Raw genomic sequence first — 56,508 nt, 5'->3', positions numbered from 1 at the left:
TCTTTATTTGTGCCGCAGGAATGGCCGCCCATCTAGCAGGAGTGGTTGCTTCTTTAACAACGAAGCCTGTGATTGGTGTTCCCATGAAAGGGGGCGTTATGGAAGGTCTGGATGCGCTTTTAAGTACTGTTCAGATGCCAGGGGGTATGCCTGTGGCTACGGTTGCTATTGGCTCCGCAGGTGCGGTGAATAGTGCTTATTTAGCGATGCAAATTTTGGCCATTGATGATGAAGAGTTAGCGGCAAAACTGAAAGAAGATCGTATTTTAAAAGCCAAAAAAGTTGAAACGGATTCAATGGGGATTGAAAGTATTATCTAAAAGGAGCGGAAATGAACAGTTGGATGAAAATTGAAGAGTTTTGTACTTTGGTAAATTTAGACGTTGCAGCTGTTCATGCCTTGATAGATGAAGGAAAATTGGTCGCAAAAGAGGACGAAGAGGGTTCGTATTTTGTTGAAGTCAGTCGGAGTGCACAAGCGCTGATTCCTGCAACCAAGGGGGTTGTTTTGGATGAAGCCTATGAGGGTGGCTCTGTATCCATGAGTTCTGAATTTGTTGAAAAAACGCTCGGGGCAATTTTGAGTTTGCATGAAAAAGTTTTGGATGCAAAAGAGGAGACTTTAGAGACCTTAAAAGGTGAAAACCGTTTTTTAAAAGAGGCTCTTTTTTCGATGCAGGAACTTTACGACGAAGATCGTAAAACCATTGAAACTTTAACCAAACAGATTGAAATCTTGCAAGATGAGCTTGAATTTACCAAGCGAAAATATAAAATGATGTGGAATAAAGCAGTGGAGAGTTATACGCCATCTGCAAAATAATCTTTACATGTAAAAAGGAAAGAGTGTGTTAACGTTTAGTCAAATGCTTTTAAATCTCCAAACATTTTGGCAAGAGCAAGGGTGTACCATTGTTCAACCTTACGATATGCCTGCAGGGGCTGGAACCTTTCATAACGCAACGTTTTTACGAAGCCTCAGTTCAAAGCCATGGGCAACGGCGTATGTTGCTCCCAGCCGTAGACCTACTGATGGACGCTATGGTGAAAACCCTAACCGATTGGGCAGTTACTACCAGTTTCAAGTGCTCATTAAACCCAGTCCTGATAACATTCAAGAGCTTTATCTTAAGAGCCTTGAGATGTTGGGTCTTGATATTAAAAAACATGATATTCGTTTTGTAGAAGACAACTGGGAATCACCAACGCTGGGTGCATGGGGACTTGGTTGGGAAGTGTGGCTCGATGGTATGGAAGTAACTCAATTTACCTATTTTCAGCAGGTAGGAGGCATTCCTTGCAGTCCTGTATCGGTTGAAATTACCTATGGGGTTGAACGCCTTGCGATGTATTTGCAAGAAAAAGAGTCGGTGTTTGATTTGGTCTGGAATGAGAACCCATTTGGCGTGATCACCTATGGGGATGTTCACAAACAAAGCGAGTATGAATTTAGCCGTTATAACTTCGAAGTGGCTGATGTGGCAATGCTTTTTGCGCAATTTGAAAATGCGAGTCTTGAGTGCAAACGTTGTTTAGATGAAAACATTCCTCTTCCTGCGTATGATTATTGTCTTATGGCATCACACACTTTCAATGTCTTAGATGCGAGAAAAGCGATTTCGGTGACACAACGTCAAAATTATATTTTAAAAATTAGAGAACTTGCCAAAGGGTGTGCCTTAAAGTATAAGGAAATAGTCGGCTAATGCGCTTAGGTGACATTTATGATTATTTAGACGCCCTTAGTCCTTTTTCCACGCAGGCTTCGTGGGATAACAGTGGTCTTTTGATAGGCAGTAGGGATGATGTGATTGAGCGTATCTATTTGAGTCTTGATAGTGATACGTCACTCTTAGAAGAGGTTGTGGAAAATTCACTGATTATTACCCATCATCCTTTGATTTTTAGTGGATTAAAACAGCTTGATTTTAATAGATATCCCTCATCGTTAATTCAAACAATGGTTCAGAAAAAAATTGCTTTAATTGCGATGCATACCAATTTCGACCTCTCCCATCTCAATCCGTATGTTGCCTCTTTATTGGGATTTAAACTGCTTAGATGTGAGGGTTTTGTTTGTTATTATGAGGTGAATCAACCTTTTGAAGAGTTTGTTTTACATGTAAAGAGTGTTTTTCAGCTGGAGCATGTACGCATTGTACAGGCAAAAGAGTGGATAAAAACGTGTGCGATAACCACAGGTTCAGGGGGCGATTTGATACGAATGATAGAGGCTGATTGCTTTTTGAGTGGTGATTTTAAATACCACCAAGCATTAGAAGCAAAGGAAAATAAGCTCTCATTAATTGACATTGGGCATTTTGAGTCTGAGCGCTATTTCCCAGAGTGTTTGGCGCTTCATTTGAAAAATTTCCCATTACAAGCTATAATGTCAAATTCGAAAAATCCGTTTCAGTATACATAGAGGACACAAAAGAGATGAATAAGTATTTAGAACAGTTAATTGAGCTTTCCAAGTTAGACAAAGAGATTGATGATTTTGCACCACGCATTGCCAAAATTGAGAAGATGTTAAAACTCTCTTTAGAAAAAGAGAAAGAGTTTAAACTTCAAGCAGAGGCGTTGACGACAGACATCGCTGAAGCTAAGTTAAAGAAAGGCAAAAATGAGGCTCATTTGGCTGAACTTTCTGCTAAGCTTAAAGATATTGCTAAAAAGAGTGCGTTGGTCAAAACTGCAAAAGAGGTTAAAGCGCTTCAACTTGAAGAGGAAATTTCTAAAGAGCAGTGTGATTTTGCCAATGATGAAATTGGTCGTTTAGAAAAAATTATTGAGTTAAAACAATCGAATATTACACTTTTAGAAGAAAAAATTGCTGAAGCACAAAAAGAGTCTGAGAGTATTAAAGCATCCATTGATACGCAGATTCAAGAGATTGAAGAAGAGCGAAGAAGTGTTTATCAGGCAAAAGAAGAGTTATTGTCTCAAATGAGTCAAAAGATTTTGACATTTTATGAAAAAATCCGTAAATGGGCAGGAAATTCAACCGTTGTTCCTGTCAAAAAACAGGCATGTTATGGCTGTTTTATGCGTATCAATGATAAAACCTATGCAGGTGTTATGAAACAAGATGATATCGTAACATGTCCGCATTGTGGACGTATTTTGTACAAAGAGATAGAGGAAGCAAAGGCGTAAGCTTGAGCTTTTTTTACTATTTTTTGGCAACGCTACTCTATATTTTAGCGTTGCCTTTGTTGCTCTACCTTCGGTTAAAACCTAAATACCAGCACTCTATTCCCGCTCGTTTTTTTTTGAAATATACACCTCCTTTTCAAGGTGAAAAGGGCATTTGGTTTCATGCATGTTCTTTTGGAGAAGTACGTTCTTTAAGCCCATTTATTCATCAAGTGCGTAACCCTGAAGCGGTGCGTATTAGTGTGATTACACACACAGGCTTTGAAGAAGCTCAAAAATATTCACATGCTCAAGTGCGTTATTTACCTTTTGAGATTTTCCTCCCTTTTTGGGTAAAAAATCAAAAAACGTTGATTGTGATGGAAGCAGAACTGTGGCCAATGCTCTTTTGCGTTGCAAAGGCTAAGGGGATGAAAACGGTTTTATTGAATGCCCGTATTTCAGATAGATCGTATGCGTCTTATCAGCGATTTTCGTGGATTTATCGTTGGATATTTAGCTATGTAGATGTTGTTTTAGCGCAAAGCGATGTGGATGCAAAACGTTTGGTTTCTTTGGGTGCGAAAGAGGTTCATGTCGCTGGGAATATTAAAACCTTTCAAGACTATCGACCTACGAAGGTGTATCGTAAAATGGATGCAAGACGTGTGGTGATTTTGGCGAGTACGCACGAAGGTGAAGAGGAATTGATTTTATCTCGTATTACACTTCAACCTCATGACCAACTGATTGTTGTGCCAAGGCATCCTGAGCGATTTGAAAAAGTTGATCTCTTGTTACGGGAGTATGTCTCTCGTAAAGAGAAGTCTTATGCAAAATTTTCTGAGGATGAAACCTTAGAAAAAGATATCCTTTTATGCGATAAAATGGGTGAGCTGATTAATCTTTACGCCATCGCAGATGTGGTTATTTTAGGAGGCTCTTTTATCAATGGTATTGGGGGACATAATCCGTTAGAGCCTGCTTATTTTGGTGTTAGACTTATCAGTGGTGAATTTATTTTTAATCAAAAAGTATTATTTGAAGCGGTTAAAAATGCCTTTACATGTAATGCAGAGAATTTAGCAAATGTTTTTGAGCATGTGGAGAGCTATCCCAAAAGTGCGATTGCTCATCGAGGTGATATCAGACCTCTTTTGGATAAATTATTAGGAAATGAAGATGGAAAAAGCGTATAAATTATTGGCATTGCAAGAGGGAATTTCAAACCGTGCGGCTAAAGAGTTAATTGATAGAGGTGTCGTCTATGCGGCAGGTAAAAAAGTGAGTGTTGCCAGAGGCGAGTTAAGTCCTAGTACAAAATTTAAAATCGAAAAAATAGCACCGATTAAAGTTCTTTTTGAAGATGAGTACATTATGGCGGTGGATAAACCTGCGTTTATAACCTCTGAAGAGGTGGCTGAAATTAAGAAGTTACCGTTATTGCACCGTTTAGATAGAGAAACTAGCGGCGTGTTATTGCTCACCAAAGATGATGAATTTCGTCAAAAAGCGGTGAATGCTTTTAAAAAACGTGAGGTACATAAAGAGTACATTGCTATTGTTGAGGGAAAAGTGGTTGAGGCTACGGAAGTCAATGCGCCTATTTTAACGATTAAAAAAGGCAATACGGCTTATAGTAAAATTAGTCCTGATGGCAAAGAAGCGATTAGTTATATAGAGCCTTTGATGATTGAGGGGAAACGCTCTAAAATAAAGGTAACGATTGAAACAGGACGAACACATCAGATAAGAGTGCATCTTAAAAGTATTGGTGCTTCTATCTTAGGTGATACAGAATACGGCGGAAGACCGCATAAACGTTTAATGCTCCATGCGTCTAAGATTATACTTTTAGGGTATATTTTTCAGAGTAAAGAACCTGAAGATTTCATTAAATTTAGTGTATAAGCCTTTTGAAGAAAAATTGCTTGCAATAGCTATTTTATCGCTATTTTAAAGCAGTTTTTTTCTGTGCAACAGTGTGTGTATTTTAAGGTTTTATTTAGTTTAAAGTATTGTTTAGATAAACTTCCACCCATTAAAAAAATATCATGAATAGATTTTGAAAGAAGGATAGTCCGTGTTTGAGGTTTTAACTGACTCATTTCGAAGTGCCATTAATAAAATTCGTTTCAGTGATGATGAAAAATCATTAAAGAGTGCTTTAGAAAATCTCAAAAAAGCATTATTGAAAGCAGATGTTCACCATAAAATTGTTCGTGATTTATTGCGTGAAGTTGAAATTGAAACCAAAGCAAAAGGGATTGGTCAAGCGAACTTTTTACGTGCGTTGAAAACCAATTTGACACAGATTTTGACCGTTTCAGGACGTCAAGGCTTTGTTTTTGCTTCCAAGCCTCCAACCACCGTTTTGATGGTAGGTCTTCAAGGAAGTGGTAAAACAACGACAACGGTTAAATTAGCCAATTATTTAAAATTAAAACAGAAGAAAGTACTGGTCGTTGCTTGTGATTTACAGCGTTTAGCAGCGGTTGAACAGCTCAAACAGTTGTGTGGTGCCAATGAGATTGACCTCTATTTTGAAGATGAGAGTGCCAATCCCATCGCCATTGCAAAAAATGCGATGCAAAAAGCCCGTGCGGGACTTTATGATGTCGTTCTTGTTGATACAGCAGGTCGTTTAGCGATTGATACGGAGTTGATGGAACAGCTTGAGGCCATCAAAAAAGAGGTCTTGCCTGATGAGATTTTTTATGTAGCAGATTCGATGACAGGACAAGATGCCGTACGCAGTGCTGTAACATTCCATGAAAAAATTACACTGAGTGGTGTTATTTTAAGTAAATTTGATGGCGATGGCAAAGGTGGTGTTGCCCTAGGAATTGCTGAGCAAACCAATGTACCACTTCGTTTTATTGGTGTGGGTGAAAAGGTAGCGGATTTAGAGCATTTTATTCCTGAACGTATTGTTAGCCGTTTAATGGGCGAGGGTGACCTTGAAACTTTGGCGGAAAAAACAAGTGCGATTATTGATGAAAAACAAGCGAAAGCGATGAGCCAAAAAATCAAAAAAGGTCAGTTCAATTTCAATGACTTTTTAGATCAGATGGAACAGATGAAAAAGCTTGGAAGTATGAAGTCTTTGATTGGGATGATTCCAGGGCTCTCTTCTGTGGCAGGGAAACTTCAAGATGTGGATATGGAAAACTCTGTGGAGATGAAGCGAATCAAAGCGATGATAGGCTCTATGACGAAAAGAGAGAGAGAAGATCCAGAACTTCTCAATAACAGCCGTAAACGAAGAATTGCTGAGGGCTCAGGCTTATCACAAGTCGAAGTAAATCGTTTTTTAAAACAATTTGGAAATGCTGCAAAAATGGCGAAGAAATTCTCAGGTAAAAAGGGAATGCAGGATTTGCAAAATATGTTAGCCCAAAATAAACACGCACACCTTCGTTAAGGTGTGACGGTTTATATCTGCATGTAATCTTTACATGTAAATCTAAGCCGTACAAACAAAATTTTAAGGAGACCATAAAAATGGCAACAGTTGTTAGATTAACACGAATGGGAAGAAATAAAGCACCGTTTTACAGAATTGTCGTAACAGACAGTAGAAAAAAGCGTGATGGTGGTTCAATTGAGACGATTGGTTATTATAACCCACTTAGCAACCCTCAAACAATCAAAGTAGATGAAGAGAGACTTGCTTACTGGAAAAGTGTTGGCGCAAAGCTGAGTGACAGGGTTGCAAAAATCACTGGTAAATAGTCATGATTGAGAAATTTCTCGAAGAATTTGCCAAACTTTTGGTGGATAATCCAGCAGGTGTTAGGGTTGAGCGAAGTGATATTGATGGAACATTTTGTGAAGTTGTCATTTATGCCGATAAAATTGACACAGGTAAATTGATTGGCAAAGATGGGAAAATGATCAATTCGCTAAAAACACTTATTTCTGGATGTAAAGCCAAAGATGGGATATCGTATCGTGTGACTGTTAAAGCCAACGATGAATAAGCAATCAACACTCATTGAAGTCGCTAAAGTTGGGCGACTTGTGGGTTTAAAAGGTGAGTTAAAACTGCATCTTCAGTGTGATTTTCCTGAACAATTTAAAAAGGGAAAAACGTTTACGACAGACAAAGGTGAAGTGCTCGAAATTTTTTCTTACAATCCTGAACGAGGACTTATCTCCTTTGTAGGATTTCAGGAGAGAGAAAAAGCAGCAAAACTTGTCAATACGACTCTTTTTACTTCCAAAGAAGATTCCCTTCAAGAGTGCGCTCTTAAAGAGGGTGAATTTTTTTGGTTTGAGATGATAGGGGCAAAAGTCATTGATGAGGGCAACCTTTGTTTGGGTATTGTGGATGAAATTGAACGGATTGCGGGGATAGATTATCTGGTGATTCGTACCGATGCAGATTTGGTTCAAAAAGGATTGGTAAAATTATTTTATCTGCCCTATATTGAACGGTATATTCTCTCCTTTGAAACCCTTTCAAAAGAGGTTTATGTTAAGGATGGTTTGGGCATTTTGGAGAACTCTTAATGCAGTTTTCGTATGTCACACTGTTTGAGGGGCTTATCGCCTCTTATTTTGAAGACTCGATTTTAAAGCGTGCCATTGCCAAAGAGCTTTTACATGTAACATTTTTTAATCCAAGGGATTACACAAAAAATAAACATGGTAAGGTAGATGATTATCAAGCCAGTGGTGGAGCGGGATTGGTTTTATTCCCTCAGCCTTTGTTTGATCTTTTAAGGTGTATTAAAAAACAATCGCCTCAAGCGTACATTGTTTTTCCAACACCTTCGGGTAAGCTGTTTACACAAAACGATGCAAAGCGATTAGCGATGAAAGAGCATATCGTTTTTGTAAGTGGACGTTATGAGGGTATTGATGAACGTGTGATTGAGACGTTTGCCGATGAGCTTTTTTGCATTGGGGATTATGTCTTAACAGGAGGCGAACTTCCTAGCCTTGTCATGAGTGATGCGATTAGTCGTAACATCAAAGGGGTTTTAGGAAATGAGGATTCTTTGAGTGTGGAGAGTTTTGAAACTCCTTTATTAGAGGCACCGTGTTTTTCAAAACCGTCTCTTTATGAAGGAAAACCTGTTCCCTCAGAGTTTTTAAAGGGAAATCACGCTAAAATCACGAGCTTAAAAAATAAAATGTCTGAATCTAAGACAAAATATTTCAGACCAGATCTGTTTTCTCGCTTTAGCGTGAAGCATTAGAATGATAAAAAAGGATAATAGATGAGAAATAAATATATCGAAGCTTTTGAAGCAGGACAGATTTCTGCGAAGAATGTTCCTGATTTTAGAGCAGGTGACACAGTAAGAGTTGCTGTAAAAATTGTTGAAGGCGATAAACAACGTATTCAAAATTTTGAGGGCGTATGTATTGCTAGACGTGGTTCTGGTACTGGTGAGACGTTTATGGTCAGAAAAATCGGCGCAAACAGTGTTGGCGTTGAGAGAATTTTCCCAATTTACTCAGACAGTATTGATGAAATTGTTGTAGTAAGACGTGGTGTCGTAAGACGTTCAAAACTCTTCTATCTTAGAGACAGACGTGGTAAAGCCGCAAAAATTAAAGAACTTAGAAAATAATCTTTTTTTGGGGAGTAACATGAAAAGAGTGTTACTTCCTTCCTCCTTGTTTTTTCCTTCCTCAACTTCTTTAAAGAAACTTTTATGAAAACAACTAAACGGTGTTTAACCTGTATTTATGACCAAAGTAAACGAGCTTGTGAACTTTTACATGTCAGTGTTGATGAGGCACGTAGAATTGATAGTGTTGCCTTAGCGATGATTGAGCAGTATGATATGAATCAAACACCCCCTCACAATGCTGCCCCATTGTATGAAGCGATGGCAGAAATTTTAGGGGTAGAAGATTTGTATGGAACGTTTAAAAAAGAGTCCTCACAAAAAGCTAAAGCGTTTATCCCTTTATGTCAAGAGCACCTTAACACAGCAGAAGATATTTTTTGTGTTGCAACCAAAACAGCAGTCGCAGGAAATGTGATTGATTTAGCCGCCGTTATGCAGTATGATTTGGAAGAGGAGTTGGAAAAAATTTACCATACTTCTTTTGCGATTGATGATGTCAAAGCCTTAGAATCCAAACTCTCTCAAACCCAAACTTTGGTTTATTTAGCCGATAATGCAGGGGAAGAAATTTTCGATAAACTCTATATTGAGACGATTAAAAAACTTTATCCTACCATAGAGGTATACTATTTTGTGCGGGGTCGTCCGATTATTAATGATCTTACATGTAAAGATGCCTTAGCCTCAAAAATGGATGAAGTGGCTCACATTGTAGATAGTGGTGTTCCTACCCCTGGTTTGGCTTTGGATATGATGTGCGAAGAGGCACGTGAGGTTTTTTATAGGGCAGAGTGTATTATCGCTAAGGGGATGGGAAATTACGAGTGTTTGGGCGAAACAAAAGGCTTACCACTTTTCTTCCTCTTTAAAGTGAAATGTTCTGTGGTTGCAGATGCTGTGGGTGCAGATTTGGGAAGCATCGTTTGTAAGGCATCATGCTCCTAAAAGGTTTTGCGTAATGCGAAAGGTGTTTAAAAGAACCCTTACTTCTTCTAAGTTTGATAGTTTTCTTGAGAAATACTCTATCTCCAAAGAGTACCTCTTTATCAATCGAAAAATGGTGACACGAGCACTTTTTATTGGTGTTTTTATTGGTGTAATTCCTATGCCTTTTCAGATGTTTTTAGTGCTTGGAATGATTTTTTTTATGAAATTTAATGTACCTATTGCGCTCTCTATGGTTTGGCTAAGTAATCCTTTAACCATACCTTTTATGTACTATATTGAGTATATGACAGGGAGTTATATTTTAGGGATGGAGCATGCGTCTGTGACCCTGAGTCTTGAATGGTTTGAAAAACATTTCACACGCATTATGCTGCCTTTGTATGTAGGAACACTCTTTTATGCGGTGAGCTTAGCTCCTTTGGTCTATTATGTGGTAGATAGATTATGGATTTATTCTGTACGAAAAGAGCGAAAGAAATCTCAAGAAAAGCGCGCTTCTTAGAGCGCACTTTGTAGTTCAACATAGGCAGTATGCAGGGCTTTAACTCCCTCTTCAATCTGTTCAAGGCTTGAATTAGTGTAGTTTAGTCTTCCATAGCTACTGATGCGTTTATCAGCAAAAAAGACGCTTCCAGGCACAAAAGCGACCCCTTTTTCAATGGCTTTATCAAAGAGCTTCATGCTATCATCACACGCTTTAAAATCAACCCAAATAAACATACCTCCCTCTGGTATAACAAATTCAATGCTCTCTTTAAAAGAGTGTTTAAGCGCATTCACCATAGCATTACGTTTGGGACGATAGTGTGCGATAAGTGTTTTAACATGCTCTGCAATCTCGCCATTTTGCATCATCCGTGCACAAACGTGTTGAAAAAATTTTGAGTTTTGTAAGTCTGTACTCTCTTTGGAAAGGGTTAAGGCACTAATCACTTCAGAAGGCGCTTTCATCCAGCCAATACGAAAATCAGGAGCAAGGGTTTTTGAAAATGTGCCCAGTGCAATGGTAAGTTCTGGAAGCAAATCGGCAAAGGAGATGGAGGGTTTTCCATCGTAACGAAGCGCTTCATAGGGGCTATCTTCCAATAAAATCACATGGTATTGTTTGGCTAAACGAACCACTTCGTGGCGATTTTCTAAGCTATACGAATAGCCTGTGGGATTTTGAAAGATGGGAATCGTGTAGAAAAATTTTGGTTTTGCTTCATGAAAAAGTTTCTCAAGTGCTGTTATATCAACCCCATTGGCGTGTAAAGGTACGGCTTTAATGGTGGCGTTGTACATATGAAACAGTCCGAGAGCAGCGAGGTAACTAGGGTCTTCAACCACAATGCAATCTTTTTCATCTAAAAAGGTTTTGCACACCAAATCCAGTCCTTGTTGGGAACCGTTGGTAAGCATAATCTCTTTTGGGTTAGCAGAGGCATACTGTTTGGCAATTTCATTTTTGAGTGCATCGACACCTGAGGCGTTGCTGTATTGAAAAAGACGCGCATCATCGCTCTCTAAAAGTGCTTTTGCATGAAAGGCGATGCGCTCTTTGGGAAAAAGGGCAGCATCAGGAAGTCCGCCTGCAAAGGAGATGATTTTATTTTGAGCGGTTAAATCCAAAATGGTTCTTGTAAACGAACGTGACGCAGTGGTAATACGGCGTGCAAATTTTGTTTGCATAATTTTAAACCTTTATAAAAATGTGGGGTTATTATAGCCACGAGCTATTTTACATACCACAGAAAATGAGGGATTTGTTTTGTCCATTTGTGCTATAATTTTTGTATGAAACATAAGCAAAGCACAAAAAACGACCATTTAGAGCGCATTAATGAGGTGCTTTTTCGCATTCATAGTGACCTAGAACACAATGGTAGTGTGGAAGAATTAGCCTCTTTGGTTGCCATGTCCGTTTTTCATTTTAACCGTGTCTTTAAAGAACGTGTGGGGGAGAGTGTGCATGCGTATGTTAAGCGTGTCAAATTAGAACATGCGGCTAATTTACTGCTGTTTAATCCTAGCGCTACCATTACGCACTGCATGCAAGCGGTTGGTTTTTCCTCCAATGCCTCGTTTACCCAGGCCTTTAAAGAGAATTTTGGTGTGACACCTACCAAGTGGCGGGAAGTGGATAAAGCCAACGAAAAACGAGATTTTACCTTTTCTGAAAAATCGTTACATGTAAAGATTCAAACCATGCCTTCTTTTGATGTGGCGTACGTTCGTCACAAAGGCTATGATCGTACAATTCAACAGGCGTGGCTCAAATTACAAGCGTGGGCGCTTGGGCATGGAGTAGACTTTTCAGATCAGAGAATGATAGCCTTGCATCATAGCAATCCTCGGTTTGTAGAGTCATCGCAATGTCACTATGTTGCGTGTTTGGAGCTTCCTAAAGGAAGAGAGTTTTACCGCAGTGGCGACATTGGGGTGATGCGCATTCCTCAGACGTTTTGTGCTGTTTTTTCTCTAAAAGGGGTTTATGGCGATTTAAAAAAGTATATGGATGTGATTTATCATGAGTGGTTTCCCCAAAGTGCGTATGAAAAAATAGCCCTTCCTTCCTTTGCGATTTACCGAGAAAATCATTTTATCAATGCCGATGAACGGTTTGATTTGGATTTTTGTGTGCCTGTACGCTTTAAATAGATATAATTCCCTAAAAAAAGAGTTCTCATGAAATATGCGCCTATTTTTATTACCGCTACCAATACCAATGTGGGTAAAACCTATACCACACTCAAACTGCTTGAAGCACTGAGTGCTAAAGGGTTGAGAGTGGGAGTGATGAAACCTATTGAAACGGGTGTCCTTGATGTTCCTTTGGATGCGACACTTTTGTTTGAAACCGCCAAACGTTTTCATCCAGCTTTGGCACAACTCTCTTTAAAAGAGATTGTTCCTTACTGTTTTGAACTTCCCGCATCTCCTTTTGTTGCAAAAGGTCGCAAAAAAGTTTCGGTGGAGGTGTTGCAAAAAGCCTATGAAAAAATCGCCTCTTTATGTGATATTGTCCTGATTGAAGGGGCGGGTGGCTTGTTGGTTCCCATCGAAGAGGATCTTTACATGTACGATTTTATTCGTCTTTTTGAAGCCAAAACGCTTTTGGTGGGGCATGATGCGCTAGGGTGTATTAATGACATTTTGCTCAACTTACATCTGCTCGATAGTTTAGGTGTTGAGGATTATGAGTGGTGTGTCAATTTTAAAGAGGAGCGTGAAAGCTTTGATAAAATTACCCTACCATTTCTCAAAAAAACCTTTGGTAGGGTGCTCTCAGTTCAGGACAATATGCCCTTGATTGTGAAGAGTTTAGTAACTAATGGTGACATGAATGGGGATGTACTCTAAGGGTCTATCAGAGTATTTGATAATGGTTTGATTTTTATAGGTGGCAATGTTTTTGTAACCCATAAATTTTTCAGTACCTTTCTCTTCATATCGGGTGACACAACGGCGTTCTACTCGGTATTCAGGAGAAGGGGCTTGGGTGTTTTGTTCGGCAACGTTTTTACCAACGAGCGTTCCAACAATCGCACCACCTACGGTTGCGGCAGTTTTACCTGTTCCTCCGCCAACTTGGTGTCCCAAAACGCCACCTGCCACCCCACCAATAATCGCACCCACGGTGCCAGAGCCAGAAGAAGATACGGGTGGTTGTGAAACAGGTACATGTTCATCCCAACACTCTTGATAAGGGGTGCTTGAGGTGACAGTTCTGTATTCAGGTTTTGAGCTAATCACACGGATAGATTCTTCAAAGCTAAAACTCTCTGCGACGAGGAGAGAACCCGTGGTTAGCAATGAAAGGACGATGATTTTTTTCATGATTGTCTCCTTTTTTTTGAATTGTAACATAGACGGGGTAACGAAATGTTAATAGAGATACGTATGCGAGGATGGGATGGGTGAAAAGGGAATTTAAAGAGCTGTTCAATGCGTTTGGAAAGCAAAGAGCGCCTTTTTTCTTTGTGATGGATTATGCACAAAAACAGGGGTATGCCAAAGCGCTTCGTGGACTTGATGAGGATATTTTGTATGCGTTGGATACGCCCACTCTTCCGCCTGAGGGTTTTACATGTAAAGCCTTCTCGTGGCATAAAGAGCCTCCTTGTAAAGAGGAGTATCTTGAAAAGTTTAATGCGGTCATTGACGAGATAAAGGCAGGGAATACCTATATGCTTAATCTCACAGCTCCTACAAAAATCACTCTTTCATGCGATTTAAAATCACTCTTTTATGCAACAAAGGCACGATTTAAGCTTTATTTTAAAGACCAATTTGTTGCATTTTCCCCTGAGCGATTTGTGCGCATTGAAAACAATACCATTCATACTTTTCCCATGAAAGGAACGATGGATGCGAGTATTCCTAACGCCAAAGCGCTTCTTTTAGCCGATGAAAAAGAGAAAGCGGAGCATGTTATGGTGGTCGATTTACTCCGCAATGACCTCTCAAGAGTCGCCAAAAACGTCAGGGTGGAGCAGTTTCGCTATGTGGAGCAAATTCATACGGCAGAAGGGGATTTGCTTCAAGTGAGTTCTCACATTCAAGGGGAATTAGAAGAGAACTGGCATGCGCATATTGGTGATATTTTTTTTCAATTACTTCCCGCAGGTTCGATTAGTGGGACGCCTAAGCGTAGCAGTGTGGAGATTATTGAACGCATTGAAGGGTATGAGAGAGGGTTTTACACGGGTATTTTTGGGGTCTATGATGGAGAAAAACTTGATAGTGCGGTGCTGATTCGTTTTATCGAAAAGTGTGAAGAGGGGTATGTGTTTAAAAGTGGAGGGGGCATTACCCTTTTAAGTGATGGAAAAAAGGAGTACGATGAACTGTGTGATAAAGTCTATCTCCCCGTGTTTTGAGACGATTAAAGCGGTGGATGGTGTGCTTCAACACCTCGTTTTTCATCAAGCACGGTTTGATAAAACACGTAAGGAACTTTATGGAGAGACATCAAAGATTTTTTTAGCGGGGCATCTTTTTCCGCCTGATAAAGGGGTTTATCGGGTGCGGATGGAGTATAGTCAAGGGATTGAGAAGATAGATTACACGCCCTATACGCCTCGTATATTTCAGCAGTTTGTCGTGGTTGAAAAAGAGATGGCGTATGCGTACAAGTATTGCGATAGGCGCGTATTACAAAGCCCATTCTTAGAAAAATATGACGATGTAATCTTTACATGTAAAGGGGTATTGCGTGACACGAGTGTCGCCAATATCGCCCTTTTGATAGATGGTGTGTGGCAAACACCTCAAGCGCCACTTTTGAAGGGTGCAACCCGTGCGAGACTACTTTCTAGCGGTTGGTTGCACGAGACAGTGTTGACACGCCATAGCCTTCAAAAAGCCCAGAAATTTGCTATAATGAATGCACTTATAGGATTTAAAGTCCTTCACAATGTATTAATTAAGGATTAAATTTTGAATTGGGATCTTAACGCACTGTATGAAAATGAAATGGCATTGGATGCTGATTTAAGCGATGCGAGCGTTCGTGCTAAAAGTTTTGAAACAGTTTATAAAGGCAAACTCAAAGAGTTGCAGGTCAACGAGTTTTTAGAGTCTATTCGTGAATATGAAGCGTTAAATGAAAAGCTAGGTCGCATTATGACTTATGCATTTTTACGCTTTGCTACGAACAGTGAACAGGGCGCATTTTATGCAAAATACCAACATGAACAGAGTAAAATTGCTGAAAATCTTCTCTTTTTTGAATTAGAATTTAATAAGCTAAGCAAAGTAAAACAAGAAGAATTTATCGCTTCGGTGCCGATGTATAAGTTTTATTTAGAATCTTTAATGGAAGAGAAACCCTACCAACTTTCCCAAAAAGAGGAGCGTATTTTACTCAAAAAAGAGATGACCTCCGCTTCTGCGTTTAGCCGTCTTTTTGATGAGCATTTTAGCCGTCTAACGTTTGCGTACGAAGGAGAAAAACTCTCCGAAGAAGAGATTTTGAGTAAATTGCAAGATGCCAATCGTGAAGTGCGAAAAAAAGCCGCACACGTTTTTACCAAAGGGATTAAAGAGCATCAGCCATTATTGGGGTATATTTTTAATATGATTAAAACTGATTTGGCGAGTGAGTGTGAGCTTCGAGGCTATAAAAATGCGGAACAGCCTCGCCACATGGACAATAAAATTACCCAAAAAAGTGTGGACGCACTGGTCAATAGTGCAGAGCGTAGTTTTCATTTGGTGCAAAACTATTACACACAAAAAGCAAAATTACTAGGATTAGAAGAGCTTTTTGAGTATGACCGCTATGCCCCTCTTGAGGATTCTAATGCTCTGTATGATTTTGAAACCTCTCAAAAAATTGTGCTTGAAGCTTTTGCAAAGTTCAATCCAAAATTTCATGAAATCGCCTCTATGGCGTTTGAGAAGGGGTGGATTGATGTATTCCCTAAAGAGAGAAAACGAGGGGGAGCATTTTCGCATCCTGCTACACCTTCGACGCATCCCTATGTGCTTTTAAATCATACCAATACCAGACGAGACCTTTTTACCTTAGCCCATGAATTAGGACATGCCATTCATCAGTATCTCTCTCGTGACGTGGGATATTTGGGGAGTGATACACCTTTGACAACTTCTGAAACAGCGTCTGTTTTTGCGGAAATGCTCGTTTTTGATGCGATTAAAGATGGCTTAAGTAAAGAAGAGAAGCGTTCTTTGTATGCGAGTAAGATTGAAGATGTTTTCTCAACACTTTACCGTCAAATTAACTTTACAACCTTTGAGCGAAAAGTGCATGCGCATGAGGGTGAACTAGACCTTGAAACCTTTAATCGTTACTGGATGGAAGAGAGTCAAAAAATGTTTGGTAAGAGCATTACCCTCTCTAAAGATTATGCATTGTGGTGGAGCTATATTCCTCATTTTATTCATTCTCCTTTTTATTGTTATGCGTACAGCTATGGGCAGTTGCTGGTTTTAGCACTCTATGGCTTGTATAAAAGAAGTGATAAAGAAGCGTTTGTCCACAATTACACACAGTTTTTAAGCGCTGGGGGAAGTCAAAGTCCTAAAGCATTGATTAAAAAATTTGGGTTTGACATTGAAGATGAAGGTTTTTGGCAATTAGGCATTGGTGAAATTGAAATCCTCTTAGAGGAGTTTAAAGGATTGTGCGATGATTGAAGCACTGCTTGGAGATGAGACATTTCATGGTATGATGAAAAGGCATACCCGTGAGATTGTGGAGTTGCTCCTTCAAAAAGGGGTTCATTTTTCCATTTTGACAAATATCTCAGATGTAACGTTTGATCCGATGCTTCCTGAGTCTATTACCCAAAATTTTAAGCCTATTACGATGTTTTTTTTAGCGGGGTATACGTTTGAGAGTACGTATATTCAAGAGGATATGGTGTATTTTGAGGCAGGATTTGGGAGTGATAATTTTGGCTCTTTGGTTTCTGTCCCTTTGGATGGTATTTTGCAAATAGTGATTGAAGAAGTGCCTTTGTTTATTAACTTAAGTACCCCTTCGAAAATTGCTAAAAAAGAACCCAAAGAAAAAGGCATCAAACGCTCTATGGAAGCGTTGATGTCCAATCCTGAAAATCAAAAGTTGATTAAAAAGTAGAGAGTGTTGGTTTTACGGGGTGTTTGCTCATCAAATACGTAATCACACTGTCAATGAGTGCATCATGTTTTCTATCTTTGAGGTAGCATAGATAAAGCATTCGAGTGAGTTTTAAGCCTCTCATTTTTGAGGTAAAAAGTTCGCCTCTGTCTACTTCATCAGCTATGATATGTTTTGAAAGAATAGATACGGTGGGAACCCCTTCGTCGGTTCTACATTTAAGAAGGGTTTGCTTTACCGCTGTTGAGCTGGTTAAAATGCTTTTAACTTTGAAGCTCTTACAATCAACGTCAATTTTTTCAAAGGTATCATGGATAATTTTACGGGTATTTGACTCTTCTTCCCTGCAAATCCAATTAAAACTAAGAAGGTCTTCTTTGGTTAAACTTTTAGGCAATGGAGATTTACTTGCAATCACCAATTCATCCTCCATCCATTCACGATAGATAATGCCTTCTTGAAAATAGGGTGCTTCGACAAGGGCTAAATCCACTTTCTTATCGAGGAGTTTTTCCGTAATATCGGAGGTATTTTCGACTTTAAGCATGACATTGTTTTTAATAACATCTTGAATATCGTTGAGAAAATCAGGCAGAATGTAATTACCAATGACCGCAGAAGCTCCTAAGACAAAAATAACCTCTTTATTGACCAGTCTTAGCATTTCACGTTCTGCTGCTAAAATCTGTTTTTCAAGTTTAAGAGCGACTTTATAGAGTTCTTCACCTGCATTAGTTAATTTGATTCCATTTTTCTTACGATCGACGATTTGAATATCTAAATACTCCTCAAGGAGTTTGATTTGTTGGGTCACAGCGGGCTGGCTAATCCCTAGTTTTTTAGAAGCTTTGGAAAAACTTTTCTCTTTGACAACGGTAATAAATGTCTCTATTTTAGAAAAATCTTTAAGCATGTGATAAATCCTTCTTATAATGATCGAATCATAAGCATTATAACCTAAATGAATAAATTTCAGAAGAGAGATGGCTTAAACTTTTTTTGCTATAATAAAGACTATATCAACTATAAAGTGGAAATGTATGCAAGATTTAGCGATGTTAAATGAATCACAACAAGATGCGGTCAAATGTGTAGATGGTCCTGTGCTTATCTTAGCAGGTGCGGGGAGTGGTAAAACCAAAACGATTACTTCACGGCTTTCATACCTTCTTTCTTTAGGCATTCCCTCCGCCAATACGCTCACCCTTACCTTTACCAATAAAGCGGCTAGTGAGATGAGAGAGCGTGCGATGGCGATGATAGGCTCTCATACCTATCCTCCTTTATTGTGTACATTTCATAAATTTGGCTTACTCTTTTTAAAATTTCACATGGATAAATTAGGGCGTAAAAATAGCTTTGTGGTGATAGATACCGATGATAAAAAACGTATTTTAAAAAGTCTCAATACCTCCTCTGAGCTTCCAACGAGTATGATTGCCAGTGAAATTTCTCGCTATAAAACCTCTTTGCTGGATCCTAAGATGGCGTGGGAAAAAGCGGAGCAACATCATTATCAGGTGATTGCTAAATTGTACGAACAGTACGAAGATTATCTGCTCTCCAATAATTTGGTTGATTTTGATGACCTCTTAGTGCTTCCTTATAAAATTTTAGAGAGTGATGAGCGCTTGTGTGAAGAGACCAGTAGACGCTATCAGTACATTATGGTCGATGAGTATCAAGATACCAACGAATTACAGTATAAACTCCTTCGAAAACTCTGCCACACACATAGTAATTTATGTGTGGTCGGCGATGATGACCAGAGTATTTATGGTTGGCGGGGAGCGAACATTAAAAATATTTTAGAGTTTCACGAATCTTTTGAAAATGTGAAAATTGTGAAATTGGAGAAAAATTATCGCTCCACAACGCAAATTTTAAAAGCGGCCAATGATTTAATTGAGCATAATCGTGGACGCATTGGTAAAGTGTTAGAAAGCACCAAAGGAGAGGGTAAAGCCATTGATGTGCTTGAATCTCACGATGAAAACCAAGAAGCACTGAGTATTGCTCGAAAAATTAGAAAGCTTATTGAAAGCGGTGTGAGTCCTAGAGATATTGCGGTGTTGTACCGCATTAATGCGCTGAGCCGTTCTTTAGAAGAGGGTCTAAATAAAGAGAAAATCCCTTACAATATGGTCGGAGGCGTGAAGTTTTACGAACGTGCTGAAGTGAAGGATGTCATTAGTTATCTTCGTGTTATCGCCAATCCGCATGATGATTTTTCCATTAAGCGCATTATCAATCGTCCTAAGCGAGGATTGGGAAAAGTTACGATGGAACGCATTTTTAAGGCGGCGTATGACAATAGTCAATCCATTTATGCGTACATTACATGTAATGAATCTGCCATTGAAAAAGAGGCGACAAAAAAGGCGGCTTTAGCGCTTAAAGCGTTTGTGGAAAACATTGCGCATATGCAAAATGTCCAGCAAAATTCAACGTACGACATGATAGATGCGATGGAAGAGGCATTTGCGATTAAAGAGTATTATAACAATCAGCCAGACTCGCTAGAGCGTCTCTCCAACATTGATGAGTTTTATGGACTTTTTAGAGATTATGTGAAACAAAATCCGCATATGGGTGTCGATGATTTTTTAAATGAGTTAGCGCTTCAGAGTGATCAAGACCATATTGACAGTGAAAATATTTCGATTATGAGTATTCACGCAAGTAAAGGCTTAGAGTTTGAGTATCTGTTTGTGATTGGTTTGGAAGAGGGATTTTTCCCATTGGTTGGGGATGGAAGTGACATCGAAGAGGAGCGAAGGCTTGGGTATGTTGCTATAACCAGAGCCAAAAAAGAGCTGACCCTTAGCTTTTCAGGTAGCCGTTTTTACAAAGGAAGGCGAACAGAACTTTCCAAAAGTCGCTTTTTAAAAGAAGCGGGGGTTTGTGAGGGAAGTTTGATTTTGGAGAAGACCACCTCGTTTAAAAAAGGGGATTTGGTGAAGCATAAAATTTTTGGTATCGGGCGTGTGAGTGAGGTGAGCAAGGTAGGACGAGAGTTTAAATTGCAAATTAATTTCAGTGGTACAAAGCGAGATATTTTAGCTTCATTTGTGGAGAAAATTTAATGCAAAACCGTCTTTTTGTCGCCTATAAACCTGCCGATATGGTTTGCAACCACTTTTTAAGTCGAATCAAAAGGCGTTATGGTGTTAAAAAAGCGGGGTTTTCAGGTACGCTTGACCCTTTTGCAAAGGGTGTTTTGATTGTTGCGTTTGGGCAATACACCCGTTTGTTTCGTTTTTTAAAAAAAGCGCCTAAAACCTATCGGGCAACGCTGTGGCTTGGCGCATTTAGTCCAACATTGGATAATGAAAAAATAGAACGTGTCACGCAGATGGCGCCCTTTCATCCTGATTCGATTGCGATTGCACTTAAGAGCATGATAGGGCAGAAAACCTATCTTCCTCCGAAATATTCTGCTAAAAAAATAGAGGGAAAACGTGCGTATGATTTGGCTCGAAGTGAACAAGACTTTGAGATGAAAATGATTACGAGTGAAGTGTATGAGTGTCATTTGGTGCATTATGCGCATCCTTTTTTAACCTTTGAGATGACTATTTCTGAGGGTGGGTATGTGCGAAGTATGGGCGAGATGATTGCAAAAAAGCTCGGATTTGAGGGGTGTTTAAGTGCGCTAGAGAGGCTTAATGAAGGCGCATTTGTTTATGAGCACGAAAAAGCGCTTAATCCCTTAGCATATCTTGATTTACCACGCAATGGTTACCTTGGAGACCCTTTAGATGTGCTCTTAGGTCGAAAATTGCAGGTAGAAAATTTTGAAAAACAAGAAGAGGGTATTTATTACATTCTCAATGATGAGATGCTTAGTATTGTGCAACTCAGTGCAGATGGAGTAGAATACCTTTTAAATTCATTATCGCTAAAGGCGTAACATGTTAATACTAACACGAAAAATAGGTGAGGGTGTTATTTTGAATGATAATATCACCGTGCGGGTGATCGACATCTCTAAGGGGCTGGTCAAATTAGGATTTGACGCACCTAAAGAGATGATGATTTTGCGTGAAGAGTTAGCGCAAGCGATTAAAGAGAGTAATATTGAAGCGAGTCGTAGTGTTGCTTCAGATGCACTGTTAGATTTGAGTAAGAAGCTTTTTTAATGCAGTATCACGCACATGCTAAAATCAATATTTTTCTTAAAATTGTGGGGACTCGTGGAAATTACCATACCTTAATTTCTCGCTTTATGCGCGTTTCTCATCTTTTTGATACCCTCTCTTTTGTGCCAAAAACTTCTTCTGCGCCTTTTGAGTTAGTGGGTGATTTTAACTGCTCACTTGAGCACAATACCGTTTATAAAATTTTTCAAACGCTTCAGCGTCATGGTTTTGCCAAAGACGTTGAAGCAATAATGAAAGAGTATGCTTTACATGTAAAGAAGGTGATTCCTCAAGGAGCAGGTCTTGGTGGAGGAAGTAGTGATGCTGCCACATTTTTACATATGCTCAATGATGTGGGAAATTTAAACCTGAGTCTGCAAGAGCAAATGGAGCTAGGAAGTAGGGTCGGTGCGGATGTTGCTTTTTTTGCCTCAGGGTATGAGAGTGCCAATGTCAGTGGCATTGGGGAAGTGGTTGAAAAGTGTGACGAAGTCGCATTAGATTTAGAGGTTTTTACGCCTCCTCTTGCTTGTGAGACAGCTCGTGTTTACAAGATGTATAGGGAATATTTTTTGCAATCGATGAATATTCCTTTGGCGCACGTCATGGTTGACATGAAAAGTGAAGCTTTGCTTAAAGCTTATGGAAGAGAAGCACTGAATGATTTGTATCTGGCGTGTTTAAAAGCGTATCCTGTCTTAGCGTCGTACGCCAAAGAGGGATGGTTTTTTAGTGGCAGTGGGAGTAGTTTTTTTAGAATGAAAGAGAAGGTATAGCAGAATGGGTGAAGCGGTTGCACGCAATAAAAAAGCGTTTCATGATTATGAAATTTTAGAGAAATTAGAAGCGGGTATTGTCCTTCAAGGCAGTGAAGTTAAAGCGATTCGTCAAGGCAGAGTCAATCTTAAAGATTCGTTTGTAAAGATTATTAAGGGGGAGGCGTTTTTATTGAATGCGCATATTTCGCACCTCTCAACTGCCAATCTCAATTTTGCACCGAATGAACGAGCGCCTCGAAAATTGCTTTTACATGTAAAACAATTACGTAAATGGGATATGAAAGTCGCCAAAGATGGCTTGACCATTGTTCCTCTTGCCATCTATTTCAATGCAAAAAATCTTGCTAAAGTGGAAATTGCACTTGCTCGTGGTAAAAATGAACATGATAAACGAGAGAGTTTAAAAGAAAAAGATGCACAACGAGAGGCACAAACAGCCATGAAAAATCATGCATATAAAGAGTAGTTTACAGATTATTTATCTAAAAAAAGTAGAATAAGCCAAAAAATATGAGGGATACAATGAAAAAATATATTGGTTTTATGGTTGTTTTGATAGGACTACTGTTTATCGGTTGTAGTTCTGAGCCTAAAAATGAGGTCATAAGTGTTGTGAAAGAGACCTACAAAGAGGGTGAAAAGGTTGAGCTTAAAAGCGTTTCAGGAGCAAAACTAACGTTAGTGCGTAAAAATGGTGGCTTTGTCATTGAAGAGGATGAAGGGAAAGTTATTTTAATTGATATTTTTGGTACTTTTTGTCAGCCATGTCAAGAAGAGGCTCCTTCTTTGATGGATTTTCAGCTTCAAAATAGCGAAGAGTTGATGCTCGTTGGTCTTAATTTTCTTGAAGAGGTGAGTGATGAGTATGTGATTGAAAATTTTGCAGCAAAATACAATGCGTACTATTTCATTAGCAATTCACCTAAGAACAAAAAACTTGTCGAGACAATTTTACAAGATATCGCTTACAAACAAACGCTTCAAGTGCCGTTTAAAGTGCTTTTAAAAGAGGGTGCTTACCAGAAGGTGACGGATATCTATCAAAATGACCCTAATAATAAATTTTACATTGGCAAAGTTTCACTTGATGTAATTCAAAAAGATCTTGATAAGTTAGTATCGAAATAGAGGATTTGGATGCATCAGAGTAATCCAGCGTTTGAAAATGAAACGGTTGAACTCATTGAGATTAAAGAGCCTAGATTGTACAAGGTTCTTTTACTGAATGATGATTATAGTAGTATGGAATTTGTCATTAAGGTTTTGATGCAGATTTTTCATCACAGTTTTGAAAAAGCGACTGAAATTATGTTGAGTGTGCATGAAAAAGGTAAAGGCTTATGTGGGGTTTATGCCTATGAAATTGCTGAGACGAAAGTGTCACAGGTAAGAAAAATGGCAAAAGAAGAAAAATTCCCATTGCGTGCCATTATGGAAGCAGAATAAGGAGAAGAGTATGGTAAGTCAAGAACTCAATTTTGTTTTCAATGATGCGATTTCGTTTGTGCGAAAACACCGTTTTGAATATATCACGGTGGATCATCTCTTTTTTGCGCTATTGAGTAATGAACATATTATTGCTTTGCTTCAAGAGTGCGGCGTGAGTGTGATGGTTTTAAAACGTGCTATGGAAAAATACTTTGCGGTACATCCTCAAGTCGTTCCCAGTGATGAAAATTATGAACCCGCAGAAACGGTTGCTCTCTCTCGTGTCATTGAGTCTATGATGTTACATGTAAAGAGTGCGGGAAAAACAGAAGCCAGTGTGTATGACCTTTTAATTGCGATGATGGACGAACAAAATGCTTTTTGTGTTGCCTTGTTGATGCAACATGGGGTGGATAAGTTAATGATTATTGAAGAGGTCACAGCGCTGAGTCTTCCTGAAGAAAAAGTAGAGAATAAAGAAGAAGAGAAAGAGAGTGCGCTTGTAAAATATACGATTGATTTAATTGCCCTTGCAAATCAAAAACAGATTGACCCTTTAATTGGAAGGGCTGATGAACTCAAACGCATGATGCAGGTTTTGTGTCGCAGAAAGAAAAACAATCCTTTGCTTGTGGGCGAACCAGGTGTGGGGAAGACGGCTATTGTTGAGGGATTAGCTCTTTACATTAGTGAAAATAAAGTGCCTGAAATTTTAAAAAATACCCCTGTGTATGCGCTGGATATGGGAGCGTTAATTTCGGGGACAAAGTATCGAGGAGATTTTGAAAAGCGCCTCAAAGAGATTCTCGTTGAACTGGAAGCGCAAAAAGGGGCTATTTTATTTATTGATGAGATTCATACCATTGTGGGGGCGGGTGCAACAGGAGGAGGTTCGATGGATTTATCGAATTTGCTTAAGCCTGTTCTTGCTTCTGGTAAGTTGCGCTGTATTGGGGCAACTACGTATGGTGAATTTCGCAACTTTTTTGATAAAGATAAAGCCCTAAGCCGTCGTTTTGCGAAAATTGACATTTTAGAGCCGAGCCTTGAAGATGCGTTTGCCATTGTGAAAGGGTTAAAGAGTCATTACGAAGCGCATCATGGCGTGAAGTATTCCAATGATGTCATTAAAGCCTCTGTGGAATTGGCGAAAAAGTACATTAGCGATAAGTTCTTACCCGATTCGGCGATTGATTTGATTGATGAAGTGGGTGCGTCGTTTCACTTAGCCAAAAAGCGTAAAAAAGTGGTGGAACTCTGTGATCTTGAAGCGGTACTCTCCAAAATTGCCAATATCCCAAGTCGCAGTGTGAGTCAAGATGAGGGTGAGGTGATGGCGCACTTAGAGGCGCATTTGAAGGCTAAAATTTTTGGGCAAGATAGAGCGATTGAAGCTTTGTGTAAAGCCATTAAGCGAAGCCGTGCGGGACTTGGAAATCCTACCTCGCCCATAGGCTCTTTTTTATTTGCAGGCCCTACGGGTGTGGGAAAAACGGAAGTGGCAAAGCAGTTGGCGTATGAGTTGGGTGTTCATTTTGAACGCTACGATATGAGCGAATATATGGAGAAGCATACGGTGAGTCGTTTGATTGGCGCACCGCCTGGTTATGTGGGATACGATGAGGGTGGTCAGCTTTCTGAGGCGATTAAAAAGCATCCGTATTGTGTGCTTTTGCTCGATGAGATTGAAAAAGCGCATCCCGATATGCTCAACATTTTATTACAGATATTTGATAGTGCGACCTTGACGGATAATAATGGCACAAAGATTGATTTTCGCAATGTTATTATTATTATGACGTCCAATTTAGGCACTAAAGAAGCGCCAACGATGGGCTTTACCAAAAGTGAGACCTCTCGTGCGGATGAGGCGATTAAGTCCTTTTTTGCGCCAGAGTTTCGAAACCGTTTGGATGAGGTAATTCATTTTGCACCCCTAAGCGAAGCGGTGATGGTCAATATCGTCGAGAAACTCTTAAATGAGCTCTCTGAGCAACTCAAAGACAAAAATGTCAAAGTTATCGCAACGCTTGCGGCTAAGAAGCAGCTCGCAAGTGAGGGATACAGCAAAGAGATGGGCGCTCGTGTGATGCGTCGGGTGATTCAAGAGCAGATTAAAACACCGCTTGCAGAAGAGGTGCTTTTTGGCAAGCTTAAGCATGGTGGCGTCTGTACGATTGATGTAAAATCTAAAAAATTACTCTTTAGTTACAGCGGTGGCAACTAAAATTCTTATTCCACAGCTTCATCCAAAAGATTTTAGCTTTCCCAATCCTTTGGATGCAAGTGATGAAGGGCTTTTAGCATGGGGTGGAGATCTCTCGTGTGAGCGTTTAATACAAGCGTACCAAAAAGGTATTTTCCCGTGGTTTAATGAAAATGACCCTATTTTATGGTGGTCTCCCAATCCTCGTTTGATTTTGTTCCCTGATGCGATGAAAATCAGCAAAAGCCTTCACAAAAGTATGAAACATTTTGAGATACGCTACGATACTGATTTTGAAAAAGTCATGCGTTTGTGCTTAGAGACACGTCTGCACAAAGGGCAAAAGAGCTGGATTAGTGAAGCGCTAATCGAGGCGTTTTGTACGTTACATGTAAAGGGTTTGGCACACAGTGTGGAGACATTTTTTGAGGGAGAACTCGTAGGTGGGCTTTACGGGCTTTATCTTGGGGGTGTTTTTTGTGGCGAGTCAATGTTCTCAACCCAAAGGGATGCTTCCAAAGCTGCTTTGGTGGGACTGTGTAGGAAAATAAATGCCTTAGGTGGAGATTTTATTGATTGTCAGTTGCCCACGGAACATCTTAAATCTTTGGGTGCATCTGAGATAAAACGTGAAGTATTTTTAGCGATGTTAGCAAGGAGTTTAAACAAAAATCTACCAACCGCATGGTGATTTTTTGATGTGAGTCAAAGAAAATTTTATGTTAAAAGGAGTATTATTCTCCTCTTAATAGGCGGTGAGCTTTTATAGTTCTAGTTCAAACTTTTAACTTTTATTTTATGTTTCGTCTTCATTGAAACCATAAATGGAAAACAAAAGGATGGAAAACAAGTTGACAAACTTTATGCTTTACATGAGAGCATAAAAGCTTTTAAAAAACGAGAGTTTTTTAAAACGTGTTTGAAACAGGAAAACAAAGAAATGGAAAACAAAAATGGAACACACACAACACTACCTTTTTACCTCTGAAGTGGTCAGCCCAGGACATCCTGATAAATGTGCGGATATCATCGCTGATAGCATTGTGGATACGCTCTTAATTGCCGATAAAAACTCTCGTGTCGCGAGTGAGGTTTTTGTTGCAGGTAAACATGTCATTATTGGTGGAGAGGTCAATACCAAACGTATTCTCTCTTTTTCGGATTATGAAAAAATTGTCAAAGATGCGCTTGCTAAAATTGGTTACGATGGTAAGTCTTCGTTTACAAAAGAGCAATGTTTGCACCCCGATGAGGTGAAAGTACAAGTCCTTCTTAATCAGCAAAGCAGTGACATTAACCAAGGCGTGGATCAAGAAAGTGGTGAAATTGGTGCGGGTGATCAGGGCATTATGTTTGGATTTGCTTCTTGTGAAACGGCTGATTTTATGCCAGCAGCAATTACGTATGCGAGAATGCTGTGCGATAAAGTCTATCAGTATGCACTAAAACATAATCATAAACTCGGTGTAGATATTAAAACCCAAGTGACAGTAGATTATGGTACCAAACAAAATTTTGAAGAGTGCAAACCTCAAAAAATCCATACCATTGTTGTCTCTGCTCCTTCCAACGAGCATATGAGTATTGAAGAGGTGCGAACGCTCATTAAAGGATTAATTGACGATACAGGACTTCCTACGGAGTTGTATGATCCTAATGATACGATTATTCATATCAACCCAACAGGGCGTTATGTCAATCACAGTTCACTGCACGATTCAGGACTTACGGGTCGTAAACTGATTGTCGATAGTTTTGGTGGCTATGCTCCTATTGGGGGTGGTGCGCAATCGAGCAAAGATTATACTAAAGTGGATAGAAGTGGGCTTTATGCAGGACGTTGGATTGCTAAAAACATTGTTGCCGCAGGATTGGCGAAGAAATGTTCGGTTCAGCTTTCCTATGCGATTGGTGTTGCAAAACCCGTATCGGTTTCTGTGGATACGTTTGGTACATACACCAGCGTGAGTGATGATCTCCTCTCTGAGTTTGTTCTCAATACCTTTAGTTTAACCCCTCGTTGGATTACGGAAAAATTTGGTTTGGATAAGCCAAGTGAAGATACCTTTTTGTATGCTGATGTCGCAGCACGTGGACAAGTTGGACAGAGTGATTATCCGTGGGAAAAACTTGACGCCGTAGAGCTTTTTAAAACCCTCAAAAAATAGGTATTTTCTTTTTACATGTAAAGATGAGTAAGCCTCATCTTTACGGTAAAATCACTCCACTTTTACCACTGTTGGCACTGTGGTAAATCACCGTTTGATACTTCTTTGCGTAGTAGCGTAGCAGTAAATGTTGTAAGGTTTGTTCAATAGAAGGATAAAACCATGCGTTATTGCTAATGGCTATCATCTGTTTTGGATTTCCTTTAAAAAGTGTATCAGTCGTTGCTTCAAAACAGATTGCGTTTCTAAAAGAGGCTTTATTTATCACAAAATCAAACGGTTCTTTTGCCTTTTGATAATCTTTTGCCCCATCGAAAAAGAGTTGATTAATGATCGTGATCATAAACGCAGGGAAAGGTACTTCCTCTCCAAAAGGAACCAACACCACTTTATGAGCGATCTGCATCTCTCCTTGATGAAAAAAGTAGGATGAGTTAAAAAATCCTTGATTTTCTTCATAGGTCAGTGCGCCTGTAACAATCGCAATTTTCTGTGAATAGGTTTTCAGTGCGTCTATGAGTTTAGGTGCTAGGTTTAGGTAGAGTGGAAAAGCGCTCTCTGGCAAAATAATCAACTCTTTTTTGTTTGCGATAGCCTCTTCAATCAATGAAAAATTAAGCGTAATTGCCTCTTTTTGATACGCAGCATCCCAACGCTGTGATTGAGGGACATGTATAGTGGGTAACGCAACATCCAACACAGGTGGTGTTAAATGTGTAGGGGGTTGCCACAGGAGTGCAAGGATTAAAGGTGCGATAGAGAGGGTTTTAAACCATTTTGGAAGTGCTTTAAGGAGTGCAGTACTCAGTAAAAATAAGCCAAAGACAAGAGAGGTTGTTGAAAAATAACTGTCTAAGAGCGTGAGTTGAAGTTTGAGCCAATTAAACCCAAAAGGATCAACAAAATTAAGACCAAACAGAAGAGGCGCTTGAACATAGATGCAAGAAGAGAGTTTACCTATCAGCCAAAATAAAAACGCATAGATCAGGGCAACACCAAGAATCACGAAAGGAATAAGAAAAGCAAGGTCGTAATAGACAAAACTAAAACTAATCCAATAAAACCATAAAATACCTGTAAAGAAACCACTCCAAAACCATACTGCACGATGCTCCCCTAAAAGAAGGTAAAATCCTAGAAAAGCGAAAAGGGAATTGAGAAGTAAAGAGGTGAGCTCAAAATAACTAAAGTAAATAAAAGCACAAAGGCAAAGTGCTATAACAAAGGCTTTTATTATATAAATGCGGGTAAAATAAATATCAAAAATTTTTCTAACAAAGGATTTCCATGCAAGGTTCTGCAAATTTAATTTCTTCTTTACTTCCACTCGTTGTTCTTTTTGCGATTTTTTATTTTCTGGTGATTCGTCCACAACAAAAGCAGGTTAAAAAGCACAAAGAGATGATTGATGCCCTTAAAAAAGGTGATAAAGTCATTACCAATGGTGGGTTAATCTGTGAAGTTGTGAAACCTGAAGAGGATTCTATCAAAGTTAAGCTTAATGATGAAGGTGTCATTGTTAAAGTTTCACGCGATTATATTTCAAAGAAAATCGATGAATAACAGTAGAAAATTGAACTATCGTTTAGTCATTTTTGTTATTGCTATTATTTTTGGAGTAGGCATGTCAATGCCTACATTTTTGCAAAGTGAAAAAGGGGCAAAAATCTCTTTAGGTCTTGATCTTCAAGGTGGTCTTCATATGCTTTTAGGCGTTAAAACCGAAGAAGCTATCAAATCAAAAATAAAATCTATCGCTTCAAGTATCAAATTTTTCTCCCAAAGCAATGACATAATTATTGATGATTTGAAAATCAATGGTGATGTGCTTTCTTTTACTCTTTTAGATAAGGATGAAGAGAAAAAGCTTGATGAGATGATTAAAACGATTAGTGGATTGCAGAGTGAAAAAACAGGTTTAGCGTATACTCTTTCTCTTGAAGATAAAGAAAAAGAGCTGACTAAAGAGTATGCGATTTCTCAAGCCATAGAGACAATTCGTAACCGTTTGGATCAATTTGGTTTGGCTGAACCCAATGTCGCTAAACAAGGAAACGATAAAATTTTAGTTGAACTTCCTGGTATTAAAAATGCAGAAGATGAGCAACGTGCTCGTGAATTGATTGCTAAAGCAGCGCATTTACAACTCATGGCAGTGGATGAAAAAAAACAAGACCGTGCCAATACGATGAGTCCAACAGAAGCAGCACAATATGGTGATGTTATCTTAAGTGATGCTAAGAGCGATACCATTCGTTATGTTCTCAAAGAGATTCCTATCTTGGATGGAAGTATGCTCACGGACGCTAAAGTTGGTTTTAGCGATATGAAACAGCCTGTGATTAATTTTACGCTTAATTCAGAAGGTGCAAAAATTTTTGGTGACTTTACAGCGAGTAATATTGGAAATCGTTTAGCCATCGTTTTAGATAATAAAGTCTATTCTGCACCGAATATCCGTGAGCGTATTGGTGGGGGAAGTGGTCAAATTAGTGGTGGTTTTAGTGTGAAAGAAGCACACGATGTTGCGATTGCTTTGCGTAGTGGTGCATTATTGGCTCCTGTAACTTTGCTAGAGAAACGCAGTGTGGGTCCATCGTTAGGAGCAGATAGTATTCAAGCAAGTTCTCTTGCCTTGATTTCTGGATTTTTCTTAATTGTTGCTTTTTTGATTATGTATTATCATATGGCTGGTGTATTTGCAAGTATTGCTTTATTGGTCAATTTTATACTTTTGATTGCTATTATGGCACTTTTTGGAGCCACTTTAACACTCCCTGGTATGGCAGGTATCGTTTTAAGCCTCGGTATGGCAGTCGATGCGAATGTTATTATTAATGAACGTATTCGAGAATTACTGCGTCAAGGCATTGCCATTAGGCAGGCGGTTGAAAAAGGGTATGAAAATGCGATGAGTGCGATTGTAGATGGTAATTTAACCTTAGCCGTCTCTTCTATTATTTTGTATGTCTATGGTACGGGACCTATCAAAGGTTTTGCTATTAGCATGCTGATTGGTAACTTAATCTCAATGTTGACAGCGATTTTAGGAACGCATGGCATGTATGAGGCATTGATGTCTTATATAGAGAAAAAGCATAGCATTAATTTTTGGTTTGGCATGAAAAAGAGAGGTCACTAATGGAATTTTTTTCAAAAGGTAAAATTTATAATTTTATGAAATACGGACGCTCTTTTGTCCTTTCAACACTTTTTTTAGCAGCCATTTCTTTGGTCTTGATTGTTACAAAGGGTTTTGACTATGGTGTTGATTTTGCTGGAGGAACGGTTGTTCAAATCAAGTACGAGGCGAAAGCCCCTTTAGATAAAATCAGAGAAGATCTTGCAAAAGATAAAATGTTCGCAGGTGCACAAATTACGGAATTTGGTTCTGATGAAGAGATTGTTATTCGCTTTTCAACCGTGAGTGAAAGTGTGGGACAAGATATTGGGGATCATATTCGTACGCTGCTTAAAGATACAGGTAGCTTTGATATTCGAAAAATTGATATTGTGGGTCCTAAAATTGGTAGTGAACTACGTGAAAAGGGAATTATTTCTGCTATTTTAGCTGTTATTGGTATCTTGATTTATGTGGCTGTACGTTTTGAATGGAAATTTGCGGTGGCTTCCATTATTACGCTTGTGCATGATATTACCATTACGTTAGGCGCTATCATTCTTTTTAATATTGAGATTAGCTTGGACGTTTTAGCAGCTGTTTTAACATTAATCGGGTATTCGCTTAATGATACGATTATTATTTTTGATCGTATTCGTGAAGAGCTTGAAGAGACAAAAAATATGAATTTTTCAGAAATTATTAATATTTGTGTTTCTAAAACGCTTTCTCGTACGACTATTACTTCATTATTGGTTTTCTTTGTGGTCTTAACCCTCTATATTTTTGGAGGAGAGATTATTCACGGGTTTAGTTTTACGATGCTTTTAGGTGTTATTATTGGTACTTATAGTTCTATTTTTATCTCTGCTCCCTTTTTAACATTGATTGGATTTAGTGTTGAAAAGTATAAAGCTAAAATTGCGTTGAGAGAGAAAAATAAAATTGAAAAAGCCAAAATGCGTGCCATGTATGAAAAAGGCACGGTTTAATGTGATGGAGAGAGAATGCAGTACAATCCTTTAGAAATTGAGAAAAAATGGCAAAAAACATGGGATGAAACCCAAGCGTTTGAGCCATCCACTGATTTTAGCAAAGCAAAAAAATATATTTTAAGTATGTTTCCTTATCCTAGTGGGCGTATTCATATGGGACACGTGCGTAACTATACGATTGGGGATGCGATCGCACGACATCATCGTAAAAATGGCTTTAATGTACTGCACCCTATTGGTTGGGATAGTTTTGGTATGCCAGCAGAAAATGCGGCGATTAAGCATGGGGTACATCCGAAAAAATGGACGTATGAAAATATTGATTATATGCGTAAAGAACTTGCTTCTTTGGGACTCTCTTTTTCTAAAAAACGAGAGTTTGCCGCCAGCGATGTGCTTTATACGAAACATGAACAGCGTATTTTTATTGAGATGTTTAATAAAGGCTTGGTGTATCAAAAAAGTGCCACGCTAAATTGGTGTAACACTTGCCAAACTGTTCTTGCCAATGAGCAAGTCGAAGAGGGATGTTGTTGGAGGTGTGATAACCCAGTAGAACAGCGTTTGCTCCCCGGTTACTACCTCAAAATCACACAGTATGCTCAAGAGTTACTTGATGATTGTGAAAAACTCAAAGCGGGTTGGCCCAATCAAGTTTTAACCATGCAAGAAAATTGGATTGGACGCAGTGAAGGGTTGGAATTTTCGTTTAACTTAAGTGATGATGCTAAGGCAAAACTTGCTCATCAGTTTGAGAGTTATAAAGTTTTTACCACGCGTCCTGACACGATTTATGGGGTGAGTTATTCTGCTTTAGCGCCTGAACATGCGATTGTGAACTATTTGATTGAGCATAAACTTTTAAGTGAAGAGAAGATTGCGCAGATTAAAGCGATGCAACGTGTGGGGGCACGTGAGCGTGCTCAAGCACCTAAAGAGGGTGTGAGTTTAGAGATAGAGGTCATGCATCCTTTAACAGGTAAAAAAGTGCCTGTTTGGGTAGCAAATTTTGTCTTAATCGAATACGGTGGGGGTGCTGTTATGGCAGTTCCAGCCCATGATGAGCGTGATTTTGAATTTGCAAGCAAATATAATTTACCCATTATTCAAAGTATTGAGAGTAACACACCTTTTGATGGTACATGCGCAACGACTGAATACGGTACACTTGTGAACTCTGCTGAGTTTAGTGGTCTTGCATCGAAAGAGGCTCAAAAAGCCATTATTGCTCATTTTGAAGCACAGAAAATGGGTACCAAAGTCATTAATTACAAATTGCGTGATTGGGGAATTAGCCGTCAGCGTTATTGGGGTGCGCCAATTCCGATGATTCATTGTCCCAAATGCGGACTGGTTCCTGAAAAATTTGAAAATCTTCCTGTTGCCTTGCCTGATGATGTTGAAATTAAAGGTGAAGGCAATCCTTTGGATAAACATCCAACATGGAAATATACAACGTGCCCGTGTTGTGGTGAGAATGCGATTCGTGAAACCGATACCATGGATACTTTTTTCCAATCCAGTTGGTATTTTTTACGCTATACCACAGACCCGTCCTTGTGGAATGATGTTCCTTTTGATAAAGAGAGTGCCAATTATTGGATGAACGTAGACCAATATATTGGGGGTATTGAGCATGCGATTTTACATCTTTTGTATGCACGCTTTTTTACCAAAGTGCTTCGTGATTTAGGCTATGTCAATACCGATGAGCCGTTTGCCAATCTTTTAACCCAAGGTATGGTGCTTAAAGATGGCTCGAAGATGAGTAAAAGTAAAGGCAACACCGTTGATCCTGATGCTATTATTAAGACCTATGGAGCGGATACGGCACGTCTGTTTATTTTATTTGCAGCGCCTCCTCAAAAAGAGTTGGAGTGGAATGACAGTGCGGTTGAAGGAGCGTTTCGTTTCTTAAAACGCTTTGCGCAAAAGAGTGAAAATGCTTTTACATGTAAAAAGATTCCAGACATTAATCATGCAACACTTTCTAAAGAGTCAAAATATGCTCGTAAAAAAGTGTATGAAGCATTGAAAAAATCGAATGAGATTTTTGAGGGTGGATATACCTTTAATACATTGATTGCGGCATGTATGGAAGCGCTCAATGCTCTAAGTGATCAAAACGATGCGAATGTGTGGAGTGAGGGATATTTTGTGCTTTTAAATGTTTTAGAACCGATTATTCCGCATGTATGCTGGGAGATGAGCGAAACACTGTTTGGGTGTGCGAATTTTTCACCCATTACCATCAAAGAAGAAGTTTTTGTAGAAGAGAGTATGATACTTGCCGTAACCGTGAATGGTAAAAAACGCTCTGAAATTGAAGTTGAAACCTCTATCTCAAAAGAGGAAGCCCTAAGACGTGGCAAAGAGAGTGCTGCAAAATGGTTAGAGGGCAGTGAAGTGATTAAAGAGATTTATGTCCCTAATAAATTGATTAACTTGGTGGTAAAGTAAAATGAAACAACTTTTTCTTGGACTCTTGATTGCTTTTTTTATGGTTGGATGTGGGTATAAACCCTCTTCTTATTATGCAAAAAGAGCACTTGGGGAGAAAATTTATGCAGACGTAACGATCTCTAGGCAAGATCCAAGAAACAGTGTAATCATTAAAGATGCTGTCAATGAAGCAGTCGTTAATCGTTTTAGTGCAAAGTTAGTGAGTAAAGAAGAGGCGGATAGTACGTTACATGTAAAGATTCAATCGATCTCTTTTTCTCCTTTAATTTATGATATTTATGGATATGTTATTGCCTATAAAACAACCGTGACGCTTGTGATTGAGTATGAAAATGCTGCGAAAAAAGTCGAAAAATTAACGGTTTCAGGAGAGTATGACTTCTCCATCGAATCCAATAGTGTTATCTCTGATTCGAATCGCTTCGAGGCAATTCGAGCAGCGGCATCAGATTCTTTAGATGAGTTTGTTTCTAAAATTGCAATTAAAGGGTTGCGCAATGGCAACAACCATTAATGAAATTATCAAAGAAGCTTTAGAAAGAGTCAAAGCTGAACACCTTAATTTAACCCCTGACAATTATGCTGCTGTTTTTTGTAAAGTGGCAAAGCAAAAAGGGGTAATTGTTGAAGATTGTCAAAAAGTTGACAAATATACTAAAAAATTAGAATCAAGTGTGATAGCAGATATGAAACGGTTTAATATCGCTTCCCTTGATGAGTTGCTCTCTTTTTTAGTCGCACGAGTCAATCGTGTGAATGAAGGTGACGCAATTAAAATGATCAATGCGCTGAATCTTTTGTCCAAGCGTTTATTGCAAGCCATTACGCTCCTGCACGACGCTAAAGCAACCAGCCTTGCTAATGCCTCTTTGGAGCGGATTGATTTTCATCAAAATATTCAGTCTATTGAATTGGTGAAAGATAAATGGTTTGACTTTATCTCTAACTATAATGATCATTATCTGAAGAAACTAGACCTTTATGGGCATGTGAATAAAGATGATTTGGAAATGATGGTGAGGGATATTGTCAAACTCTTAGACAAAGATACGAGCGGTGAGCTTTATAAGGCGCTTGTGCCTTTGATTATCGCTTCTCTTGTCCCCTCTATTGCTTCAGGTATGAATGATGAGTTGGCAAATATTAGCGCAGAATTACGTCAGTCTCCTGATGCCTTAGGTACACCTGCTCTTCAAAAAGAGATTCGTTCTTTGATTGGCAAGCGTATTGAACTCGATAAAGCAGAAGTCCAAAAAAAGGTCTCTGTACTCGATAAAGTCTTAGATGAGATTAATAAACGTATTGCTGAGTTGATTCAAAGCAGCCAAGTCAGTCATGAACAGGTCAAAGGAATCAGAGCTGATTTACAAAACATCAATTTTTCACACGATAGTTTTGAAACGGTGCATGCAAAACTTTTACATATCGCCTCTTCTTTAGAGAGCGAAACAAAAACCTTACACGATAAAATGCTCAGCAATCAAGAAACCATTACAAAATTACAAAATCGTGTGAATAAACTCGAATCTGCTTTAGTGGCAGCAAAACAAGAGGTGAAAATTGACTTTTTAACGCATGTTGCGACTAAACGAGCTTTAAGTGCAGAATTAGGGCGTGTTGAAGAGGCATTTATGCGTTACAAGATTGATTATACGCTCTGTTTTATTGATATTGACTATTTTAAAAGAGTGAATGATACCTTTGGACATGAAGCAGGCGATGTCATTCTCTCAACTGTGGGAAAAATTTTGCGCAAATACGTACGTCAGGTTGATTTTGCGGGACGCTATGGTGGAGAGGAGTTTTTAGTCGTGCTTCCTAGTACCGATTTGGTGCATGCGATTCATTTTGCCGATAAAATTCGCTCTATTGTTGAACAATTTAAGTTTCTCTATAAAAATGAGCGTATTAGTGTAACGGTGAGTTGCGGTGTAGCACAGCGTTCGCAATACACCTCTAAAGAAGAGACACTTAGTGCAGCGGATGCGTTTTTGTATAAAGCCAAAGAGGCTGGACGAAATCAAGTGATGCCTGTGTTATGACCTCTTTAGAAACGTTTTTAGCCACTAAACCGCTCTATTATGATGTGATTGATTATGAGAGAATGCCAAACGCTTATGCGAGTATTCGCTCGTATTTTTCAAAACTTCCTAAAATTATTCATCTTGTAGGTACCAATGGGAAAGGCACTACGGGACGTTTTTTAGCGACCTTATTGCGTGCTCAAGGTTTACATGTAGGGCATTATACCTCTCCGCATATTTTAAAGTTTAATGAACGCATTTGGATGGATGGAAGGGATGTTGAAGAAGATGTGCTTGAAAAGGCGCACGAGACGCTTTTAACATGGCTATCTCCCGCGATGGCAGAGGCACTTTCTTATTTTGAATATACAACGCTTCTTGCTATGGTTATTTTCTCCACGAATTGTGAGTATGTGATTTTAGAAGCTGGGCTGGGTGGAGAGTATGATGCGACCAATGTCTTTCCAAAAATACTCTCTATTATTACACCGATTGGATTAGACCATCAGGCTTTCTTGGGTGAGACGATTGAAGCGATTGCGCACACTAAAATTAACAGTGTTTGCAATGATATGGTAGTGGCAAAGCAGTATGCTAACGAGGTGAATGCCATTGCTCAGAAGCGAAGTGAAGCGTGTAAATATCCTGTTTTTTATGTAGAAAAAATATGGGATGAAACAGGCTTTACCCCCGTAGAAAAACTCGTTTCATCACCTTTACCTTTCTTTTTGAAAGAGAATTTTAAAACTGCGTACTGTGCATTAAAAGTACTAGGGTATGATATAACTCAAGATGTCTGGGTTGAAGATATTTTGCAAGGACGTTGCCAAAAAGTTCTGCCCAATGTGACACTGGATGTGGGGCATAATGCCATGGCGGCACAGGCTTTGGCGCAAACGTTTGACGGGAAAAAGGTTCATTTGGTCTATAACAGCTATAAAGATAAAGATTTTAAAGCTATTTTAATCATTTTAAAACCCATCATAGAAACGCTTTTGGTGATTGAGATTCAAAGCCCTCGTGCGGCGTTTGGGGAAGATATTTATGCCGCTGCATTGGCACTTGGCATAGAAGCACAACCTTTTAATGGAATTGAAACAGATAAAGAGTATCTGGTTTTTGGTTCTTTTTCGGTGGTTGAAGCCTTTTTAAAAGGAGTGAAGTGAAAGATAGATTTACCGTAACCATCTCAGACGTGCATGGTTCACGTCATTTCTTATTGCATCAGCTGATTAAAAAATTTCTTTTATATTTTACCCTTTTTGTGGCACTTGTTATTTTAGTCGGTAGTTTTGTAATTTTATTTTTAACCAAAGAGTTATCGCATTTAGAGACAAAAAAAGAAGAAGCCGTCAAAGAACGCAATCTTTTGATTGCTCAAAATGAAGAATTACAAGCGAAGGTTTCAGAAAAAGCGCAAGAGTATGAAACGATTCGTGATAAGATTGGTTCTATGGAAGAGCTCATTGGATTGCGGGTCAATGAAGAGGAGTCTTTAGACGTTCGCCTAGAAGAGTTGGATTTGAATATTCTTCAGCAAAAAACATTTTTCGATAATATCCCAAGTGGTGAAGTAATCGCCCACAATGGCATCTCTTCAAAATTTGGTTGGAGAGAAAATCCTATTTTAAAACGAAAAGAGTTTCACACAGGACTTGATTTTAGAGCGTCTATTGGAACGCCTATTTTAGCTCCTGCTGATGGGGTTGTTAAATTTATCAAGTATCATCAAAACAGTGGGTATGGCAATATCGTTTCTCTCAGTCATAATTATGGATTTGAGAGTTATTATGCTCATCTACAGAATAAAGCGGTTGTGAAAGAGGGGCAGTTTGTTAAAAAGGGTGATGTGATTGCTTACTCTGGAAACACAGGACTCTCCACGGGTCCTCATTTGCATTATGAGATAAAGTTTATTGGTCGTACGTTAGATCCAGCACCCTTTGTTCAATGGAGTGGTGCGAATTTTATGGAAATCTTTACAAAGGAGAAGAGAGTCACATGGGAATCTTTAATAAAGCTGATCAATGCACAATCCCCGCTTCTGAAACCACTATCATAGCCAGTGGAGCTAAAGTAGAGGGTGTGTTTAATTGTCAAACCCGTTTACATGTCGATGGTGAGATTGTGGGTAAAGTGCTCTCTGATAGCATTGTTACCATTGGAAAACAAGGACGTATATCAGGAGAGATTCATGCCAGTCGTTTGATTGTGAATGGGCTCTTTGAGGGGAATGCGGATTGTGAAAATGTCGAAGTTTTAGAGGGTGGAAAATTTTTAGGTAAGGTTTTCTCTAAAGAACTTGTCATTGAAGCAAAAGCTATTTTTGAGGGTGAAAGCAAAATCAAAAGTGACGCACCTCATGTTATCACGTATGAAGAGCCGAGGGATTAATTGTTACAAGCAGCGTTTTATGAATTTTTACAAACAAAAAATGAGTGTGAACTTTTAGGGGTTAAGGGTGATAAAGAGGCATTTCTTGCTTCTGAAGTTGCTTTGTATTGTGGTAAAAAAAGTTATGTTTTACCTGATTTAAGAGCTAATTATGGGGATGATTTGCTCTCCTTTCATGAGGAAATGGTGGAGCTTTTACGTGTACTGTATGCTTTTTACCACGATGCTTCTTCTAAAAAAATTCTCATTTCTCCACTTCGAACCCTCTTAACGCCTCTTCCTAAAGTAGAACTCTTTTCAACCTTAACCTTAGCGTTTGGAATGCGTTTGCATCTGGAGCGTTTTCGTGAACAGATGTTTTATTGGGGTTACTTAGCCGTTGATGTCGTACAAGGTAAGGGTGAAATTTCAATACGAGGCGATATTATTGATATTTTTCCGCCTAACAGTGATTATGCTCTACGTATTAGCTTGTTTGATGATGAGGTAGAAAGTATTCGTTTTTTCGAGTGCGAGAGTCAAAAAAGTCTTAAAGATGAGTTAGAAGAGTGGCTTCTTTTTCCTGCGCTTTTTGCCTTAGATGAGAGTCGTTATGCGTTGATGCAAAGACGCATTGAAACGCTGAAAAGCGATAGCTTTACCAAAGACATTCACTCACTGGGCTTATGGGTTTTAGGGGAGAGTGGAGACGTTTATACAGAGCGTTTTAAAACGTATTTGAGTATGGATGCAGTCGACGAGTGTAATGAAATAGCTCTTTTTGATGAAGAAGGGGTGAAAAAACTGCGTTTACTTCCTTCTCTTTCTACTCCAAAAGCGTACCGTGAAATTGCGCCTAGTAACATTAAAACCTTTATAGAGCTGCACCAGAAAAAGAAGATAACCCTTTTAGCAAAGAATGAAGTTTTACTGCGTATGGTGGATCTGGATGCTTTACATGTAAAATGGATTCAGAGTGAACGCATTGTGAATATCATGAGTGCGGATGAGGTGATTCTCTCTTTAAATAAGCCTCTTAGCAAGCAAAAACGCAAACGTGTGCGCATTGTTCTTGATGAGCTGAAAAATGGCGATTATGTTGTACATGAAAATTATGGGATTGGTATTTTTAAGGGGTTAACACAGGTCAGTGTTTTAGGGGCGACAAAAGATTTTGTGTTGATAGAATATTTGGGTGATGACAAACTTCTTTTGCCTGTGGAAAATTTACATGTCATAGATCGATACATCGGTGAAAGCGGTGGATTGGTTAGTGTTGATCGCCTTGGTAAGGGAAGTTTTCAAAAACTTAAAGCTAAAACCAAAGAGCGTCTTTTAGAAATTGCCAGTGAGATTATTGCGATTGCGGCAAAGCGTGAGATGGTTGAAGGCTTAAACATCGCCATTGAAAACGAAGAACTTCAAGCGTTTCAAGCGGATGCGGGATTTATGTATACCGAAGATCAAAAGCGTGTGATTGATGAGATTTTGGTGGATTTTAAAAGCGGTAAAATGATGGACAGGCTCTTAAGTGGTGATGTCGGTTTTGGTAAAACGGAGGTGGCGATGAATGCCATTTTTGCGACAGTTCAAAAAGGATTTCAAGCATTGCTAATTGCGCCTACAACCCTTTTGTGTGCGCAACATTTCAAAAGTCTCTCCCATCGTTTTGCAAAATATAATATTAAAGTAGCGCAATTAGACCGCTTTACCACCGCAGCACAAAAACAGCTCATTTTAAAAGAGCTCAAGAGTGGCGCTTTACAGGTGTGCGTGGGAACGCATTCGCTTTTTGATGTTGAGCTTTTTAATCCTGCGTTAGTGGTTGTCGATGAAGAGCATAAATTTGGGGTCAAACAAAAAGAGAAACTGAAAAATTTTAGAGAAAATGTACACATTCTCTCCATGAGCGCAACCCCGATTCCTAGAAGTCTCAATATGGCGTTAAGCTCCATCAAACAGTATTCACAGCTTCTCACACCTCCTAGTGATAGAGAAGATGTTCGTACCTTTGTCAAAGAGTACGATGAAAAAGTGATTAAAGAGGCAATTTTGCGTGAAATGAGGCGGGGTGGTCAAATCTTTTTTGTGCACAATCGCATTGCGACCATTGAAGCAAAACGTAAAGAGTTACTCTCTATGATGCCCAATTTGCGTATTTTAACGCTTCACTCTGAAATTAGTGCCAGTGTGACCGAAAAAGAGATGTTGCGTTTTGAAGAGAAAGCGTATGACCTACTTTTAAGCACATCGATTATCGAATCGGGTATTCATATTCCTAATGTCAATACGATTATGATTGATGCGGCGGATCATTTTGGTATGGCAGATTTGCATCAGTTACGAGGGCGTGTAGGGCGCAGTAAACGCCAAGGCTTTTGTTACTTTTTAGTGAAAGAAAAAGAGAGTCTCTCCGAATCGGCTAAAAAACGTCTCATTGCGCTTGAGTCCAATTCCTATTTGGGGAGTGGTTCGATTTTAGCGTATCATGATTTGGAAATTCGAGGCGGTGGAAACTTAGTAGGCGAGGCGCAAAGTGGGCATCTTAAAAATATTGGGTATGCCTTGTATCTTAGGATGCTTGAGGATGCGATTAATGCGTTAATGGGAAAAACACCTGTGGCGTCACGAGAAGTGGATATGAAACTTTCCATTAGTGCGTTTATTAGCGATAGTTACATTGCTGAAGATAGGGTGCGCTTAGAGCTTTATAGGCGCTTGAGTCGTTGTGGAAGCATTCATGAGGTGCTTGAGATTGAAGAAGAGATGCTGGATCGTTTTGGGAAAATGGATGTGCCTACGAAACAATTTTTACAGCTTATTGAAATCAAAATTTTAGCGACACAACATCATATTGTCTTAGTTTCAAATTATGGGCAGATGATTACGTTGAAATATGAAGATGAGAAAAAACAAACCTTACAATCTCGTAGCAGAGATGATGACGATGTGATTGATACGGTTTTACACTATTTAAGGAATCCATCGTGAGAATAGGGTTTATCGGTGATATTGTGGGAAAACCTGGTCGAGGGATGCTTGAGACGCATTTGCGAAAATTGCGTAAAGAGTATGAAATTGATTGTGTGATTGCCAATGGTGAAAATGCCAGTCATGGATTTGGGTTGGGCTCTTTACATGCAAAAGAGCTTCTTTCCTATGGAGTAGATGTTTTAACAGGGGGCAATCATTCGTGGGATAAAAAAGAGATTATTCCTTTTTTAGATGTGATGCCCATCTTAAGACCGCTCAATTACCCCGAGGGAGTGCCTGGAAGTGGGGTGCGTGTTTTACATGTAAAGGATGAAAAAGTAGCCGTGCTTAATGTCATGGGACATTATGGAATGCCCATGGTGGAAAATCCTTTTTTACGGGCACAAAAAGCTGTCAATGCCCTCCAAGAAGAGGGTATTAAGAGTATTATTATGGATTTTCATGCGGAAGTTACCTCTGAAAAATATGCGATGCTTCATCTTTTAAAGGGAAGGGTGAGTGCGATTTTAGGAACCCACACCCATGTGGGAACGGATGATTTACAGGTCGTTGAAGGCACATGTTATGTGAGTGATGTAGGTTTAAGTGGCGCTCGCGATGGTGTGATTGGTATGGATAAAGAAGCGCCATTGAAACGTTTTTTAACAGGGCTTCCCGCCTCTTTGGATATTCCCAAAAAATGTAAAAAAATAGTGCAGATGATTGTGATGGATATTGAAGAAGGAAAATGTGTCCATGCTTTTAAACTCAAACTTTTTGATGACAAAGCGATGGTACGCCTAGAAGCTGACTATGAATAGCAGTTTTGAATTATTATGTGCTCTTAAGGCACAAGGGTATTTAAAAGGGATGCGTGATTCTTTATGGTGGCCTCGTTCTGGAACATTTTGGGTTATCTTAGGCGCAATTCTAACGCAGCAAACAAAATGGGAAAAGGTAGAAGAGAGTCTTTTAAATCTTGAAAACCTAGGGGTAAAAAGCCTTGAAACATTCCAAGAATTAGACCTTGAAACCGTCGCGAATGCGATTAAGCCTAGTGGTTTTTACAACACCAAAGCTAAAAATCTCTATTATCTTACAAAAGCTATTTTAAGGGATTTTGGCTCATTTGATAGATTTTATGAGAGTGTGAGTAGAAAGTGGTTATTGGCACAAAAAGGTATTGGTGAGGAGAGTGCGGATTCCATTTTGTGTTATGCGTGTCATCGAGATATTATGGTAATGGATGCTTACACCGCAAGACTTTTAAATGGCTTTGGTTATAGCTTTGAATCGTACCAAGAGCTTCAATCGTGGATGGAAGAAGGCGTTGAAAGTCATAAGCGTGCTATTGAAAAGCTTTATGAAAAAGAGATGCCTTTACATGAAATTTACGCACGGTTTCATGGAAAAATTGTGGAGTTTTGTAAAGAAAAGAGCCGTGGAAAAGTAGTTGATGTGGTATGTTTGGGTCTTTAAGACCCAAACACTGTGTTTTAGAGGTTGTTTTCTTTTTTGTATGCAACAATGATCGCATACGCTTCATCTTTAAGTTTAAGTTTTTCTTTTTTTAACGCATCAAGATCTAAATCACTCATATGCTCTCTACCCTCATCAACATCCGTAATTTTTTGGTCAAGTTCATTGTGTTTTTCAAAAATTTTAGCAAAGTGAGCGTTGTCAACTTTAAGTTTTGAGATAATATCTCTGTATTCGTGTAACATGATAACTCCTTGTAGATTTAGTTTTATTGTATCAAAATGTGCTTAATTTTAAGGCTAAGTACGATAATCCGCATTAATTTCAACGTATTTATGTCCTAAGTCACAGCCATAAGCGGTAAAGGAATATGCCCCTACACCCAATTCACAATGAATACGAAACGACTCTTTTTTCATGACTGCAGCTGCTTTTTTCTCTGTTTCTGCATCCAAAGAGCGTTGCTCATGAGAGTAAATTAAAACATCATCGTAGTGAATGACAAGGCTCTCTTCATTACATGTAATGCCACTTGCCCCAATGGTTGAAGCGATGCGTCCCCAGTTTGGATCTTCTCCAAAAAGGGCGGTTTTTACTAAGAGTGAATTACTCAGCGCTTTAGCCGCTCGTTCTGCTTCTTCAAGGCTTTTAGCTCCACTGACTTCAAAAGCGACCACTTTAGTAGCACCTTCACCATCACGAACCAGCATAAGGCTTAACTCTTTGGTGATAAGACGAAGTGCTTCATTGAAAGCTTCCTTGTCATAAACACCACTCTTTTTGGAGCTTAAAAGAAGGACAGTATCGTTGGTTGAGGTATCTCCATCGACACTAACAGCGTTAAAAGATTCTTGAATGGCAGGAAGGAGAAGGGCGTCCATGTCAGTTTTTGGGATATTCGCATCGGTAAGAATAAAACAGAGCATGGTTGCCATAGCAGGGTTTATCATCCCAGCACCTTTACAGATGGCTGCGATATGAAAAAAGCTTCCATCTTCAAGAATCACTTTAAAACAGAGCTCTTTTTTAAAACTATCGGTGGTCATAATGGCTGAGGCTGTCGCATGAGAATCTTTAGCGTTAAAATCAAAAAGCTCAAAAGCGGTTGAGAGTTTTTCAACATTCAAACGGTATCCAATGACACCTGTTGAACTCATAATAGGATTGTGCAGTGTTGGAAACTTTTCTTTGAGTTTGCCAAAAAGGGTATCAATATCTTCAATCCCTTTTGCACCGGTCATCGCATTAGCATTTTTAGCGTTCATTAAAATAAAATTGGTTTGAAACCCTTTGGGATAACGTAAAAAGTGTTTAATGGGTGCTGCTTGAAAGACATTGCTAGTAAAAACGGCAGAAACATCGCATGGCTTGTTTGAGCGAATAAATGCCACATCATTTTTTCCGTTGGGTTTAAAACCAGCGCAAACGCCTTGATGAAAAAAACCAGTAACATTATCTAAACCATTTTGAAGCGGTAAAAGTGTGAACATGGAATAAATCCTTTAGGATTTTAGTGTGAAAGTTAAGCAGTAAAACAAAAGTATAAAGCGTAAAATTTCCCCGAGAAGGAGAAATTTTAGCCGTTTTTCTTCATGGTACGAAGTGTCGAAGCAGCAATTCTAATTTTCTTAGTCGTTCCATCTTCAAGTGTCACACGGACAGTTCTTAAGTTTGGAAGGAATCTTCTTTTAGTTTTGTTGTTCGCATGGCTTACATTGTTGCCAACCATAGGGCCTTTTCCAGTAAGAGCACATTTTCTTGCCATATCGATATCCTTAAAATTTTTCGTGAATTGTACATGAAAGAAGCAAAAGAAACGCTTAATTCAATGGAGCCTGTGATTATAGCGAAAAGAATATAAATTTTGATACAATTTTGTTAAAAATTTGAATAAGGTTAGCAATGTTAGTAGCACCAAGTATCCTTTCGTGTGATTTTGGAAGGATTAATGAAGAGATAACCGCTATTTGTGAGGCGGGATGTGATTTGGTTCATGTGGATGTGATGGATGGGCATTTTGTTCCTAATTTAACGATTGGACCCGTGGTCGTAAATGCCGTTGCAAAGGCAGCCACCAAACCTTTAGATATCCATTTGATGGTTGAGAACAATACCTTTTTTGTTGATTTATTTGCGCCATTAAAACCCAAATACCTCTCTTTTCATATTGAAGAAGAGAAGCACCCCCATCGTTTGATTCAAAAAATACGTGATTATGGTATCTCTCCTGCGATAGTTTTAAACCCTCATACACCACCTTCAAGCATTGAATATCTCTTAGCAGATTTAGATATGGTACTTTTAATGAGTGTCAATCCTGGCTTTGGTGGACAAAAATTTATTCCCAGTGTTTTAGAAAAAGCTTCGCTCCTTAAAGAGATGATTGAAAAACGCAATACCAAAACCCTTATAGAAGTAGATGGCGGGGTTAATAACCAAAATATTCAAGCCCTTGCCCATGCGGGGGTGGACATCGTGGTTGCGGGAAATTACGTTTTTAGCGCTTCTGATTACACCTGTGCTATTGATTCGCTAAGAGTGTAACGATGTGGGTTAAAATCTGCGGAATAACCAATCTTGAAGATGCTTTGTGTGCTGCTCTTGCAGGTGTCGATGCTTTGGGTTTTGTTTTTTATCCGCAATCGCCTCGTTACATTATGCCTCAAAATGCACGAAAAATTGCGGAGAAACTCCCTTTACATGTAAAGAAAATTGGGCTTTTTGTGGATGCGACACCTGAGGAGATTTCCCTTACATGTAAAGAAGCTGGGATGGATATGGCGCAGATTCATTTTGATGTAGATGATGCCTTCTGGAGTGCGTTAAAAGTGCCTTATTTAAGAGTGATTAGAGCTCAAAAGGAAGATGATATCACACAGTACCAAGGACTGATTCGATTGGTGGATGCGCATGTGCCCAGTTTTGGTGGAGCAGGGCAGAGGCTAGATCTTTCATGGTTTGAAAATTATGATTGCGACAATATTATTTTAGCGGGTGGGTTGAGTCCTGAAAATATTGAAACTCTCAAACCTTTTGGTTTTTATGGGGTGGACGTCAGCAGTGGCGTTGAAAAAGCAAAAGGCATTAAAGACCATGACAAGGTTCGCTCCTTCATACAAAGAGCCAAATCGTGAGACCGCTGGATAATTTTATTACCAAATTGACGCAAAAGCCTATTTTTTATAAAGAATTTTTTGCCAAAATGCGCACCTTTAAAGAGTTGGAGCATGTGGATGTGGAAGATTTGGAGATGCTTAGACTTTTAGGGCTTCCTGTGTGTAAGTATAACAATTACGCATTGACCTTAGAGACATTGAGTACGCCTATTTGTGAGGGGAAATTCTGCATTGTTGATATTGAGGCGAATGGTTCAAAACCAGCATTGGATGCGATTATTGAGATTGGTGCGGTGATGGTTGAAAAGGGTAAAATCGTTGGGGAGTTTTCCTCTTTGGCGAAAACAGATGTATTGCCTGAGAGTATTGTTCAGCTCACAGGGATTACCCTTGAAGAGCTCTCTTTTGCCCCTTCGCTCAACTCTGTTTTAGAAGGATTTCGGCTTTTTATTAAGGATGCGGTTTTTGTAGCGCATAACGTAAACTTTGATTACTACTTTATCTCTCATTCGCTTGAAATGGCAGGGTTTGGTCCCTTGCTCAATCGACGACTGGATACGATTGATTTGGCACGAAAATGCATAGAAGCTCCCAAATATGGATTAAGTGCATTGGCTGAGCATTTGGGGATTACTTTTGAAAATCATCATAGGGCACTCTACGATGCAAAAGCAACGACAGAAGTTTTGTTGCATGTATTCAATAATCTTCCCCATGAAGTGCAAACGGTTGAGCAACTGATTGCGTTTAGTCGACCTCAAAATCAACGAAAAAAGAAAAAAGAGTCAAAAAATTAAGAGAGGTACATTGCTTTAAAAGTGACATAATTTTTAGCGGATTGATAGAGCGATGCCACTTCTTCCTCGTTTAGTTCTCGAACGAGTTTTGCGGGATTGCCCATAATCAAAGAGCGTGGGGGAAATACTTTGTTTTTCGTGACCAAAGTATTCGCTCCTACAATGGACTCTTTCCCAATAATCGCACCATCTAAAATGGTAGCGCTCATTCCTATCAAACACGCATCTTCAATGGTACATCCATGCAACATCACCCGATGGGCAATGGTGCAATCATCCCCAATCGTTGTGGCAAAGCCATCACTTCTATCTTCTTGGGTGTAGTGGGTTACATGAATCATACTTAAGTCTTGAATAGAGGTGCGTTTGCCAATGCGAATGGCATTGACATCGCCACGAATCACCACGCCAAACCAGATAGAACTCTCTTCATCAATGCGAACATCTCCGATGATATCCGCACTTGGAGCCACAAAGACGTTACGTGCGATGTACGGACGCACTCCTTGAAGCTCCATAATCATCCTAACTCTCCTTAAAGAGACGGCGTGCGAGTTTTTCAGCTTTGTGTGAGCTAGTATCTTTCTTTTGCGCTTTGTAGATTTTGTTCATATAATCTTCCAAAATCGTATGGTTATTAATCGCTTTTTCATCCGCATTTGGAGAAGAAGGGGTGTATTCACCATCGCTTCCTAGCGTCCATGCAAGGACGTTATCATTCAGTTGGAGTTGCAAAATTTCAAAGAGTTTTTGCTGTAACGCTTTGTCAAAAATAGGCGTCATCAGCTCTAAACGTCTCTCTAAATTTCGTGGCATCCAGTCTGCACTTGAGATAAACGTGGTTGTGGGTTCTGCGTTTTTGAAGTAAAAGATACGAGCGTGTTCTAAGTATTTTCCTACGATGGAGCGCACACGAATGTTCTCACTTATCCCTTCAACACCAGGGCGTAAACAACAGATTCCTCGTGCGATAATGTCGATTTGAACTCCTTTTTTGGAGGCGTGATATAAGGCTTGAATGACATCAGGATCCACCAATGAATTCATTTTCACAATAATCCTTCCATCGCTTCCAAACTGTGCTTCGTTATTGATAAGGCTAATCACTTTTGGCTTGATTTGTGTCGGGGACATCATCAGTGTATCAAGTTTTTTATGTTTGGAAAAACCCGATAAAATGTGAAAAAACATGGTGCTATCTTTGGCAAATTCTTCTTTACATGTAAAAAAGCTGGTATCGGTGTAAACCTTTGCGGTGGCGCCATTGTAATTGCCTGTGCTAAAGTGCATGTAAAATTTTAGTTTTCCATCTTCTTCTTGACGAATGACTTGAGCGATTTTAGCGTGAACTTTAAACCCTGTAATACCATAAACGACGTGAGCACCTGCTTGTTCTAGCGCTTTTGCCCAGTGTAAATTGTTCTCTTCATCAAAACGTGCTTTAAGCTCCACGACTGCGGTGACTTGCTTACCTTCGTTTGCCGCATCAATTAAAGCTTGAACGATTTGGGAGTTTTTCTCCACTCGGTACAAGGTCATACGAATCGAGATGACTTTAGGGTCTTTGGATGCCTCACGAATCAGTCTTAGAACAGGGTCAAAACTCTCATAGGGGTGAAACAGTAAAACATCGCTTTTATTGATGACTTTAAAAACCGATTCGTTGGTATCAAACGGCGGTAAAATTTTTGAATTGTACGGAGGCAAAGCAAGATGAGAAAAATCTTTATTGCCCACAATTTGCCATAAAGCGCCTAAGTTAAGAGGAATTTTATAGGTATAAATGTCCTTAAAAAAGATTTGCATGTGTGAATTGAGAAAATTCAAAATATCCGGATCAACGCCATCTTCGATGTTGAGTCGAACAAATGCCCCTTTTCGGCGCAGTTTTAAGCCTTGCTCCATCATCATCATAAAATCATCCGCTTCTTCTTCTTCGATGACCATATCGGCGTTTCGTGTGACTCTAAACGCAGCAGATGCGACCAATTTATAGCCTAAGAAAATCTCTTCAACGTGTTTTCTAACAATGGTTTCAATAGGCACATAGGTGTTGTCACCTGCTTGAAAAAAGCGTGGTAAAACACGAGGAATTCGAATCATACCGTATTTATAATTCTCTTCACCCTCAGCGCTTTCAGCATCTTGAAGTTTGACCGCAAGGGAAAAGCTTAGGTTGTTGAGGTGTGGAAAAGGATGCGTAGCATTGACCGCAATAGGCACAATGACAGGCAAAATATTGGAAAAAAAGTACTCATCTGAGAGTTTTGCCAACGCAGGATTTAAATCATCATATGCGGTAATAAAAAGGTTCTCTTTCTCCAAATCTTTTACGATTTCTTCATAACTGCTTTGAATGATATCTTTTTCACTCGCAAGGTAACTTCGAATTTCTCGTAGCTGATCCAATGGTGTTTTTTGGTCTGCTCCCGTTTCAATCACCCCTGCGCTAAAAAGCTGTTTAAGTCCTGCTACACGAATCATGTAAAATTCATCAAGGTTGGTGGCATAAATCGCTAAAAATTTGAGTCGCTCAAAAAGAGGCAGCTCTTTTTTCAGTGATTGTGCGAGGACACGGGTGTTAAATTTGAGCCATGAAAGCTCACGGTTTAAGTAAAGGGATGAATCCATTAAATCAGGCACGTCTTATCCTTTATAAAAAGTGGCAAATATTCTATCAGAAAAATGTTATAAAAAGGTAACATTGTTTACATGTAAAGAGATACTATGTAACGCCTTTACGCCTTTTTGAGCTTTTCGATTTGATCCCGCAGTTTGGCTGCTTTTTCAAATTCCAAAATCTTTGCGGCTTCATGCATCGCTTTGGTGAGTTCGGCGATAATTTTTTTCTTCTCGCTGGGTGGAATTTTATCTTTTTTATCATAGGTGTTGTAAATATCACTATGCTCTTCAAGCTTAAGATTTTCATCCATTTTACGTGTCGTGCTCGTTGGGGTAATGCCATGTTCTTGATTAAATGCCTCTTGTAAAGCTCTTCTTCTAAGTGTCGTCTCAATCGCCTTTTGCATGGAGTCGGTGATTTTCTCCGCAAACATTAAGACTCTGCCATTAAGATTTCGTGCGGCACGTCCCATCGTTTGAATCAAACTCGTCTCCGAGCGTAAAAATCCCTCTTTATCCGCATCTAAAATCGCAACCAAAGAAACCTCAGGCAAATCCAGCCCCTCACGAAGCAGGTTAATGCCCACCAATACATCAAACTCGCCCACACGTAAAGAGCGTATGATTTGATTGCGCTCAATGGCATCAATGTCGGAGTGCATGTATTTGATTTTCATACCCAAGTCGGCGTAGTAGCGGGTGAGCTCTTCTGCCATTTTTTTAGTGAGCACGGTGACAAGCACTTTTTCATCTTTACATGTAACTTCTTTTATGCGGTCATAAAGTGTTTCGACTTGATTTTTACTGCTTAGTATTTCCACTTCAGGATCAAGCAGTCCAGTAGGGCGAATAATCTGCTCTGCCACATTTTCTCCACTGAGTCCTAATTCTAACTCTTTAGGTGTGGCACTCACAAAAAGATAACGAGGCGCTTTGTTAATAAATTCATCAAACATTAAAGGACGGTTATCTAGCGCACTCGGAAGTCTAAAGCCATACTCCACGAGTACTTCTTTTCGACTTCTATCACCTGCAAACATGCCTCGAAATTGAGGAAGACTGACGTGTGATTCATCGACGATGACCAGATACTCCTTGCCCATGGCTTCAAAGTAGTCAAAAAGCGAGTAAGGCGTAGCCCCTGGCTCAATGCCTGTGAGATAACGAGCATAATTTTCCACCCCTTTACACGCTCCTGTACTTTGAAGCATTTCCAAATCAAACTCAACCCGTTGTTTGAGTCGCTGGTACTCAACGAGTTTATCCTCTTTTTGAAAATAGGCTAAGCGTTCATCGAGCTCTTGCTCAATGGATTTTATGGCTTTTTGAAGTCTCTCATGCCCTACAATAAACTGATTGGCTGCATAAAGAACCACTTTAGGTAAGCTTTGGAGTTTTTTATTTAAAAAGACATCAAAGTAGTAAATGCTCTCGACTTCATCGCCAAAAAATTCCACCCGAATGGCTTCTTCTTCGTTGTACGCAGGGAAAATATCGACCACATCACCACTGACACGAAAACATCCCCGATCAAAAAAAGTGTCATTGCGTTTGTAGCCCATATCTACTAAACGTAAAAGAAGCTTTTTTTGATTAATGCTCTCACCCTTTTCGATAATTTGCACCATTTTTTTGTATTCGTGAGGATTTCCCAAACCATAGTTTGCCGAAACCGATGCCACACAAATCACATCATCGTAAGAGAGCAGTGAAGCGGTAGCACTGAGTCTTAAACGCTCTAACTCTTCGTTAATAGAGCTGTCTTTTTCAATAAACAAATCACTTCTAGGAATATACGCCTCAGGCTGATAGTAATCGTAGTAGCTGATAAAATACTCCACGTGATTTTTAGGAAAAAAGCCCTTAAATTCGCTGTAAAGCTGAGCGGCGAGGGTTTTGTTGTGTGTCATAATTAACGTGGGCATTTTTAGTTTTTGGATAATCTGTGCCATCGTGTAGGTTTTACCACTGCCCGTCACTCCGATGAGGGTTTGGTAGCGATTGCCTTTTTTGATGGAAGCACTGAGTCTTTCAATGGCACGAGGCTGGTCGCCTGAGGGCTGATAAGGACTTTCTAGGAAAAATTCGCTCATATTGATACTTTTTTGATTATTTTGTTACAATTATAGCAAACAGACCACAATGGAGTTTCTAAATGTTTGAAGAAGTGAAAAATGTAAGCCTTTTAAGTCAAAAAATTGATGAGCTTTTAGAAAAATACAAAGCCTTAGAAGCACAAAATGAGACCTTGCGTCAAGAGTTAGTCACCGCAAAAGCTGTGGCAGAAGCCAAAAACGTTCAGATTGCAAAGTTAGAGCAAGATTTGATTCATAAAGATGTGAATGCTGATGATTTACTCAGTAAAATTGAAGCCGTACTTGGTCGATGAATAAAATAACCATTAGCCTTGGTGGCAAAGACTTTGACATCAAGTTAGAGGGGGAGTTTGCTCTTAAATTTGAAGCTGATTTTAAAGCGCAGTTCAAAGAGAAAAGCACCATAGACCCCAAAGAGCTTTTGTACGCCTACGTAGGGAAGTGCTACGATAATTTTCTCCTCGAAGAAGAGATTACAAAGTTGTTACATAAAATCGAAACTATTTAAGTTATGCTTTAAATACAATGTTATAGAATGACACAAGGGTCAATAAATGTATTGGCTAAAAAAACACAAGGAGAAACGATGAAAAAAGGTTTTACGATGATCGAACTTATCTTCGTTATCGTTATTTTAGGTATCTTGGCAGCAGTGGCGATTCCAAGATTGACAGCGACAAGAGATGATGCAGTTATTTCTAAGCTTGCAGCAAATCTTTCGACATTAGTATCAGATGCGGGTTCTTATTATACTTCCCAAGGTTTAACAAAATGGCAGGCAGTAACATGGCCGTTGCTTACTAATGTTCAACTTCAAGGTTCGGCTAGTGATATGTCATCCGCTACAGGAGATATTCAAACAAATACTGCTTATATGAATGCGGATGCATCTCATAGTTGTTTTACTATTACTACAACAGTTGATGGTAATATGACAGTTGCTAATGGTAGTGATACATCAAGTGTTATTTGTATTGGAGCACAAAGTTTGGCTAAAGACTTAGTTAAAACTCATACTTTCGGTGGTGTAGGTATTACTCGATAGTCATAATCTAAGAAAGCAATCTTTAAAAAAATAAGGGTTGCTTTCTTGGTTCCAAAAAAAATGTAAATCTTATGAAGTAAAATGGATTAGTATGAAAAAAGCTTTTACAATGATAGAACTGGTTTTTGTAATCGTTGTGCTTGGTATTTTAGCAGGTGTTGCTATTCCAAAACTTGCCGTAACTCGTGATGATGCGATGCTGGTTAAAGGCAAATCGCAAGTAGCTGCTATTCGTAGTGGTATAGCCCTTCAAAAATCCAAAAGACTTTTAGAAGGAAATACAACAGCCCTCACACTCGATACCAATACAACGACAGCCGAGGGGCAAGAACTGTTTAAAAATGTATTGGATTATCCTATTATCTCTAAAAATGCGGATGGTCATTGGATGAAAACGACTACGGGATACTCTTTTAAAATTTTAGGTCAAACGATTCCTTTTACGTACAATGCTGCCACAGGTTTCACCTGTGATACAACAAACAGTAGCACAGGCACAAATTGTAAATCGTTGACGCAATAACTTTCGTGTGCATTACTACCTTATTTCTCTTTTAAAATCCCCGCTTACTCCCTTAACGTATTGCTCTCATGATATTTTAGAGATAGGTAGGGTGGTGGAAGTGCCACTTTCTAAACGCACACTTTTGGGTGTTGTGCTTGAGTGCGTTGAGCAACCTTCTTTTGCGTGTGAAGAAATTTTGCTTACATGTAAAACATTTTACACTTTAAAAACGCTAGAATTAGCACGTTTTATCGCTGAGTATTATGTCTGTTCCTTAGGTGAAGCACTTGCTCTTTTTACCCCGTTTTCACAAAAATCTTTACATGTAAAGCAAACGATTAACACCACCATTGAACTCTCTAGTCTGCAAGAAGAGGCTTTGGCGTTTATCAAAATCAACACAAATGCTCTGCTTTTTGGCGATACAGGCAGTGGCAAAACAGAAATCTATATGAAACTCTTTGAAGAAGCCATCAATGAGGGAAAACAGGTAGCTTTTTTAGTGCCAGAAATTGGTCTAACCCCACAGATGAAAAGCAGACTTAAGCATCATTTTGGCGCTCATGTTGCGATTTGGCACTCAAAAATTAGCGCTAAGAAAAAAGAGCAGATTTTAACAGAGCTTCAAGAGGGAAAAATTTGCATTGTAGCAGGAACCCGTTCGGCTCTTTTTTTACCCTATGAAAAACTAGGCTTGATTGTGGTTGATGAAGAGCACGATGAAAGCTACAAATCAAGCAATAGACCTCGCTACAACGCTAAAGATTTAGCCCTTTTGTTTGGGCAAAAACTCAATGCCAAAGTACTTTTAGGCTCTGCAACGCCTAGTTTAAACAGCATTCAAAAGCTTCCCACCTTTAGGCTTAAGGGGACGTTTTTTGAAGCTTCCACGCATGTGATGTACGATGAGAGTGAGCATGGGCTTTCCAATGCCGTAGTGGTTGCCATTGAAAAAACGCTGAAACGGCAGAAGCAAGTGGTGGTTTTTGTTCCTACCAGAGCCAATTTTAAGTACATTACATGTAAAAGCTGTGGAGCGAGTGTGGAGTGTCCTTATTGCAGTGTTGCCATGAGTGTTCATTTACATGTTCATGCGTTAAAATGTCACTACTGCAATTACACCGAAGCGATTCCAAAAGCCTGTCCGAAGTGTGGATGTGAGGAGATTATTGCGACACGGATGGGAACGGCGGAGGTGAAAGAGAAACTCTCAATCCACTTTAAAGACTTTAGCGTTTCGCAGTTTGACCGTGATGTTATTAAAACCGAAAAACAACTCACCCAGATACTGAGTGATTTTAATGAAAAAAAGATAGATATTTTAGTGGGAACGCAGATGCTCAGCAAAGGGCATGATTACCACGGTGTGGGTTTAGCGGTTATTTTAGGTGTGGATGCGCTTTTAAATATGAGTGATTTTCGAGCCAGAGAAAAAACCCTAGCGCTTGTCATGCAAATTGCGGGGCGAAGTGGTCGAAAAGGCTACGGTGAAGTGTTGATTCAAAGTCAAAATAGTGCGTTTTTTAAGCGCTATTTGGGAAATTATGCGCAATTTTTAAACGATGAATTAGCCTTTCGTAATCCACTTTATCCACCCTTTCAAAAAATGCTAAAACTAATGAGCGCACACACCAAAGAGGAAAAAGCCAAAGAGCGCATTGAAAACGTAGCCCAAATAGCTTTAGAATTTAAAAGTATTGAAGTAGTAGGACACGGCAAAGCGGGTGTTGCCAAAATAGCAGGAAAATACCGCTATGAGCTTTTAGTGCGTAGCCCTTCTACCAAAGCACTGTTAGAATTTGCTCATCTAAGCAAAGCCTTACAGGTTGAAGCTGATATGGATCCGCTCTCCTTTTCTTAAAATCAAAAAAGGTATAATAAACACCTTATAGAACAAATCAATTTAATTTTGGATACACCATGATAAAACGATACCCTACGAAGCAAATTTTTGTTGGCAATGTCCCTGTTGGCGGCGATGCTAAAATCCCTGTACAATCCATGACTTTTTCAAAAACCCATGACGTTCAAGGTACATTAGAGCAGATTAAACGGTTGCATTTTGCGGGATGTGATATTGTCCGTGTCGCTGTGCCTGATTATGAAGATGCTTATGCGCTTAAAGCGATTAAAGCAGAGTCTTCTTTACCGATTGTGGCGGATATTCACTTTAACTACCGTTTTGCACTCATTGCAGCGGAGGTGGTGGATTGTATTCGTATCAATCCAGGGAACATTGGGAACAAAGAGCGTGTCAAAGAGGTCGTAAAAGCGTGCAATGAACGTAATATTCCCATTCGCATAGGGGTTAACAGTGGCAGTTTGGAGAAACAGTTTGATGAGAAGTATGGCGCAACCACAAAAGCTATGGTCGAATCAGCCCTTTATAACATTAAATACCTAGAAGATTTGGGCTTTACCAATATGAAAGTCTCCCTAAAAGCGAGTGATGTGGAACGTACTGTTGAAGCGTACCGTATGTTACGTCCTTTGGTGGAGTATCCCTTTCATTTGGGTGTTACGGAAGCTGGAACCTTGTTTCACTCTACCATCAAATCGTCCATCGCTTTAGGTACCCTTTTGTTAGATGGCATTGGCGATACGCTTCGAGTTTCCATTACAGGAGAGCTTGAAGAGGAGATAAGCGTAGGGCGAGCCATTTTAAAAGACAGTGGTGTGCAAGCAGAGGGATTAAACATTATCTCATGTCCGACATGTGGGCGTTTGGAGGCAAATTTGGTCAATGCCGTTGCGGAAGTGGAGCGTCGTACCAAGCATATTAAAGCGCCTTTAAATATCTCGGTGATGGGATGCGTGGTCAATGCCATTGGTGAGGCAAAACATGCGGATGTTGCCATTGCGTTTGGAAAAGGGCAGGGGCTTGTGATGGTCAAAGGAGAAGTTGTGGCAAAAC

General features: G+C 39.3%; 62 protein-coding genes (2 of these 62 cut by a window edge). 52 read left to right on the top strand and 10 right to left on the bottom strand.

The genetic code is table 11. The features are described from left to right. From purE to SDEL_RS08275, 15 genes are all read left to right on the top strand, one after another. Positions 1–320: the 3' portion of a 5-(carboxyamino)imidazole ribonucleotide mutase gene (purE, locus tag SDEL_RS08345; RefSeq protein WP_012857422.1), read on the top strand. Its footprint begins 175 nt before the window's first position; only the last 320 of its 495 coding nucleotides appear in the window; its start codon lies off the left edge, out of view; it ends in the stop codon at positions 318–320. Positions 321–331: 11 nt separating this feature from the next. Beyond that, on the top strand, positions 332–823 hold the full coding sequence (locus SDEL_RS08340; protein WP_012857421.1) for a DUF3972 domain-containing protein: 492 nt from the start codon (positions 332–334) through the stop codon (positions 821–823). Positions 824–848: 25 nt separating this feature from the next. Beyond that, positions 849–1,706, top strand: coding sequence for a glycine--tRNA ligase subunit alpha (glyQ, locus tag SDEL_RS08335; protein ID WP_012857420.1), 858 nt, complete (start codon positions 849–851; stop codon positions 1,704–1,706). Further along, positions 1,706–2,425: a Nif3-like dinuclear metal center hexameric protein gene (locus SDEL_RS08330; RefSeq protein WP_012857419.1), complete on the top strand. Its 720-nt coding sequence runs from the start codon at positions 1,706–1,708 to the stop codon at positions 2,423–2,425. The genes glyQ and SDEL_RS08330 overlap by 1 nt, the downstream gene beginning before the upstream one ends. Before the next feature lie 14 nt (positions 2,426–2,439). After that, complete coding sequence (locus SDEL_RS08325; RefSeq protein WP_012857418.1) at positions 2,440–3,159, top strand: zinc ribbon domain-containing protein; 720 nt, start codon at positions 2,440–2,442, stop codon at positions 3,157–3,159. A gap of 2 nt (positions 3,160–3,161) precedes the next feature. Beyond that, the gene (gene waaA / locus SDEL_RS08320) at positions 3,162–4,337 is read left to right on the top strand and encodes a lipid IV(A) 3-deoxy-D-manno-octulosonic acid transferase (protein WP_012857417.1); all 1,176 of its coding nucleotides are present in this window, start codon (positions 3,162–3,164) and stop codon (positions 4,335–4,337) included. Beyond that, the gene (locus SDEL_RS08315) at positions 4,315–5,049 is read left to right on the top strand and encodes an RluA family pseudouridine synthase (RefSeq protein ID WP_041666358.1); all 735 of its coding nucleotides are present in this window, start codon (positions 4,315–4,317) and stop codon (positions 5,047–5,049) included. Before waaA ends, SDEL_RS08315 begins: the two co-directional genes overlap by 23 nt. Positions 5,050–5,221: 172 nt before the next feature. Continuing rightward, a complete protein-coding gene (gene ffh, locus SDEL_RS08310; RefSeq protein WP_012857415.1) occupies positions 5,222–6,562 on the top strand; it encodes a signal recognition particle protein in 1,341 nt (446 codons plus the stop codon). An 80-nt stretch (positions 6,563–6,642) separates the two neighbouring features. Then, a complete protein-coding gene (gene rpsP / locus SDEL_RS08305) occupies positions 6,643–6,873 on the top strand; it encodes a 30S ribosomal protein S16 (RefSeq protein ID WP_012857414.1) in 231 nt (76 codons plus the stop codon). A 2-nt stretch (positions 6,874–6,875) separates the two neighbouring features. Next, positions 6,876–7,121, top strand: a complete 246-nt coding sequence (locus SDEL_RS08300; protein WP_012857413.1) for a KH domain-containing protein — start codon at positions 6,876–6,878, stop codon at positions 7,119–7,121. Continuing rightward, positions 7,114–7,653 carry a ribosome maturation factor RimM gene (gene rimM, locus SDEL_RS08295; RefSeq protein ID WP_012857412.1) on the top strand — a complete coding sequence of 180 codons (540 nt, stop codon included), beginning with the start codon at positions 7,114–7,116 and terminating at the stop codon, positions 7,651–7,653. The genes SDEL_RS08300 and rimM overlap by 8 nt, the downstream gene beginning before the upstream one ends. After that, positions 7,653–8,345, top strand: coding sequence for a tRNA (guanosine(37)-N1)-methyltransferase TrmD (trmD, locus tag SDEL_RS08290; RefSeq protein WP_012857411.1), 693 nt, complete (start codon positions 7,653–7,655; stop codon positions 8,343–8,345). The genes rimM and trmD overlap by 1 nt, the downstream gene beginning before the upstream one ends. 21 nt (positions 8,346–8,366) lie before the next feature. Further along, positions 8,367–8,723 (top strand): 50S ribosomal protein L19, encoded by a 357-nt coding sequence (rplS, locus tag SDEL_RS08285; RefSeq protein WP_012857410.1) that lies wholly within the window; start codon positions 8,367–8,369, stop codon positions 8,721–8,723. Between the two features lie 84 nt (positions 8,724–8,807). Next, positions 8,808–9,671 (top strand): damage-control phosphatase ARMT1 family protein, encoded by an 864-nt coding sequence (locus tag SDEL_RS08280; protein WP_012857409.1) that lies wholly within the window; start codon positions 8,808–8,810, stop codon positions 9,669–9,671. Between the two features lie 13 nt (positions 9,672–9,684). After that, positions 9,685–10,176 (top strand): DUF2062 domain-containing protein, encoded by a 492-nt coding sequence (locus tag SDEL_RS08275; RefSeq protein ID WP_012857408.1) that lies wholly within the window; start codon positions 9,685–9,687, stop codon positions 10,174–10,176. Here SDEL_RS08275 and SDEL_RS08270 read toward each other — a convergent pair. Further along, the gene (locus SDEL_RS08270; protein WP_012857407.1) at positions 10,173–11,345 is read right to left on the bottom strand and encodes an aminotransferase-like domain-containing protein; all 1,173 of its coding nucleotides are present in this window, start codon (positions 11,343–11,345) and stop codon (positions 10,173–10,175) included. The genes SDEL_RS08275 and SDEL_RS08270 overlap by 4 nt on opposite strands. A gap of 105 nt (positions 11,346–11,450) precedes the next feature. On the opposite strand from SDEL_RS08270, the gene SDEL_RS08265 reads away from it, so the two are divergent. Beyond that, positions 11,451–12,314 (top strand): AraC family transcriptional regulator, encoded by an 864-nt coding sequence (locus SDEL_RS08265; RefSeq protein ID WP_012857406.1) that lies wholly within the window; start codon positions 11,451–11,453, stop codon positions 12,312–12,314. A gap of 27 nt (positions 12,315–12,341) precedes the next feature. After that, positions 12,342–13,016 carry a dethiobiotin synthase gene (gene bioD / locus SDEL_RS08260; protein ID WP_012857405.1) on the top strand — a complete coding sequence of 225 codons (675 nt, stop codon included), beginning with the start codon at positions 12,342–12,344 and terminating at the stop codon, positions 13,014–13,016. On the opposite strand, the gene SDEL_RS08255 is transcribed toward bioD, so the two are convergent. Then, positions 12,978–13,493 (bottom strand): glycine zipper 2TM domain-containing protein, encoded by a 516-nt coding sequence (locus SDEL_RS08255; RefSeq protein WP_012857404.1) that lies wholly within the window; start codon positions 13,491–13,493, stop codon positions 12,978–12,980. The two genes, bioD and SDEL_RS08255, sit on opposite strands and share 39 nt — an antisense overlap. A gap of 80 nt (positions 13,494–13,573) precedes the next feature. Here SDEL_RS08255 and SDEL_RS08250 point away from each other — a divergent pair, with 80 nt between their 5' ends. Genes SDEL_RS08250 through SDEL_RS08235 form a run of 4 tightly spaced genes read left to right on the top strand, consistent with a single transcriptional unit; the run spans position 13,574 to position 17,262 of the window. After that, entirely contained in the window at positions 13,574–14,536 is a 963-nt protein-coding gene (locus SDEL_RS08250) for an aminodeoxychorismate synthase component I (protein WP_012857403.1), read from the top strand. Beyond that, positions 14,499–15,092, top strand: a complete 594-nt coding sequence (locus tag SDEL_RS08245; protein WP_012857402.1) for an aminotransferase class IV — start codon at positions 14,499–14,501, stop codon at positions 15,090–15,092. The genes SDEL_RS08250 and SDEL_RS08245 overlap by 38 nt, the downstream gene beginning before the upstream one ends. Then, positions 15,093–16,817, top strand: a complete 1,725-nt coding sequence (locus tag SDEL_RS08240; RefSeq protein WP_223295864.1) for a M3 family oligoendopeptidase — start codon at positions 15,093–15,095, stop codon at positions 16,815–16,817. It begins immediately after the preceding gene. After that, positions 16,810–17,262: a hypothetical protein gene (locus SDEL_RS08235; protein WP_012857400.1), complete on the top strand. Its 453-nt coding sequence runs from the start codon at positions 16,810–16,812 to the stop codon at positions 17,260–17,262. The genes SDEL_RS08240 and SDEL_RS08235 overlap by 8 nt, the downstream gene beginning before the upstream one ends. On the opposite strand, the gene SDEL_RS08230 is transcribed toward SDEL_RS08235, so the two are convergent. Then, positions 17,252–18,175 (bottom strand): LysR family transcriptional regulator, encoded by a 924-nt coding sequence (locus SDEL_RS08230; RefSeq protein WP_012857399.1) that lies wholly within the window; start codon positions 18,173–18,175, stop codon positions 17,252–17,254. The two genes, SDEL_RS08235 and SDEL_RS08230, sit on opposite strands and share 11 nt — an antisense overlap. 127 nt (positions 18,176–18,302) lie before the next feature. Here SDEL_RS08230 and SDEL_RS08225 point away from each other — a divergent pair, with 127 nt between their 5' ends. From SDEL_RS08225 to metK, 10 genes are all read left to right on the top strand, one after another. Beyond that, positions 18,303–20,348, top strand: a complete 2,046-nt coding sequence (locus tag SDEL_RS08225; RefSeq protein WP_012857398.1) for an ATP-dependent helicase — start codon at positions 18,303–18,305, stop codon at positions 20,346–20,348. Beyond that, a complete protein-coding gene (locus SDEL_RS08220; RefSeq protein WP_012857397.1) occupies positions 20,348–21,175 on the top strand; it encodes a pseudouridine synthase family protein in 828 nt (275 codons plus the stop codon). Before SDEL_RS08225 ends, SDEL_RS08220 begins: the two co-directional genes overlap by 1 nt. Before the next feature lies 1 nt (position 21,176). Next, positions 21,177–21,404 carry a carbon storage regulator CsrA gene (csrA, locus tag SDEL_RS08215; RefSeq protein WP_012857396.1) on the top strand — a complete coding sequence of 76 codons (228 nt, stop codon included), beginning with the start codon at positions 21,177–21,179 and terminating at the stop codon, positions 21,402–21,404. Then, positions 21,404–22,180, top strand: coding sequence for a 4-(cytidine 5'-diphospho)-2-C-methyl-D-erythritol kinase (locus tag SDEL_RS08210; RefSeq protein ID WP_012857395.1), 777 nt, complete (start codon positions 21,404–21,406; stop codon positions 22,178–22,180). The genes csrA and SDEL_RS08210 overlap by 1 nt, the downstream gene beginning before the upstream one ends. A 4-nt stretch (positions 22,181–22,184) precedes the next feature. Then, positions 22,185–22,649 carry an SsrA-binding protein SmpB gene (smpB, locus tag SDEL_RS08205; RefSeq protein WP_012857394.1) on the top strand — a complete coding sequence of 155 codons (465 nt, stop codon included), beginning with the start codon at positions 22,185–22,187 and terminating at the stop codon, positions 22,647–22,649. A 56-nt stretch (positions 22,650–22,705) separates the two neighbouring features. Continuing rightward, positions 22,706–23,311, top strand: coding sequence for a thioredoxin domain-containing protein (locus tag SDEL_RS08200; RefSeq protein WP_012857393.1), 606 nt, complete (start codon positions 22,706–22,708; stop codon positions 23,309–23,311). Between the two features lie 9 nt (positions 23,312–23,320). Then, positions 23,321–23,629, top strand: a complete 309-nt coding sequence (gene clpS / locus SDEL_RS08195) for an ATP-dependent Clp protease adapter ClpS (RefSeq protein ID WP_012857392.1) — start codon at positions 23,321–23,323, stop codon at positions 23,627–23,629. A gap of 10 nt (positions 23,630–23,639) precedes the next feature. Continuing rightward, positions 23,640–25,838 (top strand): ATP-dependent Clp protease ATP-binding subunit ClpA, encoded by a 2,199-nt coding sequence (gene clpA / locus SDEL_RS08190; protein WP_012857391.1) that lies wholly within the window; start codon positions 23,640–23,642, stop codon positions 25,836–25,838. Continuing rightward, positions 25,828–26,508 (top strand): leucyl/phenylalanyl-tRNA--protein transferase, encoded by a 681-nt coding sequence (gene aat / locus SDEL_RS08185; protein ID WP_012857390.1) that lies wholly within the window; start codon positions 25,828–25,830, stop codon positions 26,506–26,508. The genes clpA and aat overlap by 11 nt, the downstream gene beginning before the upstream one ends. Positions 26,509–26,770: 262 nt before the next feature. Further along, positions 26,771–27,985: a methionine adenosyltransferase gene (gene metK / locus SDEL_RS08180; protein ID WP_012857389.1), complete on the top strand. Its 1,215-nt coding sequence runs from the start codon at positions 26,771–26,773 to the stop codon at positions 27,983–27,985. Between the two features lie 40 nt (positions 27,986–28,025). Here the strand turns inward: metK and SDEL_RS08175 are convergent, their stop codons facing one another. Then, positions 28,026–29,288, bottom strand: a complete 1,263-nt coding sequence (locus SDEL_RS08175) for an apolipoprotein N-acyltransferase (protein ID WP_190275659.1) — start codon at positions 29,286–29,288, stop codon at positions 28,026–28,028. Between SDEL_RS08175 and yajC the strand changes: the two genes are divergently transcribed. The 12 genes from yajC to SDEL_RS08115 are packed head-to-tail and all read left to right on the top strand — an operon-like array spanning position 29,273 to position 43,413. Further along, positions 29,273–29,548, top strand: a complete 276-nt coding sequence (yajC, locus tag SDEL_RS08170) for a preprotein translocase subunit YajC (RefSeq protein WP_012857388.1) — start codon at positions 29,273–29,275, stop codon at positions 29,546–29,548. The genes SDEL_RS08175 and yajC overlap by 16 nt on opposite strands. Beyond that, positions 29,541–31,127 (top strand): protein translocase subunit SecD, encoded by a 1,587-nt coding sequence (gene secD / locus SDEL_RS08165; protein ID WP_041666355.1) that lies wholly within the window; start codon positions 29,541–29,543, stop codon positions 31,125–31,127. Before yajC ends, secD begins: the two co-directional genes overlap by 8 nt. Beyond that, positions 31,127–32,098 (top strand): protein translocase subunit SecF, encoded by a 972-nt coding sequence (gene secF / locus SDEL_RS08160; protein ID WP_012857386.1) that lies wholly within the window; start codon positions 31,127–31,129, stop codon positions 32,096–32,098. Before secD ends, secF begins: the two co-directional genes overlap by 1 nt. 15 nt (positions 32,099–32,113) lie before the next feature. Then, entirely contained in the window at positions 32,114–34,561 is a 2,448-nt protein-coding gene (gene leuS / locus SDEL_RS08155; RefSeq protein ID WP_012857385.1) for a leucine--tRNA ligase, read from the top strand. Between the two features lies 1 nt (position 34,562). Next, positions 34,563–35,078, top strand: a complete 516-nt coding sequence (gene lptE, locus SDEL_RS08150) for an LPS assembly lipoprotein LptE (protein WP_012857384.1) — start codon at positions 34,563–34,565, stop codon at positions 35,076–35,078. Beyond that, positions 35,062–36,606, top strand: a complete 1,545-nt coding sequence (locus SDEL_RS08145; RefSeq protein WP_012857383.1) for a GGDEF domain-containing protein — start codon at positions 35,062–35,064, stop codon at positions 36,604–36,606. Before lptE ends, SDEL_RS08145 begins: the two co-directional genes overlap by 17 nt. After that, entirely contained in the window at positions 36,603–37,754 is a 1,152-nt protein-coding gene (locus tag SDEL_RS08140) for a bifunctional folylpolyglutamate synthase/dihydrofolate synthase (protein ID WP_012857382.1), read from the top strand. Before SDEL_RS08145 ends, SDEL_RS08140 begins: the two co-directional genes overlap by 4 nt. Then, positions 37,751–38,650, top strand: coding sequence for a peptidoglycan DD-metalloendopeptidase family protein (locus tag SDEL_RS08135; RefSeq protein ID WP_012857381.1), 900 nt, complete (start codon positions 37,751–37,753; stop codon positions 38,648–38,650). The genes SDEL_RS08140 and SDEL_RS08135 overlap by 4 nt, the downstream gene beginning before the upstream one ends. Further along, on the top strand, positions 38,590–38,982 hold the full coding sequence (locus tag SDEL_RS08130; RefSeq protein ID WP_012857380.1) for a bactofilin family protein: 393 nt from the start codon (positions 38,590–38,592) through the stop codon (positions 38,980–38,982). Before SDEL_RS08135 ends, SDEL_RS08130 begins: the two co-directional genes overlap by 61 nt. Beyond that, positions 38,983–41,952 (top strand): transcription-repair coupling factor, encoded by a 2,970-nt coding sequence (mfd, locus tag SDEL_RS08125; protein ID WP_012857379.1) that lies wholly within the window; start codon positions 38,983–38,985, stop codon positions 41,950–41,952. It abuts the gene before it with no gap. Then, positions 41,949–42,755, top strand: a complete 807-nt coding sequence (locus tag SDEL_RS08120) for a TIGR00282 family metallophosphoesterase (RefSeq protein ID WP_012857378.1) — start codon at positions 41,949–41,951, stop codon at positions 42,753–42,755. The genes mfd and SDEL_RS08120 overlap by 4 nt, the downstream gene beginning before the upstream one ends. Continuing rightward, positions 42,748–43,413: a 3-methyladenine DNA glycosylase gene (locus SDEL_RS08115; RefSeq protein WP_012857377.1), complete on the top strand. Its 666-nt coding sequence runs from the start codon at positions 42,748–42,750 to the stop codon at positions 43,411–43,413. Before SDEL_RS08120 ends, SDEL_RS08115 begins: the two co-directional genes overlap by 8 nt. Positions 43,414–43,430: 17 nt before the next feature. On the opposite strand, the gene SDEL_RS08110 is transcribed toward SDEL_RS08115, so the two are convergent. The 3 genes from SDEL_RS08110 to rpmB form a co-directional block, all read right to left on the bottom strand. Next, positions 43,431–43,658, bottom strand: coding sequence for an HP1242/YdcH family protein (locus SDEL_RS08110; protein WP_012857376.1), 228 nt, complete (start codon positions 43,656–43,658; stop codon positions 43,431–43,433). Positions 43,659–43,712: 54 nt separating this feature from the next. Then, positions 43,713–44,903, bottom strand: a complete 1,191-nt coding sequence (argJ, locus tag SDEL_RS08105; RefSeq protein WP_012857375.1) for a bifunctional glutamate N-acetyltransferase/amino-acid acetyltransferase ArgJ — start codon at positions 44,901–44,903, stop codon at positions 43,713–43,715. An 86-nt stretch (positions 44,904–44,989) separates the two neighbouring features. Then, a complete protein-coding gene (gene rpmB / locus SDEL_RS08100; RefSeq protein WP_012857374.1) occupies positions 44,990–45,178 on the bottom strand; it encodes a 50S ribosomal protein L28 in 189 nt (62 codons plus the stop codon). 137 nt (positions 45,179–45,315) lie between these two features. On the opposite strand from rpmB, the gene rpe reads away from it, so the two are divergent. From rpe to SDEL_RS08085, 3 genes are read left to right on the top strand one after another with little or no spacing between them, the layout of a single operon-like run. After that, positions 45,316–45,957 carry a ribulose-phosphate 3-epimerase gene (gene rpe / locus SDEL_RS08095; RefSeq protein WP_012857373.1) on the top strand — a complete coding sequence of 214 codons (642 nt, stop codon included), beginning with the start codon at positions 45,316–45,318 and terminating at the stop codon, positions 45,955–45,957. Positions 45,958–45,959: 2 nt separating this feature from the next. Further along, complete coding sequence (locus SDEL_RS08090) at positions 45,960–46,547, top strand: phosphoribosylanthranilate isomerase (RefSeq protein WP_012857372.1); 588 nt, start codon at positions 45,960–45,962, stop codon at positions 46,545–46,547. Beyond that, entirely contained in the window at positions 46,544–47,326 is a 783-nt protein-coding gene (locus tag SDEL_RS08085; RefSeq protein WP_012857371.1) for a 3'-5' exonuclease, read from the top strand. The genes SDEL_RS08090 and SDEL_RS08085 overlap by 4 nt, the downstream gene beginning before the upstream one ends. On the opposite strand, the gene SDEL_RS08080 is transcribed toward SDEL_RS08085, so the two are convergent. The 3 genes from SDEL_RS08080 to uvrB form a co-directional block, all read right to left on the bottom strand. Continuing rightward, a complete protein-coding gene (locus tag SDEL_RS08080; RefSeq protein ID WP_012857370.1) occupies positions 47,323–47,850 on the bottom strand; it encodes a gamma carbonic anhydrase family protein in 528 nt (175 codons plus the stop codon). The genes SDEL_RS08085 and SDEL_RS08080 overlap by 4 nt on opposite strands. Before the next feature lies 1 nt (position 47,851). Continuing rightward, on the bottom strand, positions 47,852–49,957 hold the full coding sequence (locus tag SDEL_RS08075) for an RNA degradosome polyphosphate kinase (protein ID WP_190275679.1): 2,106 nt from the start codon (positions 49,955–49,957) through the stop codon (positions 47,852–47,854). A gap of 107 nt (positions 49,958–50,064) precedes the next feature. Continuing rightward, positions 50,065–52,041: an excinuclease ABC subunit UvrB gene (gene uvrB / locus SDEL_RS08070; protein ID WP_012857368.1), complete on the bottom strand. Its 1,977-nt coding sequence runs from the start codon at positions 52,039–52,041 to the stop codon at positions 50,065–50,067. A 62-nt stretch (positions 52,042–52,103) separates the two neighbouring features. On the opposite strand from uvrB, the gene SDEL_RS08065 reads away from it, so the two are divergent. From SDEL_RS08065 to ispG, 6 genes are all read left to right on the top strand, one after another. Beyond that, entirely contained in the window at positions 52,104–52,337 is a 234-nt protein-coding gene (locus SDEL_RS08065; protein ID WP_012857367.1) for a hypothetical protein, read from the top strand. Further along, positions 52,334–52,552 (top strand): hypothetical protein, encoded by a 219-nt coding sequence (locus SDEL_RS08060; protein WP_012857366.1) that lies wholly within the window; start codon positions 52,334–52,336, stop codon positions 52,550–52,552. The genes SDEL_RS08065 and SDEL_RS08060 overlap by 4 nt, the downstream gene beginning before the upstream one ends. A 78-nt stretch (positions 52,553–52,630) precedes the next feature. Beyond that, a complete protein-coding gene (locus SDEL_RS11910; RefSeq protein ID WP_012857365.1) occupies positions 52,631–53,089 on the top strand; it encodes a prepilin-type N-terminal cleavage/methylation domain-containing protein in 459 nt (152 codons plus the stop codon). A 91-nt stretch (positions 53,090–53,180) separates the two neighbouring features. Next, positions 53,181–53,612: a type II secretion system protein gene (locus SDEL_RS08050; RefSeq protein WP_012857364.1), complete on the top strand. Its 432-nt coding sequence runs from the start codon at positions 53,181–53,183 to the stop codon at positions 53,610–53,612. 7 nt (positions 53,613–53,619) lie between these two features. After that, entirely contained in the window at positions 53,620–55,455 is a 1,836-nt protein-coding gene (locus SDEL_RS08045) for a primosomal protein N' (protein WP_012857363.1), read from the top strand. 59 nt (positions 55,456–55,514) lie between these two features. After that, positions 55,515–56,508, top strand: partial view of a flavodoxin-dependent (E)-4-hydroxy-3-methylbut-2-enyl-diphosphate synthase gene (gene ispG, locus SDEL_RS08040; RefSeq protein WP_012857362.1) — the 5' portion only. The gene runs 71 nt beyond the window's last position; 994 of the gene's 1,065 nt are visible here — the first part of the coding sequence; it begins with the start codon at positions 55,515–55,517; the stop codon falls past the right edge of the window.

This window comes from Sulfurospirillum deleyianum DSM 6946, assembly GCF_000024885.1.
Classification (GTDB): Bacteria; Campylobacterota; Campylobacteria; order Campylobacterales; family Sulfurospirillaceae; genus Sulfurospirillum; species Sulfurospirillum deleyianum.
Note: the sequence above shows the minus strand (reverse complement) of the source record. Positions and strands in the feature narration are given on the sequence as shown.

What these genes read in the sequence shown, in the direction of transcription:
- smpB (WP_012857394.1), top strand. Translation starts at nt 22,185, where the DNA reads ATGGGTGAAGCGGTTGCACGCAATAAAAAAGCGTTTCATGATTATGAA.
- clpA (WP_012857391.1), top strand. Translation starts at nt 23,640, where the DNA reads ATGGTAAGTCAAGAACTCAATTTTGTTTTCAATGATGCGATTTCGTTT.
- SDEL_RS08225 (WP_012857398.1), top strand. Translation starts at nt 18,303, where the DNA reads ATGCAAGATTTAGCGATGTTAAATGAATCACAACAAGATGCGGTCAAA.
- trmD (WP_012857411.1), top strand. Translation starts at nt 7,653, where the DNA reads ATGCAGTTTTCGTATGTCACACTGTTTGAGGGGCTTATCGCCTCTTAT.
- SDEL_RS08235 (WP_012857400.1), top strand. Translation starts at nt 16,810, where the DNA reads ATGATTGAAGCACTGCTTGGAGATGAGACATTTCATGGTATGATGAAA.
- SDEL_RS08210 (WP_012857395.1), top strand. Translation starts at nt 21,404, where the DNA reads ATGCAGTATCACGCACATGCTAAAATCAATATTTTTCTTAAAATTGTG.
- SDEL_RS08265 (WP_012857406.1), top strand. Translation starts at nt 11,451, where the DNA reads ATGAAACATAAGCAAAGCACAAAAAACGACCATTTAGAGCGCATTAAT.
- SDEL_RS08330 (WP_012857419.1), top strand. Translation starts at nt 1,706, where the DNA reads ATGCGCTTAGGTGACATTTATGATTATTTAGACGCCCTTAGTCCTTTT.
- rpmB (WP_012857374.1), bottom strand. Translation starts at nt 45,178, where the DNA reads ATGGCAAGAAAATGTGCTCTTACTGGAAAAGGCCCTATGGTTGGCAAC.
- SDEL_RS08130 (WP_012857380.1), top strand. Translation starts at nt 38,590, where the DNA reads ATGGGAATCTTTAATAAAGCTGATCAATGCACAATCCCCGCTTCTGAA.
- SDEL_RS08075 (WP_190275679.1), bottom strand. Translation starts at nt 49,957, where the DNA reads ATGGATTCATCCCTTTACTTAAACCGTGAGCTTTCATGGCTCAAATTT.
- rpsP (WP_012857414.1), top strand. Translation starts at nt 6,643, where the DNA reads ATGGCAACAGTTGTTAGATTAACACGAATGGGAAGAAATAAAGCACCG.
- yajC (WP_012857388.1), top strand. Translation starts at nt 29,273, where the DNA reads ATGCAAGGTTCTGCAAATTTAATTTCTTCTTTACTTCCACTCGTTGTT.
- SDEL_RS08325 (WP_012857418.1), top strand. Translation starts at nt 2,440, where the DNA reads ATGAATAAGTATTTAGAACAGTTAATTGAGCTTTCCAAGTTAGACAAA.
- secD (WP_041666355.1), top strand. Translation starts at nt 29,541, where the DNA reads ATGAATAACAGTAGAAAATTGAACTATCGTTTAGTCATTTTTGTTATT.
- SDEL_RS08110 (WP_012857376.1), bottom strand. Translation starts at nt 43,658, where the DNA reads ATGTTACACGAATACAGAGATATTATCTCAAAACTTAAAGTTGACAAC.
- rimM (WP_012857412.1), top strand. Translation starts at nt 7,114, where the DNA reads ATGAATAAGCAATCAACACTCATTGAAGTCGCTAAAGTTGGGCGACTT.
- SDEL_RS08300 (WP_012857413.1), top strand. Translation starts at nt 6,876, where the DNA reads ATGATTGAGAAATTTCTCGAAGAATTTGCCAAACTTTTGGTGGATAAT.
- argJ (WP_012857375.1), bottom strand. Translation starts at nt 44,903, where the DNA reads ATGTTCACACTTTTACCGCTTCAAAATGGTTTAGATAATGTTACTGGT.
- SDEL_RS08080 (WP_012857370.1), bottom strand. Translation starts at nt 47,850, where the DNA reads ATGATTATGGAGCTTCAAGGAGTGCGTCCGTACATCGCACGTAACGTC.
- SDEL_RS08340 (WP_012857421.1), top strand. Translation starts at nt 332, where the DNA reads ATGAACAGTTGGATGAAAATTGAAGAGTTTTGTACTTTGGTAAATTTA.
- SDEL_RS08230 (WP_012857399.1), bottom strand. Translation starts at nt 18,175, where the DNA reads ATGCTTAAAGATTTTTCTAAAATAGAGACATTTATTACCGTTGTCAAA.
- SDEL_RS08245 (WP_012857402.1), top strand. Translation starts at nt 14,499, where the DNA reads ATGAACTGTGTGATAAAGTCTATCTCCCCGTGTTTTGAGACGATTAAA.
- SDEL_RS11910 (WP_012857365.1), top strand. Translation starts at nt 52,631, where the DNA reads ATGAAAAAAGGTTTTACGATGATCGAACTTATCTTCGTTATCGTTATT.
- csrA (WP_012857396.1), top strand. Translation starts at nt 21,177, where the DNA reads ATGTTAATACTAACACGAAAAATAGGTGAGGGTGTTATTTTGAATGAT.
- rplS (WP_012857410.1), top strand. Translation starts at nt 8,367, where the DNA reads ATGAGAAATAAATATATCGAAGCTTTTGAAGCAGGACAGATTTCTGCG.
- SDEL_RS08275 (WP_012857408.1), top strand. Translation starts at nt 9,685, where the DNA reads ATGCGAAAGGTGTTTAAAAGAACCCTTACTTCTTCTAAGTTTGATAGT.
- secF (WP_012857386.1), top strand. Translation starts at nt 31,127, where the DNA reads ATGGAATTTTTTTCAAAAGGTAAAATTTATAATTTTATGAAATACGGA.
- bioD (WP_012857405.1), top strand. Translation starts at nt 12,342, where the DNA reads ATGAAATATGCGCCTATTTTTATTACCGCTACCAATACCAATGTGGGT.
- SDEL_RS08050 (WP_012857364.1), top strand. Translation starts at nt 53,181, where the DNA reads ATGAAAAAAGCTTTTACAATGATAGAACTGGTTTTTGTAATCGTTGTG.
- rpe (WP_012857373.1), top strand. Translation starts at nt 45,316, where the DNA reads ATGTTAGTAGCACCAAGTATCCTTTCGTGTGATTTTGGAAGGATTAAT.
- SDEL_RS08065 (WP_012857367.1), top strand. Translation starts at nt 52,104, where the DNA reads ATGTTTGAAGAAGTGAAAAATGTAAGCCTTTTAAGTCAAAAAATTGAT.
- SDEL_RS08090 (WP_012857372.1), top strand. Translation starts at nt 45,960, where the DNA reads ATGTGGGTTAAAATCTGCGGAATAACCAATCTTGAAGATGCTTTGTGT.
- SDEL_RS08280 (WP_012857409.1), top strand. Translation starts at nt 8,808, where the DNA reads ATGAAAACAACTAAACGGTGTTTAACCTGTATTTATGACCAAAGTAAA.
- uvrB (WP_012857368.1), bottom strand. Translation starts at nt 52,041, where the DNA reads ATGAGCGAATTTTTCCTAGAAAGTCCTTATCAGCCCTCAGGCGACCAG.
- SDEL_RS08220 (WP_012857397.1), top strand. Translation starts at nt 20,348, where the DNA reads ATGCAAAACCGTCTTTTTGTCGCCTATAAACCTGCCGATATGGTTTGC.
- lptE (WP_012857384.1), top strand. Translation starts at nt 34,563, where the DNA reads ATGAAACAACTTTTTCTTGGACTCTTGATTGCTTTTTTTATGGTTGGA.
- SDEL_RS08315 (WP_041666358.1), top strand. Translation starts at nt 4,315, where the DNA reads ATGAAGATGGAAAAAGCGTATAAATTATTGGCATTGCAAGAGGGAATT.
- SDEL_RS08270 (WP_012857407.1), bottom strand. Translation starts at nt 11,345, where the DNA reads ATGCAAACAAAATTTGCACGCCGTATTACCACTGCGTCACGTTCGTTT.
- SDEL_RS08140 (WP_012857382.1), top strand. Translation starts at nt 36,603, where the DNA reads ATGACCTCTTTAGAAACGTTTTTAGCCACTAAACCGCTCTATTATGAT.
- SDEL_RS08115 (WP_012857377.1), top strand. Translation starts at nt 42,748, where the DNA reads ATGAATAGCAGTTTTGAATTATTATGTGCTCTTAAGGCACAAGGGTAT.
- SDEL_RS08255 (WP_012857404.1), bottom strand. Translation starts at nt 13,493, where the DNA reads ATGAAAAAAATCATCGTCCTTTCATTGCTAACCACGGGTTCTCTCCTC.
- metK (WP_012857389.1), top strand. Translation starts at nt 26,771, where the DNA reads ATGGAACACACACAACACTACCTTTTTACCTCTGAAGTGGTCAGCCCA.
- SDEL_RS08060 (WP_012857366.1), top strand. Translation starts at nt 52,334, where the DNA reads ATGAATAAAATAACCATTAGCCTTGGTGGCAAAGACTTTGACATCAAG.
- SDEL_RS08145 (WP_012857383.1), top strand. Translation starts at nt 35,062, where the DNA reads ATGGCAACAACCATTAATGAAATTATCAAAGAAGCTTTAGAAAGAGTC.
- leuS (WP_012857385.1), top strand. Translation starts at nt 32,114, where the DNA reads ATGCAGTACAATCCTTTAGAAATTGAGAAAAAATGGCAAAAAACATGG.
- SDEL_RS08200 (WP_012857393.1), top strand. Translation starts at nt 22,706, where the DNA reads ATGAAAAAATATATTGGTTTTATGGTTGTTTTGATAGGACTACTGTTT.
- clpS (WP_012857392.1), top strand. Translation starts at nt 23,321, where the DNA reads ATGCATCAGAGTAATCCAGCGTTTGAAAATGAAACGGTTGAACTCATT.